The following is a 57,025-nucleotide window of genomic DNA, read 5'->3' as shown; positions in this document are numbered from 1 at the left end:
CAGCAGCGCCACGGACAGCACGGTCGCGGTCGGGTCGGCCTTGGACTGGCCCGCGATGTCCGGCGCGGAGCCGTGGACCGGCTCGAACATCGAGGGGAATTCGCGGCCGGGGTTGATGTTGCCGCTGGCCGCGACGCCGATGCCGCCGGAGACGGCAGCGGCGAGGTCGGTGATGATGTCGCCGAAGAGGTTGTCGGTGACGATCACGTCGAACCGCTCGGGCTGGGTGACCAGGAAGATGGTCGCCGCGTCCACGTGCAGGTAGTCGGTGGTGACGTCGGGGAACTCGCTGCCGACTTCCTGGAAGATGCGGGTCCACAGGTGGCCGGCGTGCACCAGCACGTTGTTCTTGTGCACCAGGGTCAGCTTCTTGCGCGGGCGGGCCTGCGCGCGGGAGTACGCGTCGCGTACGACCCGCTCGATGCCGAAGGCGGTGTTGAGGCTGACCTCGGTGGCGACCTCGTGCGGGGTGCCGGACCTGATCACCCCGCCGTTGCCGGTGTAGGGGCCTTCCGTGCCCTCGCGGACCACGACGAAGTCGATGTCGGGGCTGCCCGCGAGCGGGGTGCCGACGCCGGGGTAGAGCTTGCTGGGACGCAGGTTCACATGGTGGTCGAAGGCGAAGCGGAGCTTCAGCAGGAAGCCACGCTCCAGCACGCCCGACGGCACCGAGGGGTCGCCGATGGCGCCCAGCAGGATCGCGTCGTGCTCCTTGAGCCGGTCGAGGTCCTCGTCGGTGAGGGTCTGCCCGGTGGCGTGGTAGCGCTTCGCGCCGAAGTCGAACTCCCGGGTCTCGAGTTTCACGTCCTGGGGAAGCACGGCGGAGAGGACCTTGAGACCTTCCGCGACGACTTCCTGGCCGATTCCGTCACCGGGGATCACTGCGAGGCTGAGGCTTCGAGACATGCCAAGCACGCTACTCCGCATCCCAGCGGGTGACACCGCGTGTCCGCATGCCGGACGCCACGTCCGCGGGAGAGGGGATCCGGGGGGTCAGCGCGCTTCGTGGCCGGTGCTGCCGCCGTTGTCACGGCGGTCGAGGCTGCGCTGGAGGGCGCGCTGGGCGTTCTGGCGGGCGGTGTCGTCCATGGGGATCAACTCCTGGGGAAAGCAGGCGAAAGCCGAAAGCGGGCGAAGAGGGCACTGCCGCGGAACGGGGCGGGGGTCCCGGCGGCGGGGGGTGACCCGCTCGAAAGTGCTCAGGACGCGCATCCGCCGCTCGCCCGATGAGGCGAGACGTTCGGCTCCCTACAAAGTTAGGACAGTGCGGTCGTCCTGTCGCCACAATTACTCGGACTTCCTACTATCTGAGACAGACGATCACCCGTTCGCGGACCCGGCAGGCCCGTGAACGGGTGATCTCTTCGTGCTGTCTCAGATCGCCGCAGGTCAGCCCTGGTGCGGGTACCGGTAGTCGGTCGGCGGCACCAGGGTCTCCTTGATCGAGCGGGTGGAGGTCCAGCGCTGCAGGTTCTGCGCCGCGCCCGCCTTGTCGTTGGTGCCCGACGCCCGGCCGCCGCCGAAGGGCTGCTGGCCGACGACCGCTCCGGTGGACTTGTCGTTGATGTAGAAGTTGCCCGCCGCGTGCCGCAGCCGCTCCATCACATGGGCCGCGGCGACCCGGTCCCGCGCCACCACGGAGCCGGTCAGCGCGTAGTCCGAGACCGACTCCATCTGGGTGAGCATCGCCTCGAAGTCGGCGTCCTCGTAGACATGGACGCCCAACACCGGGCCGAAGTACTCCTGCCGGAAGATCTCGTTGTCCGGGTCGGTGGAGACCAGCACGGTCGGGCGGACGAACCAGCCGACCGAGTCGTCGTACGTGCCGCCCGCGACGACCTCGACGGTCGGGTCGGCCTTGGCACGGTCGATGGCCGCCTTGTTCTTGGCGAAGGCCCGCTCGTCGATCAGGGCGCCGACGAAGTTGGACAGGTCGGTGACATCGCCCATGGTGATGCCGTCGACCTCCGCGGCGAACTCCTCCCTGAAGCCGTTCTCCCAGATCGAGCGCGGGATGTAGGCGCGCGAGGAGGCCGAGCACTTCTGGCCCTGGTACTCGAAGGAGCCGCGGGTCAGCGCGGTCTTCAGCACCGCCGGGTCGGCCGAGGGGTGGGCGACGACGAAGTCCTTGCCGCCGGTCTCGCCGACGATGCGCGGGTAGGAGCGGTAGCGCTCGATGTTCTGGCCGACCGTGCGCCACAGGTGCTGGAAGGTCTTGGTGGAGCCGGTGAAGTGGATGCCGGCCAGCTCGGGGTGCTCCAGCGCGACCTCGGAGACGGCGAGGCCGTCACCGGTGACCAGGTTGATCACACCGTCGGGCAGCCCTGCCTCGCGCAGCAGCCGCATCAGCAGTACGGCGGAGTGCGTCTGTGTCGGGGACGGCTTCCACACCACCACGTTGCCCATCAGCGCAGGCGCGGTGGGCAGGTTGCCCGCGATGGCGGTGAAGTTGAAGGGCGTGATCGCGTAGACGAAGCCTTCGAGCGGGCGGTGGTCGAGCCGGTTCCACACGCCGGGCGAGTTGGCGACCGGCTGCTCGGCGAGGATCTGCCGGGCGAAGTGGACGTTGAAGCGCCAGAAGTCGACCAGCTCGCAGGGGCTGTCGATCTCGGCCTGCTGCACCGTCTTGGACTGGCCCAGCATGGTGGAGGCGACCAGCGTCTCGCGCCAGGGGCCGGCCAGGAGCTCCGCGGCGCGCAGGATGATCGCGGCGCGGTCGTCGAAGGAGGTGGCGCGCCACGCGGGCGCGGCGGCCAGGGCCGCGTCCACGGCGTCCCGGGCGTCGCCGGTGGTGGCGTTGGCGTAGCTGCCGAGGACCGCCGCGTGGTTGTGCGGCTGGACGACGTCGAAGCGTTCGCCGCCGCCCATGCGCTGCTCGGCGCCGATGAACATCGGCAGCTCGACCGGGCTGCCGGCCAGCTCCTTGAGCTTCGCTTCGAGCCGGGCGCGCTCGGGGCTGCCGGGGGCGTACGAGTGCACCGGCTCGTTGACCGGCGCGGGGACCTGGGTCACGGCGTCCATGAAGCGTGTCTCCTGGTGAGTCGGGGGTCAGCGACCGGCGGGGGCGAAGGAACGCAGGAAGAAGGCGAGGTTGGCCGGGCGCTCCGCGAGGCGCCGCATGAAATAGCCGTACCAGTCTGCGCCGTAGGGCACGTAGATCCGCATACGCTCCCCTTCGTCCGCGAGCCGCCGCTGCTCGGCGGTCCTGATGCCGTAGAGCATCTGGAATTCGTAGCTGCCGGCCGGGCGGCCGTTGCGGGCGGCGAGCTCCTGGGCGATGGCGATGATGCGCGGGTCGTGCGAGCCGACCATGGGGTAGCCGTCCCCGGCGAAGAGGGTGCGCAGGGCTCGCACGTAGGCCTTGTCGACATCCCGCTTGTTCTGGAAGGCGACCCTGGCCGGCTCGTTGTAGGCGCCCTTGACCAGCCGTACCCGCGAGCCGGTCACGGCCAGCGCCTGGGCGTCGTCCTCGGTACGGAAGAGGTAGGACTGCAGGACCGCGCCGGTCTGCGGGTGCTCCTTGCGCAGCTCGGCCAGCACCGCGAGCGTCGAGTCGACGGTGGTGTGGTCCTCCATGTCGAGCGTCACCGTGGTGCCGATGCTCGATGCGAGTTCCGCCACCTCGGTCACGTTGGCCAGCGCGATGTCGTGGCCGCCGTCGGGAAGCGCCTGGCCGAAGGCCGACAGCTTGACCGAGACCTCCGCACGGGTGCCGAGCAGGTCGTCGCCCAGCCGCTCGAGCAGCCGCAGGTAGGCGTCCCTGGTGGCCCGCGCGGTGGCCCGGTCGGTGACGTCCTCGCCCAGGTGGTCGAGGGTGACGTCCAGGCCGCACGCGGTGAGCGCGCGGACCGCGTCCAGAGCCGGGTGCAGGCCGTCGCCCGCGACGAAGCGGTCGACGACCGGGCGGGTGACGGGCGCGGCGGCGACGACGCGGCGCATACGGTCGCTGCGCGAGGCGGCGAGCAACACGGGACCGAACACGGGGTGTCCTCCAGGGCGGGGCACAGCGGATCTCTCGGAGCGGTTGCCGGTGCGCAGGGCTCCGACACCGCGAATCTAGGATTCGCCTACCCGTTGGACCACGGACACCTGTCACGCATCGACCCGTTCTCCCTCATACAGATGTATGAGGGAGAATGGTCTCGTGCGTGCTGAGTACGGGGACTACGGCGAATTCCAGGACCTGGTGGACGAGGTGTCGGCGCTGCTCGGCGCCCCCGCGACGCTGGAGGACCGGGACTTCCGGCTGATCGCCTTCGGGGTCCACGACAGCGACGACGACGCGGCCACCGACCCGGTCCGCACCCGCTCCATCCTGACCAGGCAGTCCACCGCGGAGGTCCGCGCCTGGTTCGAGCGCTTCGGCATCGCCCGCGCCACCGGTCCTGTCCGCATCCCCGCCGCCCCCGACGCGGGCGTGGTACGCGGCCGGCTGTGCGTGCCGGTGCGGCACGCCGGATTCGTCTACGGCTACGTATGGCTCCTGGACGAGGCCGAGCACTCCCCCGCGCAACTGGCCGCCGCCATGGCGGTGGCCGCCAGGATCGGCGAGCGGCTGGCCTCGATGTCCCGGGCCGGCGCGGAGACCGGCCGGGCGCTGCGTGCGCTGCTGACCGCGGTCACCAGGACCGAGCGCGACACGGCGGAGGACGCGCTGCGCCTCGCGCTCGACCGGGACGCGGACGAGCCGCACGCGCTGGTGTGCGTCCGCGCGCCCGCCGACGGGGCGCCGGGCGCGCTGCCTGGGCTGCGGACCATCCCGTCGGCTGCGGCGCTTGCCCAGGTGCCGGAGCGCGGCCGCGGCGAGCTGATCGCGCTGCTGGTACGGCTGCGGTCGCCGCAGGTGCTGGCGCCGGCCCGCACCGCGGCCGCCCGGCTGCTCGACGCCGTCGGCAGCCAGGGCATGGTCGCAGGACTCAGCGCTTCGAGCCGCTCGCTCGCGGGGCTGCCGGGGGCCTGGCAGGAGGCGACCTCCGCGGCCAGGGCCGCACACGCCCAGCCGATGCTCGGCCCGATCGCCAAGTGGTCCAACCTCGGCCCCTACCGGCTGCTGACCGCACTGCCCGCCGACGCGGCGCCCGACCCCGCGGTCGCCCCGCTGCTCACCTCGGCGCACCAGGAGCTCGCGCACACCGCCGAGGTCTTCCTCGACCACGCGGGCCAGGCCGGGCGTACCGCCACCGCGCTGGCCATCCACCGGCAGACCCTCTACTACCGGCTGTCCCGCATCGAGCAGCTGACCGGCCTCGACCTCGCGGACGGCGAGGCCAGGCTGCTGCTCCACATGGCGCTCAAGGCGGCCAGGCTCTGACACGCACCGGCGCCGCCCCCCTGATGGGAGGCGGCGCCGGTGCGCGGGCGGGGAAACCGTCAGTCGGTGAGGTCCACCGCGCGGGCGGACGTGGCGCCGATCTCGCTCGCGATGTCGGCGAGCACGCCTGCCGGGATGGTGGAGTCGACCGTGAGGGCGACCAGCGCGTCGCCTCCGGCGGCGGCCCTGGCGACCTGCATGCCGGCGATGTTGACGTCGACCTCGCCGAGGATCCGGCCGATGGTGCCGACGACGCCGGGGCGGTCGGTGTAGCGCAGGAAGGCCATGTGGTCGGCGAGCACCAGGTCCACGTCCTCCTCGCCGACGGCGACGACCTTCTGGACGTGCTTGGGGCCTGCCAGCGTGCCGGAGACCGACACCTCGGTGCCGTCGCCGAGGGTGCCGCGCACCGTCACCACGTTGCGGTGGTTGGGCGACTCCGAGCTGGTGGTCAGCCGCACCTCGATACCGCGCTCCTGGGCGAACAGCGGGGCGTTCACGTACGACACCGTCTCGTCCACGATGTCCTCGAAGACGCCCTTGAGCGCGCTGAGTTCGAGGATCTTCACATCGTGCTGGGTGACCTCGCCGCAGACCTCGACATCGAGGCGGGCGGCGACCTCGCCGGCCAGCGCGGTGAAGATCCGGCCCAGCTTCTCGGCGAGCGGCAGCGCGGGCTTGACGTCCTCGGCGATGACACCGCCCTGGACGTTGACCGCGTCGGGGACCAGCTCGCCGGCCAGTGCGAGGCGGACCGACTTGGCGACCGCGATACCGGCCTTCTCCTGCGCCTCGTCGGTGGACGCGCCCAGGTGCGGGGTGGCCACGACGTTGTCGAACTGGAAGAGCGGCGAGTGGGTGCAGGGCTCCTTGGCGTAGACGTCGAGGCCCGCGCCGGCCACCCGGCCCTCCTTGAGCGCCGAGGCCAGTGCCTCCTCGTCCACGATCCCGCCGCGCGCGGCGTTGACGATCCGCACCGACGGCTTGACCTTGTGCATGGCCTCGTCGCCGATCAGGCCCAGCGTCTCGGGGGTCTTGGGCAGGTGGACGGTGATGAAGTCCGCCTGCTCCAGCAGCTCGTCCAGGGTCAGCAGCTTGACGCCCATCTGGGCGGCGCGCGCGGGCTGCACGTAGGGGTCGTAGGCGACCACGTTCATCCCGAAGGCGGACATCCGCTGGGCCACCAGGACGCCGATCCGGCCCAGGCCCACCACGCCGAGGACCTTCTCGCTCAGCTCGACACCCGTGTACTTGTTGCGCTTCCACTCGCCGTTCTTCAGCGCCGAGTTGGCCGGCGCGATGTTGCGGGCGGTGGCGATGAGCAGACCGCAGGCCAGCTCGGCGGCGGTGACGATGTTGGAGGTCGGCGCGTTGACGACCATCACGCCGGCCTTGGTGGCGGCGGCGACATCGACGTTGTCCAGGCCGACACCGGCGCGGGCGACGACCCGGAGTCTGCGGGCGGCGGCCACCGCTTCCGCGTCCACCTTGGTGGCGCTGCGGATCAAAATGGCGTCGACGTCCGTGATCGCGGACAGCAGTTCGGCTCGGTCCGCGCCGTTGCAGTGCCGGATCTCGAAGTCCGGGCCGAGGGCGTCCACCGTCGCGGGCGACAGCTCTTCTGCGATGAGTACGACAGGCTTCTGGCTCACGTGGTCCTCACTTGTCCTTCATGGGCGGCTCGTCCGACCGCTCCAGGGAGGCGGGGAATTGCATGCCGCGTGGAAGACGCACGACGCTGTGAGCCTGAACGCGCTTGTTGAGGCAGTGTATCGGCGGGCCGTTTCCGCGCCTTCGCCGAAATGGAAGGATCACCCGGAGGGGGGCGTCGCTTCGTACAAAGTGCGTACCAGATGCCGGTCAGCCCGGGTACGAAGCGACGCCGCCACGGAGGCCGCGCGGGGGCGCGAAAGGCTTACGCCTCCTCGTCGACCCAGCTCATCAGCTTGCGGAGCTTGCGTCCCGTGGTCTCCAGCAGGTGGTTCTCGTCGGCCTTCTTGTACTCGTTGTACTTCGGCAGGCCGGCGTTGTACTCGGCGATCCAGGCGTTCGCGAAGGTGCCGTCCTGGATCTCGCCCAGGATCTTCTTCATCTCGGCCTTGGTGGCGTCGGTGATGATCCGCGGGCCGGAGACGTAGTCGCCCCACTCGGCGGTCTCGGAGACCGACCAGCGCATCTTCTCCAGGCCGCCCTCGTACATCAGGTCCACGATGAGCTTGAGCTCGTGCAGGCACTCGAAGTACGCGATCTCCGGCTGGTAGCCCGCCTCGACCAGGGTCTCGAAGCCGGCCTTGACCAGGGCGGAGGTGCCGCCGCAGAGGACCGCCTGCTCGCCGAAGAGGTCGGTCTCGGTCTCCTCGGTGAAGGTGGTCTTGATGACGCCGGCGCGGGTGCCGCCGATGCCCTTGGCGTACGACAGCGCCAGCGCGAAGCCCGCACCGGTCGCGTCCTGCTCGACGGCCGCGATGCACGGCACGCCGCGGCCCTCCTCGTACTGACGGCGGACCAGGTGGCCCGGACCCTTGGGGGCGACCATGCAGACGTCGACGCCGGCCGGCGGCTTGATGAAGCCGAACCGAATGTTCAGGCCGTGGCCGAAGAAGAGGGCGTCGCCGTCCTTGAGGTTGTCCTTGATGGACTCCTCGTAGACGCGGGCCTGGATCGGGTCCGGCACCAGGATCATGATGACGTCGGCCTCGGCCGCCGCCTCGGCGACCGGCAGCACCTTCAGGCCCTGCTCCTCGGCCACGGTCTTGGACTTGGAGCCCTCGTGCAGGCCGACCCGCACGTCCACGCCCGAGTCGCGCAGCGACAGCGCGTGGGCGTGGCCCTGGCTGCCGTAGCCGATGACCGCGACCTTGCGGCCCTGGATGATGGACAGGTCGGCGTCGTCGTCGTAGAACAGCTCGGCCACTTCGGGTTCTCCTTGGATCGGGTTGTGCAGCCCACCGTACGACGGGCGGGCGGATACGGGTTTCGGGGTCTCGCTATGCGGATCGGTCCAGCGCGCGCAGCGAGCGGTCGGTGATGGAGCGGGCGCCGCGGCCGATGGCGATGGTGCCCGACTGGACCAGCTCCTTGATGCCGAAGGGCTCCAGCATCTTCAGCATGGCCTCCAGCTTGTCGGCGGCGCCGGTGGCCTCGATCGTGACGGCCTCAGGCGAGACGTCCACGGTCTTGGCACGGAAGAGCTGGACGATCTCCACGATCTGCGAGCGCGACTCGTTGTCGGCGCGGACCTTCACCAGGACGAGTTCACGCGCGACGGCCGCCGAGGGGTCGAGTTCGACGATCTTCAGCACGTTGACCAGCTTGTTGAGCTGCTTCGTCACCTGTTCGAGAGGAAGTTCGTCGATGACGTTGACGACGATGGTGATCCGGGAGATCTCCGGGTGCTCGGTGGTGCCCACCGCGAGGGAGTCGATGTTGAAGCCGCGGCGGGAGAACAGGGCGGTGATCCTGGCCAGGACGCCGGGCTTGTTCTCCACCAGGACGGAGAGCGTGTGCTTGGACATTTTCTGTGGTTCCTTCTCTCGCTCTACCGGCCTCGGTCAGTCGAATGGCAGCTCATTCGGGCTGCCTTCCTGCTCGGTCCCACCGCGGACGGCCTCGTTCCTCGGCCGGCCACTCCGGGACCTCGGGCGTCAGTCATCCAGCTCATTCCGGCTGCCTTCCTGCTCGGTCCCACCGCGGACGGCCTCGTTCCTCGGCCGGCCACTCCGGGACCTCGGGCGTCAGTCATCCAGATCGTCGCTGAAGTCGGGGCGCACGTCCCTGGCCGCCATGATCTCGTCGTTGGAGGTGCCCGCCGCGACCATCGGCCAGACCATCGCGTCCTCGTGGACGATGAAGTCCACGACGACCGGGCGGTCGTTGATGGCGTTCGCCTCGGCGATGACCTTGTCCAGCTCGTCGGGGGACTCGCAGCGCAGGCCGACGCAGCCCATGGCCTCGGACAGCTTCACGAAGTCCGGGACGCGGGTGCCGCGGTTCTGGATCGAGCCGACGCCCTGGGTGGAGCCGGGGACGTGCTCGGCGCCCGAGTGCAGCACCGTGTTGGAGAAGCGCTCGCCGTAGAAGAGGTTCTGCCACTGGCGGACCATGCCCAGGGCGCCGTTGTTGATGATGGCGACCTTGATCGGGATGTTGTTCAGCGCGCAGGTGACCAGCTCCTGGTTGGTCATCTGGAAGCAGCCGTCGCCGTCGATCGCCCAGACGGTGCTGTCCGGCATACCGGCCTTGGCGCCCATCGCGGCGGGGACCGCGTAGCCCATGGTGCCGGCGCCGCCGGAGTTGAACCAGGTGCCGGGACGCTCGTACTTGATGAACTGCGCGGCCCACATCTGGTGCTGGCCGACGCCCGCGGCGAACAGCGTCCCCTCAGGGGCGAGCTGGCCGATCCGCTCGATGACCTGCTGCGGGGACAGGCTGCCGTCACCGGGCACGTCGTAGCCGAGCGGATAGGTGTTCCGCCAGAAGTTCAGGTGGTTCCACCACTCGGTGTAGTCGCCCTTGCGGCCGGCGTCGTGGTCGGCCTGGACGGCGACGATCAGGTCGGCGAGCACCTCGCGGGCGTCACCGACGATCGGCACGTCGGCGATGCGGTTCTTGGAGATCTCGGCCGGGTCGATGTCGGCGTGCACGACCTTGGCGTTCGGCGCGAAGGTGTCGAGGCGGCCGGTGACCCGGTCGTCGAAGCGGGCGCCGAGCGCGATGATCAGGTCGGACTTCTGCAGCGCGGTCACCGCGGAGACGTCCCCGTGCATGCCGGGCATGCCGACGTGCTGCGGGTGGCTGTCGGGGAAGGCGCCGAGCGCCATCAGCGTGGTGGTGACCGGGGCGCCGGTCAGCTCGGCGAGGATCCGCAGCTCCGCGGTGGCGCCTGCCTTGACGACGCCGCCGCCGACGTAGAGCACCGGGCGGCGGGCCTCGTTGATCAGCCGGGCGGCCTCGCGGATCTGCTTGGCGTGCGGCTTGGTCACCGGGCGGTAGCCGGGCAGGTCCTGCTGCGGCGGCCACGAGAAGGTCATCTGGTTCTGCAGCGCGTCCTTGGCGATGTCCACCAGGACCGGGCCCGGTCGGCCGGTGGCCGCGATGTGGAAGGCCTCCGCGATGGTGCGCGGGATGTCGGCGGCGTCCCTGACCAGGAAGTTGTGCTTGGTGATCGGCATGGTGATGCCGCAGATGTCCGCCTCCTGGAAGGCGTCGGTGCCGATGGACTTCGCGGCGACCTGGCCGGTGATGGCGACGATCGGCACCGAGTCCATGTGCGCGTCGGCGATCGGGGTGACCAGGTTGGTCGCACCGGGGCCCGAGGTCGCCATGCAGACGCCGACCCGGCCGGTGGCCTGCGCGTAGCCGGTGGCGGCGTGCCCGGCGCCCTGCTCGTGTCTGACCAGCACGTGCCGGACCTTGGCCGAGTCCATCAGCGGGTCGTAGGCCGGCAGGATCGCACCGCCCGGGATGCCGAACACGGTGTCTGCCCCTACGGCCTCGAGGGAGCGGATGAGCGCCTGCGCGCCCGTCATGCGCTCGGCGGTGGCGGCGGGGACCGCGTGGCGGGTCCGCGGCTGCGGATGGTGGGACCCGGTGGCCTGCTCGGTCATCTGCGTCTCTTCTCTCGAAGATGAGGGTGGTGAGGTGGTGAGGGTTTCGCCCGGTTGTGGCCCGGCGCCGGACGGGTGCCGGACAACAAAAAACCCCTCGTGCCGTGAGGCAAGCGAGGGGAGCGCGCCGGTGCGTGTGCGAGGCGGTGTGGAGGCCTCGGTCAGCCGACGCGCTTTCCAAGTACGAGAATTCGGGTGCGCATGGCGACGACCTTCCTCCGGGACCCCGGGGGGTGTCAAGCGGGTGGGACACGCGTCTCACTATGTGATCGGCAGGACGGCAGCTGCACCGTCCTGGGCGCGACCTGCTCCCCGGCGGAACCTCCCAGGCCCGAGGCCTTGGGGGACGCCTCCTGCGGTACGGGCCTGCCGCCGTCCTGCTTCCCCGCGGAACGGCCGGATTCACCCGGTACGGGATAACCCCCACGGGTGAGCGACCCGCGCAGCCGGTGCTCGTCCAGCAGCCCGGAGAAGGCCATCCCCTGGCCCTGGCCGCAGCCCATCTCGCGCAGCGCGTGCACCTGCTCGGGCCGGTCCACCCCGTCGGCGACCGTACGCACCCCCAGGTCGGCGGCGATCCGCAGCAGCCCCCTGGTGATCTTGTGCAGCCGGGCGGACTCGACCACTCCCTCCACGAAGCCCCTGTCGAGCTTGACGGCGTCCACCGGCAGGCTGCGCAGGGCGCTGAGGGCCGCGTGCCCAGAGCCGAAGCCGCCGAGCGAGATCCGGACCCCTGCCCGGCGCAATTCGGTCAGCCTGCGCTCCAGCTCGTCCAGCGAGATCCGCGGATCACCGCCGGTCAGCTCGACCACCAGGCCGCCGGGAGGCAGGTCGTGCCGCTCCAGCAGGCCTTCGACGGCGCCGGCCGGCAGGTCGCGGTGCAGCAGCCGGCGGGCCGAGAGCTTCACGGTGACCGGGACCCGGTGGCCGGCGCCGTAGCGGAGCGCGGCCTGCGCCACCGCCTGCTCCAGCTGCCATCTGCCCAGCTCCGAGGTGCGGTCGACGTCCTCGGCCGCGAGCAGGAATTCCGCCGGGGTGAAGAGGATGCCCTGGGCGGACCGCCAGCGGGCCTGCGCCTCGACGCCGGCGATGCGGCCGCAGGACAGCTCCACCACCGGTTGGTGCAGCAGGGTGAACTCGCCGTCGTGCAGGGCGCGGTGCAGCCGGGTGGCCAGCTCGGTACGCCGTACGACGTCGGCCTGCAATTGCGGTGCGAACAGCTCGACCCTGCCCTTGCCCGCCTGCTTGGCGCGGTACATCGCCAGGTCGGCGTTGCGCATCAGATCGCTCGCCGAGGTGCCCGGCTCGGCGAAGGCGATGCCGATGCTGGCACCGACCCGCACCTCGCCGCCGTCGACCCGGTACGGCTCGCACAGCGCGGACCGCAGCCGCTCGGCGATCTCCCTGATCTGGTGCTCCAGGGCACCGCAGACCAGGACGGCGAACTCGTCGCCGCCGAGCCTGGCCGCGGTGTCGCCGGCCCGCAGTGCCTCCTGGAGCCGGCGGGCCGCCTGGGTGAGCAGGTGGTCGCCTGCCTGGTGGCCGATGGAGTCGTTGACCGCCTTGAAGCCGTCGAGGTCGACGTAGAGCACCGCCGCCCTGCAGTCGCCCGACCGCCGGCCGCCGAGCGCCCTGCCCACCCGGTCGAGGAAGAGCAGCCGGTTGGGCAGGTCGGTGAGCGGGTCGTGCGAGGCGTTGTGCTGCAACTGGGCCTGGAGGCGGACCCTCTCCGTCACGTCGCGGCTGTTGAAGATCAGGCCGCCCTGGTAGCGGTTGACGCTGGACTCGACGTTGAGCCAGCCGTCCTCGCCCTGCGGGCCGCCCTGCCGCCCCGACCTGATGCGGCACTCGATCCTGGTGGCCGGCTCCTCGCCGGGGGGCGCCGCGAGGAAGCGGCGCACCTCGTGCACGACCCGGCCGAGGTCGTCGGGGTGGATGTGCGCGGACAGCTCGGTGCCGATCAGCTCCTCGGGGTCGCGGCCGTAGACACCGACCGATGCGGGGCTGACGTACCGCAGCACCCCGGTGGGGGCGGCGATCATGATGACGTCGCTCGATCCCTGGACCAGGGAGCGGAAGTGGTTCTCCTTCTGGGCGAGTTCCTGGGTCAGCGCGATGTTGTCGAGCAGCATGATGCCCTGCCTGACGACCAGCGCGAGCACCACGGTGCTGCCGGTGAGCAGCACGACCTTGTCGCACTTCTCGCCGGTGATCACGTCGTAGAGGATGCCGAGGGTGCACACCGCGGCGGCGAGGTACGGGGTCAGCGCGGAGAGCGACCCGGTGACCTTGCGGGTGGCGGTGCCAGGGCGCAGCAGCGGCTGCTCCCTGCGCCCGACCCAGGGGGCGTAGGCCATCAGCATGCTGCCGGCGAACCAGCCGGCGTCCAGGATCTGGCCCGAGCGGTAGTGCTCGCGCAGCAGCGGTGAGGTGAACAGCGCGTCGCACAGCACGGTCAGCGCCAAGGCGGCCAGTGCGGTGTTGACGGCGGCGCGGTTGGCGGACGAGCGCCGGAAGTGCAGTGCCAGGACCATGCTGACCAGCACGATGTCCAGCAGCGGATACGCCAGCGACAGCGCGACCTTGGCGGTGCTCGGGCCGTCGAAGCGGGCGGTGCGCGCCAGGGCCAGGCTCCACGACAAGGTCAGCAGCGATCCGCCGATCAGCCAGGTGTCCAGACCCAGGCACACCCAGCCGGCCTTGGTCACCGGCCGCTTGGCCAGCACCAGCAGGCCGATCACGGCGGGCGGCGCGAACAGCAGGAAGCAGAAGTCCGCGGGCGAGGTCTGCGGCACCTGGCGGTGCAGCACGACTTCGTACCACCCCCAGATGCCGTTGCCGAGCGCGACCATCGTGGAGGAGGCGGCGAACAGCAGCCAGGCGGCCCGGTGGCCCGCGGCGGTCCTGCGGGCGTAGAGCAGCATCGAGACCGCGGCGGCGGCAGCGGCGGCCGAGAGGCCGAAGTCCCCCATGAAGGCGGCGACATCGCCCGCGCCCCAGCCCAGCACCGCCCCCGTCGTGTAGCCGCCGCACAGCAGCGCGAGCAGCAGCTGCGGCAGCAGGCCCGCGCTCCCGTCCCGGGACGGCGGTCTGCCGAGCACCGCGCCGGTGGTGGTCACCGCGCTGTCCCGTGCGGTGGGGCCGGGCGGCGCAGCCGGTGCGCGGAGCGCTGCCGGTGCCCGGTCTGCGGCCGGTCGGGTCGTGCGGTGCGCTGGGTGCGCCTGCCAGGGAACCGCCTCGGTCCGTGCATCGCCCGTCGCCCCCCTTACTCGCTCGTCGTTCACTCGCCGCGTCGCCGGCTTCGGCACTGCGGCGCGCCCCCGTTTCGGGACGATACACCAGATCCGTCACTCAGGGATAGGTGCCCTCTACTGAGCGTAACCATATGGGGGTCGCCGGACACCCCGCGGAGTCACCCGGTGCCAGCCGGTGGCAGGCCGGGCCTCCTGGCGGGGCGCCGCTTGCGCGCCGCGGCCGGCCGTCGCGGTCAGCCGGTCACCCGGACGACGTTCGCCAACTCCTCGCCATTGGCGAATCTGACCAGCTGGGACCGGATCAAACGCTTCGCGCGGGGCTGGAAAGCGGAGGTGCTGCCTCCCACGTGCGGGCTGATCAGCACACCGGGCGCGTGCCACAGCGGGTGCCCGGCGGGCAGCGGTTCCGGGTCGGTGACATCCAGTGCCGCGGTCAGCCGGCCTGACTCGGTCTCCGCCAGCAGCGCCTTGGTGTCCACCACCGCGCCGCGGGCCATGTTCACCAGCAGGGCGCCGTCCTTCATCGCGGCCAGGAAGGCGGGCCCTGCCAGGCCCCTGGTCTGCTCGGTCAGCGGGGTGGTGAGCACCACCACGTCGGCGGTCGGCAGCAGGCCGGGAAGGTCGGCCAGCGCGTGCACGGGCCCGCGGGGCGTGTCGCGTGCGGTGCGCGCCACCCGGGTCACCTCGCACTCGAAGGGCGTGAGGCGGTCCTCGACCGCGGCTCCTATCGACCCGTAGCCGACGATGAGCACCCGGCGGTCGGCCAGGGCCGGGTAGAAACCGGAGTACCACTTCTCGGCGTCCTGGCCGCGCACGAAGCGCGGGATGCCGCGCAGCGAGGCGAGGATGAGGGCGAGGGCGAGCTCCGCGGTGCTCGCCTCGTGCACCCCGCGGGCGTTGCACAGGCGCACGCCCGGCGCGAAGTGGTCGAGGTGGGGCGCGATGTGGTCCACACCGGCGCTCAGGGTCTGGATGACGCGCACACCGGTCATGCGCGGCAGCGGGAGTGCGCCGGCGGTCGGCCCCTTCATGTAGGGGACGACGTAGAAGGCGGCGGCTTCGGGATCGGCGGGGAAGTCTCCGGTGCCGTCCCAGTACACGTAGTCGAACGCGTCGGGCAGTCCGTCGATCTCCTCGGGCGGCAGGGATACCCACACCTGCGGGCGGGAGCCGGTGGCGGGGTCCTGGGTCGTGTCGGTCATGGTCAGGAGGCTATGGCACAGTGTTGCGTCTCAGGGAGGTCGGCACGGTGGAGCGCAGAGCGGTCGGCGCGACGGCACTTGCGGTAGGGGCGGTCGGGCTCGGCTGCATGCCGATGAGCTGGGGGTACGCGGCCTCACGGCGGGACGGCGAGGAGTCGCTGCGGGTCGTGCACGGCGCGCTCGACCACGGCACGACGCTGCTGGACACCGCCGACATGTACGGCCCGTTCACCAACGAGCTGCTGCTGGGGCGGGTGTTGAAGGAGCGGCGGCGCGAGGCCTTCGTCGCCACCAAGTGCGGGCTGCTCGCCGGTGAGCAGCACATCGTGGCCAACGGCCGCCCGTCGTACGTCAGGCGGGCGTGCGACGCGTCGCTGCGGCGGCTGCAGACCGACAGGATCGACCTCTACCAGCTGCACCGGGTCGACCCCGAGGTCCCCGTCGAGGAGACCTGGGGCGCGATGGCGGAACTCGTCGCCGCCGGGAAGGTGCGCGCCCTCGGCCTGTGCGCGGTCGGGGCGCGCGGCCACCGCAGGGCCGGTGCCCCGCTGCACGAGGAGACGCTGCGCCAGCTGGTGCGCGCCCAGCAGGTCTTCCCGGTCGCCTGCGTCCAGGCGGAGCTGTCGGTGTGGGCCGCCGAGGCGTTGGACGCGCTGCTGCCGTGGTGCACCGCGCACGGCGTCGGCTTCCTGGCCGCGATGCCGCTCGGCAACGGCTTCCTCACCGGGACGCTCACGCCGGGCGAGGGCTTCGAGCCGGACGATCTGCGGGCCAGGCATCCGCGCTTCACCGCGGACATGATGGCCGCGAACCAGCCGATCGTGGCGGGGCTGCGGCGGGTGGGCCGCAGGCACGGGGCGACACCGGCGCAGGTGGCGCTCGCCTGGGTGCTGGCCCAGGGGCCCGGCGTCGTGCCCATCCCCGGCACCCGTTCGGCGTCCAGGACCGCGGAGAACGCCGCCGCGGCGGAAGTGGCCCTGACCGCGGCGGACCTCGCGGAGATCGCCTCGCTGCCGCCGGCGCGGGGCTCCTGGGACTAGGGCCTGTCGAGCCCGTGCCCGGGGTCTCGGGGAGTTCCCCGCAGTGCACACGCGCCTCAGCCCGGCGGGTCCCGGGCGCGCGACTCCGGCTGCGGAGCCGGGCGGTGATGTGATCTGCTTGGGGCGGGAAGAAGGGGTGTCGACGTTGCGAGGTCTGACGGTGGGCTCAGGGAGGCCGGGCAGCGGCCGCCGCGCCGCGGGAGGCGCGGCCGCGGTCGTACTCGCCGCCGTGCTCGTCGGCGGCTGCAGCGACGGCCCGCCCATGAAGGCGCCGTCCGCCACCACGGCACCGCACACCTCCGGCGCCCCCGCCGCGCCGCCCACGTCGGGTCCGGCCACCACCACCGCCTCGGCGACCCCGGCGCCCGCCAAGGGCACAGCGAAGGTCACCGCCACGCTCGCCACGAACCTGGCCTCGCCCTGGGGCCTGGTGCGGCTCGCCGACGACACGCTGCTGGTCGGCTCGCGCGACACCGGGAAGATCACCCGGGTCGACCCGGCGAAGAAGACGTCCACCGTGATCGGCACCGTCCCCGGCGTCGCCCACACGCAGGGCGGCGAGGCGGGCCTGCTCGGCCTGGCCCTCTCACCGGACTTCGGCACCGACCACCTGCTCTACGCCTACTTCAGCACCGAGTCGGACAACCGCATCGCGCGGATGGTGTTCGACCCGACCCGGGCGGCAGGCGACCAGCTCGGGGCGCCGGACACGGTCCTGCGGGGCATCCCGACCGGCGCCATCCACAACGGCGGGCGGATCGCCTTCGGCCCCGACGGCATGCTCTACGCCGGGACCGGCGAGACCGCGGAGCGCGGCCTCGCCCAGGACATGACCTCGCTCGGCGGCAAGATCCTGCGGATGACGCCCGACGGCCAGGTGCCGGCGGACAACCCGGTCTCCGGATCCCTCGTCTACTCCCCCGGCCACCGCAACGTGCAGGGCCTCGCGTGGGACGCGCAGGGGCGGCTCTGGGCGTCGGAGTTCGGCCAGGACACCTGGGACGAGCTGAATCTCATCGAGCCCGGGAAGAACTACGGCTGGCCGGTCGTGGAGGGCATCGCCCACCGGGCGGGCTACGTCGACCCGGTCGTCCAGTGGCACACCGACGAGGCGTCACCCAGCGGCATCGCCTACGCGGCGGGCTCCATCTGGATGGCCTCCCTCAAGGGGCAGCGCCTCTGGCGCATCCCCCTCGACGGGACGAAGGCCGCCGCGCCGCCGCAGGCCTTCTTCACCAGCACCTACGGGCGGTTGCGGACGGTGGTCGCGGTCGACGACCACACGATCCTGTTGAGCACGAGCAACACGGACGGGCGCGGCACCCCCAAGCCCGGCGACGACCGGATCCTGCAGCTCACCGTCAGCTAGGACGGGTCCGGACGGAACCGTCTGCCAGGACGGGTCCGGACGGATGGGTCAGCGGGCGGGCGCGAAGAGGTGCAGGCGGTGGGCCAGCGCCGCCGCTTCACCGCGGGTGGAGACCGTGAGTTTGGCCAGGATGTTGGAGACGTGGACGCTCGCCGTCTTCGGTGAGATGAAGAGCTCCTCCGCGATCTGCCGGTTCGTGCGGCCGTCGGCGACCAGGCGGAGCACATCGCGTTCGCGGGCCGTGAGGCCGAGGGAGTCAGCCGGGTCGGCGGGGTCGAGCGGTGCCTCGACCGGGGGTCCGTCGAGCGGCAGCCGGGCCCGCTGCGCCAGCGCGGCGACCTCCGCGGCGAGCGGCTTGGCCCCGGCGGCGACGGCGGCGGTGTGGGACTGCGCGAGCAGGCAGCCGGCCGCCTCGCGGGCGTCGGGTCCGCGGGCGAGCAGCGCCTCGGCGTGCCGGTAGCGGATGGCGGCGAGTTCGGCGGGCCGCTCCTGCGCGGCGAAGGCGGCCTCCGCGGCGGCCCACAGATCGGATTCGTGGCGCCCCTCCGCCCGGGCCAGCTCGGCGTCGACGAGCAGCGCGTACGCCTCGTACAGCGGTGCCGGGCGGGCCAGTTCGCGGGCGGCGGTCCTGATCTTGTCGAGCACCTGGCCGCGGGCCGGATCGCCGGTGACCGGCCACGGGCCGTCCGCCTCGGCCGCGGCGCCGCCGGCGAGGATCGGCCAGGCGTAGCGCGCGGTGCCGTTGGGGAAGCCGGCCTCGATCGCGCCGAGCAGGGTGCGCCGGGCATCGTCGTAGCGTCCCTGGGCGACGGCGACCCGCAGGCCGAGGCCGCGCAGCGGGATCTGGTGCTGCGGCTGGGTGTCGTAGCGGAAGCCGTCGGCGGCGGCGGCGTGGTATTCGGCGGCGGCCTCGATGTCGCCGACGGCGACCGCGAGGAATCCCTGGAACATCTCGATGCCCGCGCACAGCAGCGGTCCCTCGACCGCGCGCCGGGCGGCGGCGAGCCGGACGGCGGCGTCCTCGTAGCGGGCGAGGGTGAACAGCGACTCCCCCTCGTTGCCGAGCAGCCACGCCCTGGTGGCGTTGACGACCTGGTCGCCGATCAGGCTCAGGCCCTCACGGCTGACGCGTACCGCCTCGGTGGAGCGGCCCGCGGCTTCGAGTACCGAGGCCAGGTTGCCGTAGGTGCGCGAGACGATCAGTGGCGCCCGCTGGTCGCTGACCTGGCCGCGTACCGCCTCGACGCCCGCGATGCCGCCGTCGATGTCGCCGCTGTCGGCCTGGAGCAGGCCGAGGGTGACGCGGGCGTGCAGTTCGGTGTCGAGGGCGTTCGAGGTCCTGGCGAGCTCGACGGCCTGTCCTGCGATGGCGATGCCTTCCGCACCGGACTTGTGGACCATGATCCATCCGGCGATCATCGCCAGGACCTCGGCGTGCGTGGCGGACGGCGGCAGGCCGCGGACCAGCTCGCGGGCCCTGGACAGCTCCTCCCAGCCGTTGCCGCGGCCGAGTACCTCGGTGACCTTGGAGCGCTGCGCCCAGAACCACGCGGCCCGCAGCGGGTCGGAGCCGCCGCTGCGCTCCAGCCGCCGCAGCGCCCGCTTGGCCATGGCGTAGGCGCGTTCGCGCTCGCCGCTGAGCCGGGCGGCGACGGTGACCTCGGCGAGCAGGTCGACGAAGTCCAGCGGTGTGCCGGGTTCGCAGTCGCAGGGCGGGTACGCCTCGGTGTAGTCGGCGGGGCGCAGCGCGGCGCGTACGTCCTCGGGGGCGCTGTCCCACAGTTCGAGCGCCCTTTCCAGCAGCCGGTACTGCTCGGCGTAGGCGTGCCGGTGCCTGGCCTCGACGGCGGCGCTCAGCACGGCGGGCAGCGCCCTGGCCGGGTCGTGTGCGGCGTACCAGTAACTGGCCAGCCGGGCGGCCCGCTCGTCGGCGGGGACCAGCGTGGCGTCGGCCTCGACGGCTTCCGCGTACCGCCTGTTGATGCGGCTGCGCTCGCCCGGCAGCAGGTCGTCGCCGACCGCCTCGCGGACCAGCGAGTGCCGGAAGCGGTAGCCCTCGCCGCTGTCGGTGGGCAGCAGGATGCTGGCGCCGACCGCGATGCGCAGCGCGCCGAGCAGGTCGTCCTCCGACAGCCCGGTGATGGCGGCGAGCAGGCGGTATTCGACGGTGCTGCCGCCCTCGGCGACGAACTTCGCCACCCGCTGGGCGTCCTCGGAGAGCGCCTCCACCCTTACCAGCAGCAGGTCGCGCAGCGAGTCGCTGAGCCCGGTGGAACAGCCGCGGCGCAGGCTGCAGGCCAGCTCCTCGACGAAGAAGGGATTGCCGTCCGAGCGCGCGAAGACCTGGTCGACGACCGAGTCCTCCGGCTCGTCGGCCATGATCGAGTGGAGCTGGCTGCGGACCTCTGCCCGGCTGAAGCGCGACAGTTCGAAGCGCTCCACCCGGCGCAGCCGGTCGGTCTCGGCGAGGAAGGGCCGCAGCGGGTGCCTGCGGTGGATGTCGTCGGCGCGGTAGGTGGCGGCGACCAGCACCCGGCAGCGCTGGAGCGAGCGGAAGAGGTACGCCAGCAGTTCCCTGGTGGAGCGGTCCGCCCAGTGCAGGTCCTCCACGACGACGACGATCGTACGGTCGGCGCCGAGGCGTTCGAGGAGGCGCGCGGTCAGCTCGAACAGCCGGACCCTGCCGTCCTCGTCGTGCGGTTCCCTGCGGGCGCCGTCCGGGCCGGCCAACTCGGGCAGCAGCCGCACCAGCTCGGCCTGCTGGCCGGCCGCGGCGGCGGTCAGCTCGGGTCCGAGGGCGCGGTAGAGGTCGCGCAGCGCGGCGGAGACCGGTGCGAAGGGGAGGCCGTCGGCACCGATCTCCACGCAGCCGCCGACGGCGGTCACGGCTCCGGCCGCGCGCGCCGCTGCCAGGAACTCCTCGGTCAGCCGGGTCTTGCCGACACCGGCCTCACCGCCGATCAGCACCGCCTGCGACTCACCCGCGTCCGCGGCGGTGAGCACCTCGGCAAGCCGTGCCAGCTCGGCGTCTCGGCCGATGAACACGGGGCTGAGCGACTGGGTCTGCACGCTTCCGAGCATTTCACGCCTTGCCCCTGACGCGACACCGGTTACCTGCCGCCTCGTGCCCCGCGCGGTGGCGGCCCGGGGCTGGGCCGCCACCACCTCGACGGTCATGCCGCGCTGTGCGGGCGCAGTGCGTGCCGCCTGCCGCCGGCGGGACTCTCCGCGGCCTCCAAGTCCGTGCGTACCGCCGACCTGGCGGTGGAGCGGCGGCCGGCCGCGCGCCGCTCGGCGCGCGCCGCCTTGGCCTGCTGGGCGAGCCGCCATTCGTCGGCCCTGCGCTGGAGTTCGTCCCGGTGGACCTGGTGCAGTTCGTACGCGAACATCGTGTTCTCCTTGGAGACGTTTTTCCCGATGTCCTCAGCTTCGTCTCCCAGGTACCCCCGCCACATCGGGCACCTTCCCGAACTTCGCGCCCCCGATGTGCTTAGGCGCGAGGGTGCGCCGCGCGGGATGCCTTAGGCGGTGCCCCGCCCATGCCGTACGCGGGTGCGTCGTGCCTGGTCGCGCGGTTTTCCGCGGCCCTAAGGCGGTCGCGTCCCGCGGGAGGGCGCGGGGGCCCTTCAGCCGGTCTTGGCGGGGGTCTTGGCCGCCGCGGGCGCGGGCAGCGGCATTGGCGCGGGGCAAGGCGCGGCCGGCGCCTCGATGCTGATCCGCGGCAGCCGGCGGTCGAGCCAGCCCGGCAGCCACCAGTTGGCGTCGCCCAGGAGGTGCATCAGCGCGGGCACCAGCAGCGTGCGCAGCACGAAGGCGTCCAGCGCGACGGCGGCGGCAAGGCCGATGCCGAACATCGCGATCACCCGGTCGCCGCTGAGGACGAAGGCCAGGAAGACCGCGATCATGATCACCGCGGCGGAGCTGATCACCCGGCTGGTCTCGGCCAGGCCGACCCTGACCGCCCGCCGGTTGTCCCGGGTCTCGCGCCACTCCTCGTACATCCGGCTGACCAGGAAGACCTGGTAGTCCATGGACAGGCCGAAGAGCACCGAGACCATGATCACCGGCAGGAAGGGCTCGATGGGGCCCGCCCTGCCCAGGCCCAGCCATTCGCTGCCCCAGCCCCACTGGAAGATCGTGGTGACCACGCCGAAGGAGGACGCGACCGCCGCGACGTTCATGGCGGCGGCCTTGAGCGGGATGCCGATCGAGCGGAAGGCGACCAGCAGCAGCAGGCAGCCGAGGCCCACGACGCTGCCGACGAACAGCGGCAGTTTGCCGATCACGACGCCGGCGAAGTCGTCGTAGCTCGCGGTGGGGCCGCCGACGTAGACCTCCAGGCCGCCGCCCTTCTCCGCGGCGGGCAGCACCTGGTGCCGCAGTTGTTCCACCAGGTGGGAGGTGTCGCGGGACTGCGGGGCGCTGTCCGGGACGACGGTGATCACACCGATGCCGCCGGACAGCTCGACCGGGCTCACCGCGGCCACGCCCGGGGTCTCCCGCAGGGTCGCGGGCAGCTGGTCGAGGGCGAGCCTTGACTGGGCGCCGTCGGTCGTGGCGACCAGGGTGAGCGGGCCGTTCGTGCCGGGGCCGAAGCCGTCGGCGAGCAGGTCGTAGGCCTGCCTGGTCGTGGCGGTCGCCGGGCCGTTGCCCTGGTCGGAGGTGCCCAGGTGCAGGGTGAAGGTGGGCAGCGCGAGCACGATCATCACCGCGGCGGCCAGCGCGCCCAGCAGCCGTGGGTGGCGTTCGACGAAGGCCGACCAGCGGGCGGCGAGCCCTGCGGGTGGTTCCGGCCGCGGCCCGTGCTCGGCCAGCGCCCTGCGCTCCCTGCGGCTCAGCGCCCGCGGGCCGATCAGCCCGAGGAGCGCGGGCAGCAGCGTGATGGACGCCGCCACGGTGAGCAGGACGGTCAGCGCGGCTGCGACCGCGACGCCGTTGAGGAAGCTCAGGTGCAGGATCAGCATGCCGAGCAGCGCCACGCAGACCGTGCCGCCGGCGAAGACCACCGCCCTGCCGGTGGTGACCACCGCCTCCTGGGCGGCCTCGGGCACGCTCAGGCCGCGTTTGAGGCCTCTGCGGTGCCGGCTGACGATGAAGAGGGCGTAGTCGATGCCGACCCCGAGCCCGATCAGCATGCCCAGCATGGGCGCGAAGTCGGCGACGGTCATGGCGTGGCCGAGCAGCACGATCGCCATGTACGCGGTACCGCAGCCGACCAGTGCGGTCGCGATGGGCAGCAGCATGGCGGCGAAGGAGCCGAAGGCGATCAGCAGCACGACGGCCGCCACCGCCACCCCGACGACCTCGCTGAGGTGGGCACCCGTGCTCTCGGTGCTGCCGACGGCCTGGCCGCCGAGCTCCACCTGCAGGTCGCGGCCCTGGGCCGCCTTGGCGGTGTCCACCAGGGCCTGGGCCTGCGAGCGGGGGATGCTGTCGGCGTCCTGGGCGTAGCCGACGACGGCGTACGCGGTGTGCCCGTCGGCGCTGATCTGGCTCGCGCCCGCGGGGACGTAGGGGCTGTCGACGGAGGTGACGCCCGGCAGGTCGCGGGCCTCGTCGAGTACGTGGGCCATGGCCCGCTCGACGGCGGCGGCGCGTACGGTGCCGTGGCCCGTGTGCCAGACGATGGTGTCGGTGTCGCCCGCCTGGTCGGGGAAGGACTCGCGCAGCAGCGCGGAGGCGTGGCCGGACTCGGTGCCGGGGGCCTCGTAGTGCCGGGAGTAGGCGGAGCCGGCGGCGCCCGCGGCCGCGGTCAGGCCGAGCAGCACGGCGATCCACAGGAGCACGGCGGTGATGCGGTGGTGCAGACACCACCGTGCGAGTGCGGCCATGAACCAGCTGCTCCTGTGTGCTCGACGTTCGCCCCACTGTGACAGGAGGAAATGATCCTTTGGGACTTTCGTGCCCTTCCTCACAAGGGGTAAAAAGCACATAAGGACGGCACCCCTCGCGGGGTGCCGTCCTTTGCAACTGCCCTGTGCCGCCGGGCGGATCAGCCCTGCACGCCGAGCCTTTCCAGCACCAGCTCGCGAACCCGCTTGGCGTCCGCCTGCCCGCGAGTGGCCTTCATCACCGCACCGATCAGCGCACCGGCCGCGGCCAGGTTGCCGCCGCGGATCTTGTCCGCGATGGCACCGTTCGCCGCGATGGCGTCGTCGACCGCCGCGCCCAGGGCGCTGTCGTCGGAGACGACCTTCAGGCCGCGCCCGTCGACCACCTGGTCGGGGTCGCCCTCGCCCGCGAGCACGCCCTCGATGACCTGGCGGGCCAGCTTGTCGTTGAGGTCGCCCGCGGCGACCAGCGCGGACACCCTGGCGACCTGCGCCGGGGTGATCGGCACCGCGGCCAGCTCGACGCCGGTCTCGTTGGCGTGCCTGGCCAGCTCGCCCATCCACCACTTGCGGGCCGACGCGGCGTCCGCGCCCTCCGCCATGGTGGCGAGGATCAGGTCGAGCGCTCCGGCGTTGAGCACCGACTGCATCTCGTGGTCGGCGATGCCCCACTCCTCCTGGAGCCGCTTGCGGCGCAGCCGCGGCAGCTCGGGCAGCCCGGCGCGCAGCTCCTCGACCCACTCGCGGGCCGGGGCGACCGGCACCAGGTCGGGCTCGGGGAAGTAGCGGTAGTCCTCCGCCTCCTCCTTGATACGGCCCGAGGTGGTCGAGCCGTCCTCCTCGTGGAAGTGCCGGGTCTCCTGCACGATCGTGCCGCCGGAGGACAGCACCGCGGCGTGCCGCTGGATCTCGAACCTGGCCGCCCGCTCCACACTGCGCAGCGAGTTGACGTTCTTGGTCTCGCTGCGGGTGCCGAACTTCTCCCGGCCCGGCGGGCGCAGCGACAGGTTGACGTCGCAGCGCATCTGGCCCATCTCCATCCGGGCCTCGGACACGCCCAGCGCCTTGATCAGCTCGCGCAGCTCCGCGACGTAGGCCCTGGCGACCTCGGGGGCCCGCTCGCCCGCGCCCTCGATCGGCTTGGTGACGATCTCGATCAGCGGGATGCCGGCCCGGTTGTAGTCCAGCAGCGAGTGCGAGGCGCCGTGGATACGGCCGGTCGCGCCGCCGATGTGGGTGGACTTGCCGGTGTCCTCCTCCATGTGGGCGCGCTCGATCTGCACCCGGAAGACCTCGCCGTCCTCCAGCTGGACGTCCAGATAGCCGTTGTAGGCGATCGGCTCGTCGTACTGCGAGGTCTGGAAGTTCTTCGGCATGTCCGGGTAGAAGTAGTTCTTCCGCGCGAAGCGGCACCACGTGGCGATCTCGCAGTTCAGCGCGAGGCCGATCTTGATCGCGGACTCCACGCCGATCTCGTTGACCACCGGCAGCGCGCCGGGCAGGCCGAGGCAGGTGGGGCAGGTCTGCGAGTTGGGGTCGGCGCCCAGCTCCGTGGAGCAGCCGCAGAACATCTTCGTCCTCGTGCCCAGCTCGACATGGACCTCGAGGCCCATCACCGGGTCGTAGGACGCCAGCGCGTCCTCGTAGGACAGCAGGTCCGTGACGGTCACAGTCGTTCTTCCTCCTGGTCTGTCAGTCCGTCAGCGGGTTGTCGTCGCGCTCGCGCAGCTCGCGGATCAGCAGGGCCACACCGGTGGCCACCGCGGCCACCCGGATCAGACCGTCGACCAGCTGCAGGGTGTCGTCCTCGCCGCGGGCGGAACGCACCTTCTTGACGTTGCTGAACGCGGCGAAAAGCGTGCTGCCGATGGCCAGGTACGTACCGGCCTTGCCCTTCTTCTTGCCCTTGTCCTTGGTGCTCACAGCTGGGGTGCCTCCTCGAGCAGCGGGTGGCCCCACTTCTTCACGAAGGCGGCCTCGACGGCGGCGCCGACCCGGTAGAGCCGGTCGTCCTTGAGTGCGGGGGCGATGATCTGCAGGCCCACCGGTAGACCGTCCTCCGGCGAGAGGCCGCAGGGCAGCGACATCGCCGCGTTGCCCGCGAGGTTGACCGGGATGGTGCACAGGTCGACCAGGTACATCGCCAGCGGGTCGTCCACCCGCTCGCCGAGCGGGAAGGCGGTGGTCGGAGTGGTCGGCGAGACCAGCACGTCGACCGACTCGAAGGCCTTTTCGAAGTCCCGGGTGATCAGGGTGCGGACCTTCTGCGCCGAGCCGTAGTAGGCGTCGTAGTAGCCCGAGCTGAGCGCGTACGTGCCGAGGATGATCCGGCGCTTGACCTCGGCGCCGAAACCGGCCTCGCGGGTCAGCGCGGTGACGTCCTCGGCGGACTTCGTGCCGTCGTCGCCCACCCGCATGCCGTAGCGCATCGCGTCGAAGCGGGCCAGGTTGCTCGAGCACTCCGACGGCGCGATCAGGTAGTAGGCGGCCAGCGCGTACACGAACGACGGGCAGGAGATCTCCACGACCTCCGCGCCCAGCTCGCGCAGCACCTCGACCGACTCCTCGAAGCGCTGCACCACGCCGGGCTGGTAGCCCTCGCCGCCGAGTTCCCTGACGACGCCGATCCGCATGCCGCGCACGTCCGCGCTGCGGGCCGCCTCGACCACCGGCGGCACCGGGGCGTCGATCGACGTGGAGTCCATCGGGTCGTGGCCGCCGATCGCCTCGTGCAGCAGCGCCGCGTCCAGCACGGTGCGCGCGCACGGGCCGCCCTGGTCGAGCGACGAGGAGAAGGCGACCATGCCGTAGCGGGACACCCCGCCGTAGGTGGGCTTCACACCGACCGTGCCGGTGACCGCGGCGGGCTGCCGGATCGAACCGCCGGTGTCCGTGCCCAGCGCCAGCGGCGCCTGGTACGAGGCGAGCGCCGCGGCGCTGCCGCCGCCCGAGCCGCCCGGGATGCGCGTCAGGTCCCACGGGTTGCCCGTCGGCCCGTAGGCGCTGTTCTCGGTGGACGACCCCATGGCGAACTCGTCCATGTTGGTCTTGCCCAGGATCACCACGTCGGCGGCCTTGAGCCGCTTGGTCACCGTGGAGTCGTACGGCGGGATCCAGCCCTCGAGGATCCTGGAGCCGACCGTGGTGGGCACACCCTCGGTGGTGAAGATGTCCTTCATCGCCAGCGGCACACCGGCCAGCGGGCCGAGCGGCTCGCCCGCGGCCCGCTTGGCGTCCACCGCGCGGGCCTGGGCGAGCGCGCCCTCCCGGTCGACGTGCAGGAAGGCGTGCACCTTCTCGTCCACGGCCTCGATCCTGGCCAGGTGCGCCTCGGTGACCTCGACCGCGGTCAGCTCGCCCGACGCGATCTTCTCCGCCGTCTGTGCGGCGGTCAGCCTGATGATGTCCGTCATCGTGATCAGTCCTCCCCCAGGATCTGCGGCACCTTGAAGCGCTGCTGCTCCTGCGCGGGAGCACCCGACAGCGCCTGCTGCGGGGTCAGCGACGGGCGGACGGTGTCCGGCCGCATCACATTGGTCAGCGGCAGCGGGTGCGAGGTCGGCGGTACGTCCTCGCCGGCCACCTCGGTGACGCGGGCGACCGCGCCGATGATGTCGTCGAGCTGTCCGGCGAAGTGGTCGAGCTCTTCACCGGACAGTTCCAGACGTGCCAGCCGGCCGAGGTGAGCGACCTCCTCGCGCGTGATGCCAGGCATGCGGTTTCGATCCTCTGCGGGGGTGAGATGACGGTGTGGGCCCCAATCCTATGGGCCCCCGCCCCCCTACCGCGAAACACTTCCCCCCGCCGGGGCCTCCGCCGCGTTCCCGGACACCCGGGCGCGGGCCGCCGCCGCGGGGGGCAGCGCCGTTCGGGACCGCGGGTGGCCGCGCGACCGGCCGGCGCGGGCGCGGTGGCATCCGCCGGGTGCGGGGACCGCACGGCCCGCAGGGTCAGGCGAGCTCCGTGGCCGGGACGGTCGGGGGCTCCGCCAGCGGCGGCAGGGCCGGCAGGGCGCGCGCGGCGGCGGCCGGGAGGGCGCCCCGCTCGCCGCGCGCCAGGAGCCACTTCGTGGCCTCGTCCGGCGGCATCGCGGCGGCGACCAGCCAGCCCTGCACTGCGTCGCAGTGCAGGTCCCGCAGCCGCTCCCAGGTCTCGTCGTCCTCGACGCCCTCCGCGACGACCATCAGCCCGAGTGAGTGCGCCAGGTCGATGGTGCAGCGCACGATCTCGGCGTCCTCGGTGTCCACGACCAGCCGGGCCACGAACGACCGGTCGATCTTCAGCTCGCTGACCGGCAGCCGCCGCAGGTGCACCAGCGAGGAGTAGCCGGTGCCGAAGTCGTCGAGCGACATCTTCACCCCGTGCCCGGTCAACCCGTTCAGCGTGTCCGCGGCCCGCTGCGGGTCCTCCAGCAGCACGTGCTCCGTTATCTCCAGTTGCAGCGACCCCGGCGGCACCTGGTGCCTGGCCAGCCGGGCGGCGACGGTGCCGGCGAAGCCGGGGCTGTGGACATCGCGCGGCGAGACGTTGACGGCGACCGGGACGTCCAGGCCCGCGCGGCGCCAGAGGGCGACCTGGGCCAGCGCGGTGTCCAGGACGTACTCGGTGAGCCGCGGCATCAGGCCCGACGTCTCGGCCATCGTGATGAACTCGTCGGGGCTGACCCGGCCGCGCTCCGGGTGCTCCCAGCGGACCAGCGCCTCGAGGCCCGCCACCCGGCCGTCGAAGCGGACCTTGGGCTGGTAGTGCAGTTCGACCTCACCGGCGTCGAGCGCCCTGCGCAGGTCGCCGAGCAGGCCGAGCCGGTCGGGGGTGTTGCCGTCCCTTGTGGCCTCGTAGACCTCGACGCCGCTGCGGTCCCGCTTGGCCTGATACATCGCCACGTCGGCCCGCCGCAGCAGCCCTTCGGCGTCCAACGCGTGGTCAGGGAAGACCGCGACGCCTGCGCTGGCCTCCAGCACCAGTGACAGGCCGTCGAGGCTGAGCGGCGAGGCGAGGGCGGCGACCAGGGTCCTGGCGATCCGCTGGGCGCGGGTCGGCGAGTCGCAGCCGGGCAGCAGTACGGCGAACTCGTCGCCGCCGAGCCTGGCCGCCTCGGCGCCGCGCGGCAGGGCGAGCCGCAGCCGGTCGGCGACCTGGAGCAGCAGCCGGTCGCCCGCCAGGTGCCCGAGGGTGTCGTTGACGGAACGGAACTTGTCGAGGTCGATCAGGATCAGCCCGACCCTGCCGCAGCCCTCCGGCGGGTGGGAGCCCGCGCCGCCGGCCGCGGCGAGGAAGCCGGGCTCCGCCCGCTCGTAGTCCTCCTGGGCGTCGTCGAGCGCGGTCCAGGCGCGCTCCAGCAGCCACTGGCGGTTGGGCAGCCCGGTGAGCGGGTCGCGCAGCTGCTCCTCGGCGCGGGCGTGCGCGATCCACAGTGTGGAGTCGAGGGCGATCAGCGGCACCGAGAACAGCGGCAGCAGCACCGGCATGTCGCAGGCGACGACCAGGATCAGCGGGGAGATGCCGAGCAGCGCGCCGCCGAACATGCCCTGCCGGATCAGCGCGGACCTGGCCACGGTCGGCAGCCCGCCGGTGCGCGGCGCGAAGGCGCACCACAGCAGGGCGCGGGTGGCGAACAGATAGGTCAGTGCGGCCAGCGCGACGATCGGGACGGAGGTCACGGCCCAGTCCTGGGGCGCCCAGGGCCGCTCGACGGTGGGGAGGGTGCCGCACACTTCGAGCGCCAGGGCGCCGGCGCCGATGCCGAGGATGTCGATGGAGCCGTAGAGGACGGCCTGCCGCCAACGGTGCCTGCGGGCGGCGCCGACCAGGGTGACCACGGCCAGGCTGACCATCACGGCGGGCACCCAGCCGTGGACCATCAGCATGGCGAGCGTGAGGGCGGCACCGGAACCGGTGCCGCCCCACCACCGGTCGCGGCCCATCGCCACCAGATGGCCGACGATGATGCCGGTGAGGATCGCGAAGCCCCAGCCGGCGGTGCCGCAGGGGAACAGGGCGTGGCCGCGGTCGAGTACCCGGATGACGCCGACGACCAGGCAGATCGCCGCCGCGGGCGGCGCCACGCCGCGCACCAGGGTCCGGGACAGCGAAGGGGACAGGGACGGTGGCAGGGACAGGGGCGGTGGCGCGGGAGCGGGCGCGCTGCGCGGCGGGGGTCCCGCTCCAGCACTCTCCGTCGGTCGCATGCCCGTCCCTCTCGCAGCCCGGTGTGGCCGTCAGGTCCATCGCGCCCTGCCTGCAGAGGAGTTCCGCAAGTGCTGCCGGAACGTTCATCCCCGGAGGGTGCGCGCCTCAACACTAGGCCGCCTTGTGCCGTCCCGGGCACCGATCGGCAGTGGTTGCCCGAATGCGACCAGGCACATCGACGTATTCTGATATAGGCCGATCGGGTGACATCCCCGGTCCATTCAGCCGGATTCACCGCCCGTTTCGGCGTCGGGTGAGGCATCGGCCGATGTGTCCGCTTCCGCGGGATTCACCGTGTTTCGGCGGGCGGCCTCCGCACCGTCTGCGAGCAGTACGGCGAAGCCCTCCTCGTCCAGGACAGGCACTTTCAGCTGCACGGCCTTGTCGAACTTGGAACCCGGGTTGTCGCCGACCACGACGAAGTCCGTTTTCTTCGACACCGATCCGGTGACTTTCGCACCTCGACTGCCCAGCGCCTCTTTTGCGCCATCCCGGGTATGGGTCGACAGAGTTCCGGTCACCACGACAGTCAGCCCTTCGAGTGGCCTCGGCCCTTCGTCCGAGCCCTCCTCGGTGAAGACCACCCCGGCCTCCCGCCACTTCCTGATGATCTCCAGGTGCCAGTCCTCGGCGAACCACTGCTTCACCGAGGCGGCGATGGTGCCGCCCACCCCGTCGACGGCCGCCAGCTCCTCCTCGGCCGCGTCCTTGATCCGGTCCAGGTCGCGGAACTCGCGGGCCAGCGCGGCGGCGGCGACCGGGCCGACGTGGCGGATGGACAGGCCGGTGATGATCCTGGCCAGCTGGCGCTCCCTTGCGGCCGCGATGTTCTCCAGCATCGCCAGGGCGTTCTTCTTCGGCTCGCCCTTCTGGTTGGCGAAGAAGGTGACGATCTTCGGCTCACCGGTCTCCGGGTCGCGCTTGGGCAGTCCGGTGTCCTGGTCGAGGACGTACGAGCGGATCGGCAGCAGCTGCTCGATCGTCAGGCCGAACAGGTCGCCCTCGTCGCCCAGCGGCGGCTCGTGCGGTTCGAGGGGCTGGGTCAGCGCGGTCGCCGCGACATAGCCGAGCCCTTCGATGTCGAGGCTGCGGCGGCCCGCGAGATAGAAGACCCGCTCCCGCAACTGGGCAGGGCAGTAGCGGGCGTTGGGGCACCGGAGGTCGATGTCCCCTTCTTTCATGGGCTGGAGGGCGGTACCGCAGTCCGGGCACTCGGTGGGCATCTCGAACTCCCGCTCGGTGCCGTCGCGCAGGTCGACCACCGGGCCCAGGATCTCCGGGATGACGTCGCCGGCCTTGCGCAGCACCACGGTGTCGCCGATCAGGACGCCCTTCTTCTTGACCACGTCCTGGTTGTGCAGGGTCGCGAACTCCACCTCGGACCTGGCGACCGTCACCGGCTCGACCACCGCGTAGGGCGTGACCCGCCCGGTGCGGCCGACGCCCACCCGGATCTCCAGCAGCTTGGTGTTGACCTCCTCGGGGGCGTACTTCCAGGCGATGGCCCAGCGCGGGGCGCGGGAGGTGGAGCCGAGCCGGCCTTGCAGCGGGATCTCGTCGACCTTGACGACCACCCCGTCGATCTCGTGCTCGACGTCGTGCCGGTGCTCGCCGAAGTGGTCGATGAACTCGCGGACCTCGTCGAGCGTGCCGACCACCTTGTTGTGGCGGGCGGTGGGCAGCCCCCATTCGCGCAGCAGCTCGTACCCCTGCGACTGGCGGTCGATGTCGAATCCCTCGCGGGCGCCGATGCCGTGCACCACCATCCGCAGCGGGCGGGACGCGGTGATCCTGGGGTCCTTCTGGCGCAGCGAACCGGCTGCCGCGTTGCGGGGGTTGGCGAACGGCTTGTCGCCGCCCGCGACCAGCCGCGCGTTCAGCTCCTCGAACTCCTCACCGGGGAAGTAGACCTCGCCGCGGACCTCCACCAGCGCGGGCACCCGCTCGCCCGCCAGCCGGTCGGGGATTCCGGGGATGGTGCGCACGTTGGGCGTGATGTCCTCGCCGGTCCGCCCGTCGCCGCGGGTCGCGGCCCGGGTGAGCCGGCCCTGCTCGTAGGTGAGGTTGACGGCGAGGCCGTCCACCTTCAGCTCACACAGGAAGTGGTAGGGGCTGCGCGCGTTGTCCGGCGGGCCCAGCTCGGCGGCCACCCGGTCGGCCCAGACCGCCAGCTCCTCGCCGCTGAAGGCGTTGTCGAGCGACAGCAGGCGCTCCCGGTGCTGCACGGAGGTGAACTCCGTCTCGTACGCGCCGGCCACCTTCTGGGTGGGCGAGTCCGGGGTGCGCAGGCCGGGGTGCTGCTCCTCCATGGCTTCGAGGCGCCGCAGCAGCTTGTCGAAGTCGGCGTCGCTGACGACCGGCGCGTCCTTCACGTAGTAACGGAAGCGGTGCTCCTCGACCTGCTCGGCGACGCGCGCGTGCTCCTCGCGTGCCTCCGCGGGAATCTCCGTGTCCTCCACGACCCCGTCCTTCCTCACTACTCAGGGTTGTCGACGAGCGAGCGTGCCGCCTTCGCGCAGTGCACGAGAGCGGCACGGGCGTAGGCCGGTGAGGCCCCCGCCAGACCGCAGGACGGGGTCACCGCGACGGAGGACCCCAATGCCCCCGGCGCCAGCCCCAGCCTGCGCCACAACGCCCGAACACCCCTCACGCTACCGGCAGGGTCCGACAATGGGGCATCCTTGCCGGGCACGACACCGGCGAAGAGGGCGGTGCCGGCTTCCACGGCCTCACCGAACTCGTCCCAGTCACTCTCGGTGAGCAGGTCGAAGTCGAAGGAGATGCCGGCCACGCCCGCCCTGCGCAGCAGCGCGAAGGGGACGTCGGGGGCGCAGGAGTGGACGGTGACCGGCACTCCCGCCGCCGCGATCAGCTCCCGCAGCGCCGACTCGATCACCGCCCGGTCGACCGCCCGGTAGGTGCGGTAGCCGCTCGCGGTCCTGATCCGCCCGTGCAGCACCGCCGTCAGGGACGGCTCGTCCAGTTGCAGGACGACGGTCGCGCCCGGCACCCGGCGGCGGACGTCGGCGAGGTGGGCGGTGAGGCCTTCGGTCAGCGATCCGGCCAGGTCCCGGCAGGCGCCGGGGTCGCGCAGGGCGGCCTCGCCGTGCCGGGTCTCCACCGACGCGGCCAGCGTCCAGGGGCCGACCGCCTGGACCTTGAGCAGGCCGTCGTAGCCCTGGGTGAACTCCTCGACGGCGTCCAGGTCCTCGCCCAACCACGACCTGGCCCGCTTGCTGTCCCGGCCCGGCCGGTCGCCGAACCGCCAGCCGCTGGGTTCCACCCGCGCGTACATCTCGACCAGCAGCCCCAGGCTGCGGCCGATCATGTCCGCGCCGGGGCCGCGGGCGGGAAGTTCGGGGAGGAAGGCCATGCCCGCGGTCGCCTCGGTGGCGACCCGGGCCGCTTCGCGGGCGTCGCCGCCGGGCAGCGAGCCCACGCCGGTGGCGGTGGCCTCGGGGAGGTGCAGATCGTTGCTCACGCCGGAAGGGTAGCCTTCCGCGCCGGGCCGTCCTTCCGGCGCGGACGCCGCGCCCGGACAGTGCCGGGCGCCGCGGAGGTACGGCCGGCAGCCCCTACCGGCCGGGGCGGACGGTCAGGTCGGTGATCTCGGCGTCGGCGGGGAGGTCGATGGCGGTCAGGACGGTGGTGGCCACCGAGTCGGGGGCGATCCAGCGGGACGGGTCGTAGGGTTTGCCCTCCTGCTGGTGGACCTTCTGCTGCATCGGGGTCGCGGTCCTGCTCGGGTAGACCGAGGTGACCCGCACACCGGCGGCGTGCTCCTCCGCGCGCAGCGCGTCGGCCAGCGCGCGCAGGCCGAACTTGCTCGCCCCGTACGCGCTCCACTCGGCGCTGACGGCCAGCCCCGACGTGGAGTTGACGAAGACCACGTGCCCCCGCGAAAGCCGCAGTTGGGGCAGCAGCAGGCGGGTCAGCTCGGCCGGGCCCAGCAGGTTGACGGCCAGCGTCTCCTGCCAGACCTTCGGGGTGAGGTCGCCGACGAGTCCCAGCTCGACGGTGCCCGCGATGTGCAGCAGCGAGTCGAGGCGGTCAGGCGGCGCCTGGTGGCCCAGCGCCCAGGACAGCCTGGCGGGCTCGGCCAGGTCGCCGACCAGGGTGCGGGCGCCGGGGTGGCGGTCCACCAGCTCCCTGGCCCGCCCGGCGTCCCTGGCCAGCAGCCAGACCTCGTCGCCGCGTTCCAGCAGCCGCCGCGCGACCGCGCTGCCGATGCCGGACCCGGCGCCGGTCACCAGGTGGATGCGCGGGTCGCTCACAGCTGCTCCAGGATGTGCGCGAGGGCGTCGGCGCCGTCCGAGGCGAAGTACACCAGGTCGGTCAGCGGGAGGGGCAGGAAGCCCTCCGCGTCCATCCGGCGCAGCTGCTGTTCGAGGCCGTCGTAGAAGCCGCCGCTGTTGAGCAGGACCACCGGCTTGCCGTGCAGCCCGTGCTTCTTGAGCTCCAGGATCTCGGTGGCCTCGTCCAGGGTGCCCAGGCCGCCGACCATCACCACGATCGCGTCGGACAGCCGGAGCAGTTCTGCCTTGCGCTGCGCCAGGTCGGTGGCGACGATCATCTCGTCGGCGCCGGCGCGCGCCTTGTGCTGGAGGAAGGACACCGAGACGCCCACCAGCCGGCCGCCGGCCTCCTGGACGCTGTCGGCGACGACCTTCATCAGGCCCGCATCGGAGCCGCCCCACACCAGGGCGTGGCCGCCGTCGCCGATCAGCTTGCCGAACTCGCGGGCCGGCACGGTGTACTGCTCGCTGAGGTCGGCAGCGGACAGGAAGACTCCGATGTTCATACGGTCACCGTGGACTTCTCCTCGTCGCGCGCGGTGGCGCGGTCGGTGGTGGCGATGGTCGCGGAGCCGACGACGCGCGTGCCGTCGTAGAGCACCACGGCCTGTCCGGGCGCGATACCGCGGACCGGTGCGGTGAAGCGCACCCGAAGCTCGCCGTCGACGACCTCCGCGGTCACCGGCACGTCCTCGCCGTGGGCGCGCAGCTGGGCGGTGTACGCGGCGGGGCCGGCCGGCGGGGTGCCGCACCAGCGCGGGCGGATCGCGGTGAGCGCCGTCACGTCGAGCGCTTCGGCCGGGCCGACCGTGACCGTGTTGTCGACCGGCGAGATGTCCAGCACGTAGCGGGGCTTGCCGTCGTCGGCGGGGATGCCGAGGCGCAGGCCCTTGCGCTGGCCGATGGTGAAGCCGAACGCGCCCTCGTGGGTGCCGACCCGGGTGCCGCTCTCGTCCACGATGGCGCCCTCCGCGCTGCCGAGGCTCCTGGCCAGGAAGCCCTGGGTGTCGCCGTCGGCGATGAAGCAGATGTCGTGGCTGTCGGGCTTCTTCGCGACCGCCAGGCCGCGGCGGGCGGCCTCGGCGCGGATCTCGTCCTTGGTGGTCAGCGTGTCGCCGAGCGGGAACATCGCGTGCGCCAACTGCCGCTCGTCGAGCACGCCGAGGACGTACGACTGGTCCTTCGCCGCGTCGCTCGCCCGGTGCAGTTCGCGGGAGCCGTCCTCGCGGGTCACGACCGTCGCGTAGTGCCCGGTGCAGACCGCGTCGAAGCCCAGCGCCAGCGCCTTGTCGAGCAGGGCGGCGAACTTGATCTTCTCGTTGCACCGCAGGCAGGGGTTGGGGGTGCGGCCCGCCGCGTACTCGGCGACGAAGTCCGCGACCACGTCCTCGCGGAAGCGCTCCGCGAGGTCCCACACGTAGAAGGGGATGCCGATGACGTCGGCCGCGCGGCGGGCGTCCCTGGAGTCCTCGACCGTGCAGCAGCCGCGGGCGCCGGTCCTGAAGCTCTGCGGATTCGCCGACAGCGCCAGGTGGACCCCGGTCACGTCGTGCCCGGCCTCTGCCGCGCGGGCCGCCGCGACGGCGGAGTCCACGCCGCCGCTCATGGCGGCGAGCACGCGCAGCCGCTTGGGCTCGGGGGGGTGCGGGAAGTCGTTCACCCGTCCAGGGTAACGGCCCGGCTGCGGCGGTCCGCCAGGCATTTCCCGGCGCCGGGACGGAAGAGACGAGCAAGCGCCCGGCGTTGTCCGGTGAGGAGCCCGAAGGGGCTGGAACCGTCGACTACCGATGGGTAACATCAATTCATGGCATATGCAGCGGCCCGTGCGGCCATCGGGGACAGCGAGTTCGACCGCGACACGGCGGTGGCGGCAAGGCCGGACGAGCCGGGCGCGTACGACACCGAGCTGTCGGCCGGCTGGACGATCATCCGCGCCGTCAACGGCGGCTACCTGCTCGCCGTCGTCGGCCGCGCGCTGCGGGCCGCGCTGCCCCACCCCGACCCGATCACCATCACGGCGCACTACCTGACCGCCTCGGAGCCGGGTCCCGCCGTGATCAGGACCGAGACGGTACGCGCCGGGCGCACCATGTCCACCGGGCAGGCCTCCCTCTACCAGCACGACGACGAGGGCCGCGAGGTCGAGCGGATCCGGGTCATGGCGGCGTACGGCGACCTCGCCGCACTGCCCGACGACGTCCGCACCCGCGCGCTGCCGCCCTCGATGCCGGCCTACGACGACTGCGTCAGCTCCGCGGACGCGCCCGACGGCGGACCGGTCACCGGCTCCACCGCGATCCTGGACCGGCTCGACCTGCGTCTCGACCCCGCCACCGCCGGGTGGGCGATCGGCGCGCCGTCCGGCGCGGGCGACATGCGGGGGTGGCTGGGACTGGCCGACGGGCGCGACCACGACGTGCTGTCGCTGCTGCTCGCCGTCGACGCGCTGCCGCCCACGGCATTCGACCTGGGGCTCGCCGGGTGGGTGCCGACCCTCGAACTGACGGTGCACCTGCGGTGCCGTCCCGCGCCCGGACCGCTGCGGGTCTCCCTGACCACGAGGAACCTGGCCGGCGGCCTGCTGGAGGAGGACGCGGAGGTCTGGGACTCCGCGGATCGCCTGGTGGCCCAGGCCCGCCAGCTGGCCCGCGCCCCGCGCCCCTGAGCCGCCCGGGCCCCGGCCCTTCCCGCGCGGCCCTCCCCTACGGCTCCGCGTGCGGGGGCCGCACCCGCCCCCGGCGCCGCGTGAGCCATTTCACGACCCCCGCACCTGCGGGCCCGCGCGTGTCCGGCGCACCCCGGAGCCGGCGGGAAGCGGCACCGGGACGGTGCGCAGGGTGCGCGAGGGGGTCGAGGTGAGCGTGGCGGACCGTAGAATCGGGGGATCATGGCCTACTTCGATCACGCCGCCACCACGCCCATGCTCCCGGAGGCGGTCGAGGCGATGACCGCCCACCTCACCGTGACGGGGAACGCGTCAGCACTGCACGCGGCGGGCCGCCGCGCCCGGCGGACCGTCGAGGAGTCGAGGGAAGCCCTCGCGGCGGCACTGGGCGCGCGCCCGAGCGAGATCGTGTTCACCGGCGGCGGCACCGAGTCCGACAACCTGGCCGTGAAGGGCCTGTTCTGGGCGCGCCGGGCGGCTGACCCGCGCCGGGTCCGTGTCCTGGCCAGCCCGGTCGAGCACCACGCGGTGCTGGACGCCGTCCACTGGCTGGCCGAGCACGAGGGCGCCGTCGTGGAGTGGCTGCCGGTGGACCCGTACGGCAGGGTGCTGCCCGAGACGCTGCGCACCGCCCTGGCAGCGCGTCCGCAGGACGTGGCGCTGGTCACCGTCATGTGGGCGAACAACGAGGTCGGCACGATCCTTCCGGTCGCCGAACTCGCGGCGGTCTGCGCCGAGTTCGACGTGCCGATGCACTCGGACGCGGTCCAGGCCTTCGGCCAGACCGAGGTCGACTTCGCCGCCAGCGGCCTGGACGCGATGACGGTGACCGGGCACAAGGTGGGCGGCCCCTACGGAATCGGCGCGCTGGTGCTGCGCAGGGACGACACCCCGGTGCCGCTGCTGCACGGCGGCGATCAGGAGCGCAGCAGGTCCGGCACCCTCGACGTGCCGGCCATCGCGGCCTTCGCCACGGCGGGCACCCTGGCCGCCGAGCGGCGGGAGGAGTTCACCGCCGGGGTCGGCGCGCTGCGGGACGAGCTGGTGCGCGGCATACGCGCCGCGGTGCCCGACGCCGTCCTCAACGGCGACCCCACCGCCGCGGGCCGCCTCGCGGCGAACGCGCACTTCACCTTCCCCGGCTGCGAGGGCGACGCCCTGCTGCTGCTGCTCGACGCCCAGGGCATCGCCTGCTCGACCGGCTCCGCGTGCACCGCGGGTGTGGCGCAGCCCAGCCACGTCCTGCTGGCGATGGGCCAGCCGGCCACCCACGCCAGGGCGACCCTGCGGTTCTCGCTCGGCCACACGACGACCGCGGACGAGGTCTCCGACGTCATCCGGGCGATCGGTCCGGCCGTCACCCGCGCCAGGACCGCGGGCCAGACCTGACACCCGCGCCGACCCGGCTGCCGCCCCCGGGCAGACGGACGGCGTGCACGACGCTACGGTCGTGGGATGGATGATCGGCTTCGCGCGGTGTGCGACCTGATGATGCCCACCGTCCGCGAGATGGCCGGGCTGCACGACTACGACGGCCGCGTGCAGGACCTCTCCCCCGACGGGATACGCCGGGCGCTGGCCGCGGTCGGCAGCGCCAAGCGCGCCTCCGCCCCCCTCGACGACCCGCACGACGAGGCGCACCTGGCGGTCTTCGAGGAGTCGCTGCGGGTCCAGTACGGGGACCTCGAACTGCACAGGCGCGACCCCTACCCGCACCTGTCGAATCTCGAACTCGCCTGCTACGACCGGGAGTACGCGCCCCGCAAGGAGCGGGCCACGGCGCGCAGGCGGCACCTGGAGCAGTGGCCGGACGCGGTGGACGCGGCGCTGGCCTCCCTCGACCGGGTGAGCGCCCCGGTGGCCACCGCGCTGCTCGGCACCGCGCACGGGCTGGCCGCCGACCTCGACCCGGACCGGGACGGGGTCGAGGCCGCGGCACTCGCCGCGCACTCCCGGCTGATCGCGCGGATGGAGCACGCAGCCGTGAACGGCGACCCCGACCCGCGGCTCGGCGGGCCCGCGCTGGCCGCGCTGATGGGTGCCCAGGAGGGCATGCGGGTCGACCTCACGGCGCTGGCCGAGGCGGCGGACCGGGAGCGGGCCCGGCTGGACCGGCTGCTCGTCGACTCGTGCAGGACGCTGGACCGGAACCGGTCGGTCGACGAGCTGATCCCCGAACTGCTCGCCGACCACCCAGGCCCCGACGGGGTCATTGCGGCGGCGGCCCGGCTCACCGAGGAGGCCATCGCCTTCACCCGGGAGCGCCGCCTGGCGCCATACCTGGACGGCGAGTGCCTCGTCGGGCCGGCGCCGCCGTCGCGGCGCTGGGCGATGGCGATGATGACCTGGGCGGGCCCCGAGGAGCCCGAGTCGCCGTCCTGGTACCACGTGACCCCGCCCCAGCCGGAGTGGCCCGCCCAGGAGCGCGAGGAGTGGCTGACGGTCTTCAGCAGGACCAGCCTGCCGTCGATCACCGTGCACGAGGTCGCCCCCGGCCACTTCGCCCACGGGCGCGCCCTGCGGCACGCGACCAGCCCGGTCCGGCGGGTCCTGCACAGCCTGTCCTTCTGCGAGGGGTGGGCGCACTACGTGGAGGAGGTCTGCCTCGAGGAGGGCTTCCGCGCCCGCGACCCGCGGTTCGCCATCGGGGTCGCCCTCGAGGCGCTGGTCCGGGTCACCCGGCTGACCTGTGCGATCGGTATGCACACCGGAGCGATGGACGTGGCCGAGGCCACCCGCCTGTTCATCCGGGACGCCCACTTGGCCCCGGCGGCGGCCGCCGCGGAGGCGAGGCGCGGCACCTTCGACGCCGGCTACGGGCGCTACACCTGGGGCAAGCTGGAGATCATGCGGGCCCGCGCCCGCGCCGAGCGCTCCCCGTCCTTCACGCTTCCGGCCTTCCACGCCGACCTGCTGGCGCTCGGCGCCCCTCCGCTCGGCCTCCTCGCGACGTAGGGCGGATCCGCGCCGCGCGGCGGCGGCTGGTACGTGCGCGGCGGTGAGCCCCACGCGGGCGGCAGCTCAGTACGTGCGCGGCGGTGAGCCCCACGCGGGCGGTCCCGAGAAGGCCTCGCGGTCGAAGAAGGGCTGCGTGTTGGCGCGCAGCCACATCGCGACCGGGTCGTAGCCGTCGGCCATGGCGACGGTCGAGACCGGGAGGCCTTCGGGCACGCCGGCCACCGCCTGCTGCATCATCAGGCGGACCGACTCGACGGCCTGCGGCGAGGAGTCGTAGACCTCGACGCCGATCGCGAGGTAGGGCTCGCCGACGGACGGCTGGACCCAGGCCTGGCGCAGGGCGCGTACCGCGCCGGTGCGGTGCGCGGCCTTGGCCAGCAGCGCGTAGAACTGCGGGATCTGCAGTGACGGTTCGCCGATCTGGAGCGGCCCGGCCGGCAGCAGGTCGAGGCCGCCGGCGACCCGGCGCAGGTCGGGCCAGGGGATGCCGACGCCGCCGCCGTTCGCGTGCGGGTTGAGCCAGAGCCCGCAGTGGTCGGGGAAGAGGGTCAGGGCGATGTCCCGGCCGGAGACGATCTCGTGGTCCCGGTTCCAGCCGCTGGCGGCCAATTCCCGCGGTGAGGTGCAGCACGGCGCGTAGCGGTGCCCGCCGACCTCCATCGCCGCGTACTGCGCGTCGGGCGTCCCCGGTGCGCCCTGCCAGAGCAGCATCCAGACCTGGCCGTCGGCCAGCGACGCGAGCAGGTTCTCGTACGCGTCGAAGCGGCCGGGCGCCACCCGGAGCAGCATCTGCTCCACATGGCCGGCCGCCGCGCCGCCTTGCGCGCCCGCGATCACGTCGGACCGCCCCTTTCCCGTCGTTCGGTGTACCGCCATCAAACCAGGTCGGCTGTTCCCGGTGGAATGCTGACCGACTCAAGCGCCGCCGGCTAAATGGCGCGTATACGGCGGGTATACGCAAGCTCGGGGCCGCGCGCGCGAGTTGGCCTCGGGTGCGGTGGTCAGTCCCGGCTGTAGAAGGGGCGCACGACCTCCAGCATCCAGTCCCCCACCGGGTCCTGGGCGATGTCGAGCAGGATCAGGTGCACCGGCCAGGGCAGCGGGGCGGCGCCCAGGGCGCGGCCGAGCGCGTCCATCGCGGCGGCCCTGTCCTGCTCCTGCCAGCCGTCGAGCTCGACCCCGATGAAGAGCGCGGGCGGGTCCTCCTCGACCGCGGCCATGGCCCGCCGGGCGCTGAGCACGACCGGGGTGACGGCGTACTCCGCGGCGGCGACGGCAAGGAAGTCCACGGGTTCCTCGTCGGGGGCGGGCTCCCACAGCCGCACCCTGGCGCCGCTGGGGCTCTGCTCGCCGTAGGCGCCGACCCGCTCGGTGCGGCACAGCTCAGCGACGGCCGCGGGCGGCAGCGGCACCCCGACGGCTCCGCCGGGGTTGACGGCGATGCCGATCAGCGGGGGCAGCCCGCGGGCGAACTCGCGTACCGGCGCGACGGTGCAGGACATGCCCTCCGCGGCCTTCCTGAACTGCTGTTCCGAGCTGAAGACCGGCACGTAGGGCGCGCCGCCCAGTTCGAGGGTGGGCAGGTCGAGGCCCCCCGATCCGGGCGGGCCGCCGTTGGGCAGCGGCACCCACACGTGGGAGCGGCCGAGCACCTCGAGCAGCCGGGGGGTCGCCGAGGGGTTGCCGAGGCTCGCCGCGAGGACTTCCTCCAGCTCGTTCGCCGGCCATATGTAAGGTGCCGGATTCTCCATGTCCACCCTTGTCCGCGCTTGTGCCACTGTCGGCGCCCGTGTCCTGCCCGGAAACACTAGCGGCTGAGCGCCCAGGACGCCTCGGCATGCAATGATGGCGGCACAATACGCATACCGGCCGTTGGAGGCCGCGCGGGAGAGTTCCGGCCCCCTCCCGGGGGGCAGGGCGCCGAAGGAGCAAGTCCTCCCTTGAATCTCTCAGGCACAGATACCGCGCGGGCGAGGCAGATCTGAAAAGCGGGCGGGCCGTCGTTCACCGGTCCCGCCCCACCCAAGGTGCAAACCGTGACCCGCAGGGGTCACGGTGAACCTCTCAGGTTCCGATGACAGATGGGGAGGCCGGGGTCAGCCCCGGCCGGATTCCGTGTCCCCGTCCGCCGCCTTTGGGAGCCCTTTCGATGAGCGAAACGTCGAACGAACCGCTGAGCGCACCGCCCGCCACGTCCCCGCGCCGCACCGCCCTCGACGCGGTGCACCGCGCGCTCGGCGCCACCATGACCGACTTCGCCGGCTGGGACATGCCGCTGCGGTATCGCAGCGAGCGCGACGAGCACCAGGCCGTACGCACCAGGGCCGGGCTCTTCGACCTGTCCCACATGGGCGAGATCACCGTGACCGGGCCGCAGGCCGGGCAGGCTCTGGACTACGCCCTGGTCGGCCATCTGTCGGCGATGGCGGTCGGCAAGGCCCGCTACACGATGATCTGCGCCCCGGACGGCGGCATTCTTGACGACCTGATCGTCTACCGGCTCGCCGACGAGCGCTACCTGATCGTCGCCAACGCCTCCAACGCGCAGACCGTGCTCGACACGGTCGCGCTGCGCGCGGTGGACTTCGACGCCCGGGTGAGCGACGACCGGGACGCGTACGCCCTGCTGGCCGTACAGGGTCCCGCGGCCCCCGGCATCCTCAAGGCGGTCACCGACGCGGACCTGGACGGGCTGCGCTACTACGCCGGCCTGCCCGGAACCGTCGCGGGCGTGTCCGCGCTGATCGCCAGGACGGGCTACACCGGCGAGGACGGCTTCGAGCTGTTCGTGGACCCCGCGGACGCCGAGCGGCTGTGGCAGGCGCTGCTCGAGGCGGGCGCGGGCGCCGGGCTGGTGCCGTGCGGGCTGTCCTGCCGCGACACCCTGCGCCTGGAGGCCGGCATGCCGCTGTACGGGCATGAGCTGACCGCGCAGGTGACGCCCTTCGACGCGGGGCTCGGGCGGGTCGTGAAGTTCGACAAGCCCGGTGACTTCGTCGGCCGGGAGGCACTGACCGCCGCCGCGGCGCGGGCCGCGGACATCCCGCCGCGCAAGCTCGTCGGGCTGGTCGCCGAGGGGCGCCGCGTGCCGCGGGCCGGCTTCGGCGTGACCGACGCGTCCGGCGCGGTCGTCGGCGAGGTCACCTCGGGCGCGCCGTCGCCCACCCTGGGCGTGCCCATCGCCATGGCGTACGTGGACGCCGCCCACGCCGCGCCGGGCACCGAGGGGGTCGCGGTCGACATCCGGGGCAGCCGGGAGCCGTACCGTGTCGTGGCGCTGCCCTTCTACCAGCGCGAGCGCTGACCCTCCGAGGTTTTCCACAGGCGCGGGGTTGTCCACAGGCTGCCGCGTCGGCTCCGTCATCATCTCTTCGCATCCGGGAGAATTCCGTCATGAGCATCAATCCTGAGCAGCTGCGTTACAGCAAGGAGCACGAGTGGCTCACCACCCCCGAGGACGGTGTCTCCACCGTCGGCATCACCTCGCACGCCGCCGACGCGCTCGGTGACGTCGTCTTCGTGCAGCTCCCCGAGGTGGGCGCGACGGTGACGGCGGGCGAGAGCTGCGGCGAGCTGGAGTCCACCAAGTCGGTCAGCGAGCTGTATTCCCCGGTGTCCGGTGAGGTCACCGAGATCAACCAGGACGTCGCCGACGACCCGGCGCTGGTCAATTCCTCGCCGTTCGAGGACGGCTGGCTGTTCAAGGTGAAGGTCTCGGAGGAGGGCGCGGACCTGCTGACCGCGGCCGAGTACGACGCCTTCACCGCGGTCTGACCCTCGTCCCCACCCGCACACCAGGAAGGGCCCATGTCGCTCCTGAATCAGTCCCTGCACGACTTCGACCCCGAGGTCGCCGCCGAGGTCGACGCCGAGCTGCACCGCCAGCAGTCCACCCTGGAGATGATCGCCTCGGAGAACTTCGCCCCGGTGGCGGTCCTCGAGGCCCAGGGCTCGGTGCTGACCAACAAGTACGCCGAGGGCTATCCCGGCCGCCGCTACTACGGCGGCTGCGAGCACGTCGACGTCATCGAGCAGCTGGCCATCGACCGGGTCAGGGCGCTGTTCGGCGCCGAGGCGGCCAACGTCCAGCCCCACTCAGGTGCCCAGGCCAACGCCGCCGCGATGTTCGCGCTGCTCAAGCCGGGCGACACCATCCTCGGCCTGGACCTGGCGCACGGCGGCCACCTGACCCACGGCATGAAGATCAACTTCTCCGGGAAGCTCTACAAGGCCGCCGCCTACCACGTCGACGCCGACACCGGCCGGGTCGACATGGCCGAGGTCGAGCGGCTGGCCAAGGAGCACCGGCCGCAGCTGGTCATCGCCGGCTGGTCGGCCTATCCGCGGCAGCTGGACTTCGCCGAATTCCGGCGGATCGCCGACAGCGTCGGCGCCTACCTGATGGTCGACATGGCGCACTTCGCCGGGCTGGTCGCGGCCGGGCTGCACCCCTCGCCCGTCCCGCACGCGCACGTGGTCACCACCACGACCCACAAGACCCTCGGCGGCCCGCGCGGCGGTGTCATCCTGTCCACCGCCGACCTCGCCAAGAAGATCAACTCCGCGGTCTTCCCCGGCCAGCAGGGCGGCCCGCTCGAACACGTCATCGCAGGCAAGGCCGTCGCCTTCAAGGCCGCGGCCACCGACGAGTTCCGCGACCGGCAGGCCCGCACCCTGGAGGGCGCCAGGATCCTCGCGGAAAGGCTCGGCGGGGACGACCTGGCCGCCGCGGGCGTGGCGGTGCTCTCCGGCGGCACCGACGTGCATCTGGTGCTGGTCGACCTGCGCGAGTCCGCCCTCGACGGCCGGCAGGCCGAGGACCGGCTGCACGACATCGGCATCACCGTCAACCGCAATGCGATCCCCGACGACCCGCGGCCGCCGATGGTGACCTCGGGCCTGCGGATCGGCACCCCGGCGCTGGCCACCCGCGGCTTCGAGGCGGACGCCTTCCGCGAGGTCGCCGACATCATCGCGGCCGCGCTCCAGCCGACCTTCGACGCGGACGCCCTGCGGGCGAGGGTCACCGCGCTGGCCGAACGGCACCCGCTGTATCCGACACTCGCGCCATGACCGCCCCGCGGTGTGCGGCGGGCAGCCGCCCGCCGCACACCGCGGACGGTACGGCGACACCCCCCGCGGACAACGGCGTCCGCGGTCGACCAGGAGCACTGAACGCATGGCTATCTCCGTATTCGACCTCTTCTCCATCGGCATAGGCCCCTCCAGTTCCCACACCGTGGGACCGATGCGGGCCGCCCGGATGTTCGCGCAGCGGTTGAAGACCGAGGACCTGCTCACCCGCACGGCGGCCGTCAGGGCCGAGCTGTTCGGTTCTCTGGGCGCGACCGGCCACGGGCACGGCACCCCCAAGGCGGTGCTGCTGGGCCTGAGCGGCCACTCCCCCCGCACGGTCGACGTCGGGACGGCGGACGCCGAGGTCGCCGCGATCCACGCGGACCGGCGCCTGGCGCTGCTCGGCGCGCACGAGGTGGACTTCGACCCGGCGGCCGACCTGGTGCTGCACCGCCGCCGCTCGCTGCCCTACCACGCGAACGGCATGACGCTGTCGGCGTATGACACGGACGGTGGCGTGCTGCTGGCGAAGACGTACTACAGCGTCGGCGGCGGCTTCGTGGTCGACGAGGACGCCGTCGGTGCGGACCGGATCAAGCTCGACGACACCGTGCTGCGGTATCCCTTCCGCACCGGCGACGAGCTGCTGCGGCTGTCGCGGGAGACCGGCCTGTCCATCTCGGCGCTGATGCTGGAGAACGAGAAGGCCTGGCGCTCCGAGGCGGAGATCCGGGCCGGCCTGCTGGAGATCTGGCAGGTCATGAAGGAGTGCGTGCGCAGCGGCATGTCCCGCGAAGGCATTCTGCCCGGCGGCCTCAAGGTCCGCCGCAGGGCCGCCACCTCGGCCCGCCAGCTGCGTGCCGAGGGCGACGCGGCAGCGCGGGCGATGGAGTGGATCACCCTCTACGCGATGGCCGTCAACGAGGAGAACGCCGCCGGCGGCCGGGTCGTCACCGCCCCGACGAACGGAGCGGCCGGCATCATCCCCGCCGTCCTGCACTACTACCTGGAATTCATCCCGGGCGCCGACGACGAGGGCGTCGTCCGCTTCCTCCTCGCGGCCGGGGCCATCGGCATGCTGTTCAAGGAGAACGCGTCCATCTCCGGCGCCGAGGTCGGCTGCCAGGGCGAGGTCGGCTCCGCCTGCTCCATGGCGGCCGGCGGCCTCGCCGAGATCCTCGGCGGCACCCCGGAGCAGGTGGAGAACGCAGCAGAGATCGGCATGGAGCACAACCTCGGCCTGACCTGCGACCCGGTCGGCGGCCTGGTCCAGATCCCCTGCATCGAGCGCAACGGCATGGCGGCGGTCAAGGCCGTCACCGCCGCCCGCATGGCCATGCGCGGCGACGGCCGCCACCACGTCTCCCTCGACAAGGTCATCAAGACCATGAAGGAGACGGGCGCCGACATGAAGGTCAAGTACAAGGAGACCGCCCGCGGCGGCCTCGCCGTGAACGTCATCGAGTGCTGACCACGTAGGCCCTGACCTGCGACCTCCCGCCTTCCAGCTCTGTCGGAGCCTTCCTGGTTTGCACAGGGAAAAGTCCCCGGGAAGTCCCTCCGACAGAGCTGAAAGTCCCTGAAAAGTCCCTGGGATTCCGCGCAGCAGAAGGTCTTCCACCAGGGGCTACTCGCTGCTCCATCGGCCGCGGGGGCGGTCGCCGGGGCAGGTCCCATAAATCCCTGGGCACCGCGTCCGCCGCGCCCAACGCCGACTGCACCACCACCGGCGGTACCACGTTGGCCTACTACGCCAACGACCTGACTCAGCAACAGACCGCCGGCACCCGACGCCAGACCTGGACCCTCGACTCCGCGCTCCGCTACCGCGGATACACCACCGAGAGCAACACCGCCGGCACCTGGACGCAAATGGAAACCCCCGCACTGGGCAGCCCGCCGCCCGCTACGCCTGGCTCGGCGGCAGGCAACGCTCCGACGAACCCCCACCGGCCTCGTCCTCATGGGCAATACGTATCTACGACCCGGGCTCCGGGCGATTCCTGTCCATCGACCCCGTCCCCGGCGGCAGCGCCAACGCCTACGGCAACGGAGACCCGGTCAACCACGACGACCCAGACGGGCGAGGCTGGTGGAAGAACATGGCCTCGGCGCCGTCACTCTGGTAGGAGAGAGGCCTGCGGAGAGCCCATCTCGGATCCCGCAGCGCCTCGCAGTCACGATCGGTCAGGTCCACAGCAGGAGCGGGACACGACATCCCCTGGCGTTACGCAGCACCCACACGGTGTGTCCGAGGCTCCCAACGGACTCGTCCGCACTGCCGACATGCGCCTCAGGACCTCCCTTGGTGCTGGGGCATACGCCCCCGTCCCACCCTGCTGCGGCGCGCCGGCTCACAGAGCGAGCAGGATGCGGCCGAAGGGGCCGCCCTCGGCCAGGAGGCGCTGCGCCTCGGAAGCCTTCTCCAGCGGGAAGACCTGCGCCACCTTCGGGTGGAGCTCACCCTGCGAGACCAGGTCGAGCAGGGCCGCGTTGGCGGCGTTGACCTGGTCGGGGGTGAACAAGGCGAACCTGAATCCGTGGACGTGGGCGTTCTTCCATATCAGGTCGGTCACGTTGATCTCGGCACCCACTCCGGCCGCGTAACCGATGCTGACGAGGGTGCCGTCCACGGCCAACGAGTCGAGTGCCTCCCCGGTGACCGAACCCCCGACGCCGTCCAGCACGACGTCCACGCCCTTACCATCGGTCAGCCGCGCCACCCCTTCACGCAGCGACTCGTGCGTGAGGTCGATGACCTCATACCCTGCGGATCGGCCCAACTCTGCCTTCTCAGTGGTAGTGGCCGTGGTGATGGCCTGCGCCGCGCCCAGGACGCGGGCGACCTCCACGCCGCCCTGACCGACCGCACCTCCGACACCCGGCGCCAGTACGCTCCGGCCGGCGCGGAAGCCCGCCAATTCCTTCAGCGCCAGGTAAGCGGTCAGGTAACCGGCGCCGGTGGTCAGCGCGGCGGCGGTCTCGTCGTCGACGCCGTCCGGGATCGGCACCAGATGAGCCGCGTCGACCGCGATGTAGTCGGCCCACGAACCGTCGGCGCTCACCCCGTACCGTCCTCCACTCAGCACGACACGGTCACCTGCGGCCAGTCCCGAGGCGCCGGGCTCCTTGACCCGCCCCACACCGAAGCCACCCGGCCGGATCGGCAGCGGCTTGTGCAGGGCGGGTGCGAGCTTTCCTGAACGCACCGTCTCGTCCAGTGGGTTGACCCCGGCCACCGACATCCTGATGAGCACCTGTCCCTCGGTGGGCACCGGCAGGTGCCTCTCCCGCAACTCCAGTACGTCATACCCGCCGAACTGGTCGTATTCGATGGCGCGCATGGTTCGTTCCTCACCTCGGCCCCGTCCATCGGTCGGACGACCGATGACTCATGACACGAAAGAAGCGTAACCATTTTGGTTACATTGCTCAAGTGGTGGATCGGGCTGCGCTCAGCTGGAGTCCCGATCCAGGCCGACGGCGAAGAGCCTTTTGAAGGCGCGGTCGACTGTCGACGGCAGCAGATCGGGAGTTGTGAAGGCTTCCGCGTAGCCGGCGTCGTAGCACGCGGTCGCGAGGTGGGCGGCTTGCCGGGCGATGAGCGGTTCGGCGCCCTGCTCGATCAGTGCCGCCTCCAGGGCGTCGGTGTACCCACGTTCCTTGACCAGGCTGCACGCCTGGAGTTGCGCTGTCTCGGCGATCAGCTGCTCGCGCATCGGGAAATGCAGGGCCTGGACCGCTTTGGAGTCGGCGAGCACCAGGCAGCCGGAGTGGGCGGCTCGTAGCGCATCGGCCAGTGAATCCCCGAGCGGTGCCTTGGTGCGGGCCGCTCCGGCCACAGCCTTGGCGAGCAGGAGATGAGAGGCGGAGTCGTCCTCGAAGAGCACGTCCGCCTTGTCCGGGAAATGACGGAAGAACGTGCTGCGCGCCACGCCGGCCGCAGCAGTGATCTCCGCCACGGTGACCGCGTCGAACCCGCGCTCGGCGAAGAGCGCAACAGCCTCGCGAACGATCCGCTCACGAGTGCGCTGCCGCTTGCTGACCCGCTCCGACGACGCCACCTCAGTCATGTTCATCAGGTTACCGGAAGGTAGATGAAGGTCTAGAAATTTGACACTACGGCCATCCAGAATGAGACTCAGTCCCGAAACTTCCCCTCGGGATGATCAGCCCGAGGGGAGGACAAAGCTCGCCTCTTGGTGAGTGGTGCCCATGTCAAGAGGAGCAGCCTTGATGGCGGAGCAGAAACCAGAAGGCACAATCGCGCTGGTGACGGGGGCAGCCGCGGTCTCGGCGCCGCCGCGGCACGTCGACTCGCACAGGAGGGCGCCGATGTCGCCATCACGTACCTGCACGCGAAGGACGTCGCCGAGGCCGTAGCGGGTGACTTGAAGAGCCTCGGGGTGCGAGCGGCGGCCTTCCAGGCCGGCCGGGCAAAGCCTGGCCAGCACATCCGCCCGCTCGGGGCACCGTCGCTCGACGAGATCTCGCGCCGGTGGGCCGTGAATGTGCAGGGCCTGGTGGCGACTACGCGAGAAGCGGCCAAGAACATGCCTGACGGTGAGCGCATCATCAACCTGGGCTCAGTCACCGGAGAAGGCAGCGCTGCAGCCGGTCTCGGCGACCATGCCGCGACGAGAGCCGCCGTCTCCCCGGACGACGTAGCGGCCGTGATCGTCTTCCTGGCCGGCCCCGTATGAGCTCGCCATGGCCGTTGGCTGGCCCGGTTGGTGCATGTGGGGTGCGACCGACCAGGTGACACGCAGTGAAGTCAATAGTTTGAGATCACATCGGAAAGATTAGGCAAGACATGGGAACGAAACAGCCCACAACCGCTCGAGTGCTGGCAGCCTACAAGTACTGCGAGGTCGTCACCGACCATGAGGCCCGGAACTTTTCATACGGCATCAGGTTGCTACCTCTTGAGAAACGGCGTGCCATGTCCGCACTATATGCTTTTTCTCGGCTGGTTGACGACATCGGCGACGGCGTCCTGGAACGAGACAGGAAGGAGGAAGAGCTGGAATCAGCCCGCGCAGTGATAAAGCACGTGCAGGCTGGGGAGGTGGATGAGTTCGACGCTAATCCGATAGCCGTGGCACTGGCCGATGCCGCGCGGCGCTTTCCGATTCCCCTCAGCGGACTGGAAGAGATAATTGACGGCGTTCTCATGGATGTCCGTAGTACCACCTACGAGACCTGGGATGACCTCAAGCTCTACTGCCGACGGGTCGCGGGAGCCGTGGGACGTCTCTCACTCGGCGTGTTCGGCACCGTACCCGGCGCGCCCGGGGCGGAACGCGCAGCCGAGTACGCCGACACACTGGGACTCGCGCTTCAGCTCACGAACATACTCCGGGACGTGCACGAGGACGCGGCCATGGGACGTACATATCTGCCTGCTGAGGATTTGAGGATGTTCGGATGCGGGGCGGGTTTCCGCAGTAGCGTACTGCCCCCTGACGCCGATTTCGCCCAGCTTGTCCGCTTCGAAGCCCGCCGGGCCCGTGAGCTGTACGAAAAGGGATTTCGTCTCCTGCCCATGCTCGACCGGCGCAGTGGTGCGTGCGTGGCCGCAATGGCGGGAATATATCGCAGGCTTCTCGACCGCTTCGAGCTCGAGCCCGAGGCAGTGCTGCGCGGCCGGGTCTCACTGGCGGCGCACGAGAAGGCGTACATCGCTGTCCGAGGCCTGTCCGGTTTCGACGCACGCAGTACTTTCCGGAGGCGTGCCGGATCGAGCATGTGATGCGCTGCGGTGAGCAGACACGGCCTACCTGCTCAACGCCTCGCGTCCTTCGAGGAAGTGCAACCGTAAACTGACAGGATTTTGGATCGTGATAGGCACAGGACCGTTCGGAACGAGTATCGGCGATTTCCCCTTCGCCCGGGCCACACAAATCGTGGCCGACCGGGAGACCTGAGGCTGTCCACATACAGGCAGAGGCATTTGATCGTCTCACCACCGGACAAATCTCGGAGACCGTCGGTCCAGGCAACGATGTCGGGAAAGACCCCAGGGACCGATCCACGTGAAGGCGTGCCCACTCTTCCAGTGCTGCTCCTGCGGATGACCGCGGAGAAGCACGGCCGCCCCGTCGACCGCGAATTGGTCGACTTGGTCGACGGAGATCTGACCGACCCCAGAGCGTCACGCAGAAACGCTGCGACGTCTAGGCGCCCACTTTGTGCTGGAGAGGGCGCGCAGCGAGTCACTGCGGTACGCGCAGGACGCTCGCGCGTCGCTGTCCCCGCTGCCCGAGTGCGAGGCGAAGGCTGCGCTGCTCAAGCTCTGCTATCCCGTGGTGGAGCGGACTGAGTAGCTGCGACTGACGTTTCCGTACCGACACGGTGGGACACAGCCTTCGAGGAGGGTCTCGCCGACGGCGCCGCGGTGCTGATGCCTTCGGCTACGCGGCCGACCTCGGATCCGCTTACTCGATGTCATGCGGTTCGACGAGGCGCTCTCATCGCGGCTCTCATCGTCCAGATGACGGCGTGCCCGCGGCCTCCCACATCACCTACGACGTGACGGGCGGGGTTGCCCACGCACCCGGTCGATGTAACAATAATAATTACATCCATTGAACCGAGCGGACACTGTGCCTGACCTGCGATACGACACGCTCCTCGCCCGACGAGAGGGGCTCGTCCGTGACCTCCCGGAAGGCGACAACGAGGACCTGCGCTGGGTGACGAATTCGGCGACCATGATCCTCGGCGAGCGCGACGCCGTACTCGTCGACACCTTCACGACCATCGACCAGAACGAGATCCTGGTCGATTGGATCAAGGAGCACGAGCGGAATCTCACCCACATATTCGTCACGCACGGCCACGGCGACCACATGTACGGGATCGGGCAGTTGCTCGAGGCTTTCCCGGCGGCGCAGGCCGTTGCGACCCCCGGAGCCGTTGCCGGCGCGCGCGTCCAGACATCGGACGACTACCGGGAGGGGTTCTGGGGCCGGCTCTTCCCTGGCCAGATCCCGGCCGCGGTCATCCCCGATGAGCTCGAAGGCGACCGCATCCTCCTCGAAGGCCATGAGCTGAGGGTGGTCGAGACCGGTCACACCGACACCGCGGGGTCCAGCGTCCTGTGGGCTCCCGACGCCAAGCTCGTCGTCGCCGGAGACGTCGTCTACAACAACACCCATATGTATCTCGCCGAGACCGACCCCGCCTCACGCGGTGAGTGGATCGCCGCACTGCGGGCAATCCAGGACCTCGGCGCAGAACACGTCGTCGCCGGCCACAAGCACCCCGACCGCGACGACGACCCGTTCAACATCCAGGAGTCGATCGCCTACCTCTTGGACGTCGAGGAGGCCGTCTCGGCCACAGCGAGCGCGCTTGAGTTGTACCGGACGGTGCTGGCCCGCCACCCGCGACGGGCCAACCCCGGCTCGCTTTGGGGCGCGGCAAAGCTGTTCAAGCCGTCGGCATAAAGTCGCAGAGTGCACACGAGAATCCGAGATCCGAGGGGAAGATGAGCGCGAACAGTCGCCTGTCGATCGCAGTCCACGCCCTGCAATGGGTTGAGTTGCGTGCGCGCATAGGAGGTGCCCCTGCCACCTCTGAGGGGATCGCCGGCAGTGTGCGCACCAACCCCGTCGTCGTGCGCCGTCTGCTCGGTCAGCTGCGTCGCTCAGGGCTCGTCGTCTCGCACCGCGGCGCCCCCGGCGGGTGGAGCCTCGCTCGACCCGCCGAGGACATCACCCTGCTCGACGTGAGGACCGCGCTGGACGACGGCCCCCTCTTCGGCCTGCACAGTTCAGCCCCATCACCCAACTGTCCAATCGGCTACAGCATCCGCACCGAATTGACCGATGTCTACGCCGCCGCAGAGCGCGCGGCCGATGCTGCTCTCGCAGGTACGACGATCGCCTCCACTCTCGACGAGACTCTCGCCCTCTCCGCCCAGAGCCGTCCCGAACTGTTGAAGAGGTTCACACAGACCAAGGGGACGGTCACGAACGACTGACCCGGGCGTCCGGGGTGGGCCCTGGGGAGCCGACAGGCATCTGCGACCAGGTTCAGGTCCACGTCCGCGATCTCCCGGGCGACGTGCGGGAGACAGTCCCGCCGGAAGTCGTCCATGTCCTCGACGTCCGCCGCACGTGGCGGCGGTGTACGAGGTAGCGCCCGGCCCGGTCAGCCCAGCAGCGACACGTCCCGGACGCGCCCTTGTCCGCGCTGGTGGCCATCGCCGCGTAGGCGCGCGGCGCGGCCGAGACCTCGCGTTCCCGGTTCGCGGGCGCCCGGACACCGTTCCTGGCCTCCCGGCGTTCGGCCAGCCCACCGCCGGAACGAGCAGCGGCACCGGTCAACTGCATGCCCTTGCTTCGAGCCCGGACGTAGCGTTTGCGGTGTTCAGGGCCAGTTGCAGGCGGCGGGCGCATTCGAGCAGGCCCACGCCCTGGTCGAGGAGGCCGTGGACCTGCTGCCAGCGCTCCAGGGTGGTCTGTGCGCGCGGCCCGTCCCAGATCGGTGCGTCCAGCACGGTGGTCCAGCAGGTGCTGTGTGCTTTCACCTCGCTCAGGGCGGCTTTCGCACAGGTTGTGCCACAGGTGCCACCTGTCCGCGACCTGTACCGCGTCGGGCAGGGCGCGGCGGATGGCTTCGGCATAGGTCGCGGAGCCGTCGCGGCAGACGACCTCGGCGCCCGGGTGCTCGCGCAGCCATACTTCCAGTGTGTCCGCGGTGCGGCCTGGCACGACGTCGATCCGCTCATGGGTCTCGGCGTCGATGATCACGGTGGCGTAGCGGTGCCGGCGGCGCAGAGCGAAGTCGTCGACGCCGATCACACGAGGTGTCCGCCTGTTCCCCAACGGGATGCGCAGCAGGACGCGCAGGGCCGTGTGGCGAGACGCGCCCACCGCGAGGCTCGCCAGCAAACGGGTCCCGGCCCGCCAACTCCTTGACCACAGCCTTGACCTGCCTGGTCAGGCGGGTAGTTCGCTGCTGATATCGCTCCAGTACTCCGGGCATTTGCTCGCGGAAGGTCTGCCGGCAGCCGCGCGTGGGACACACCAGGCGGCGCACCCGCACACCGACCTCTACACGCCGCCCGTCAACCGGCACGTCGGCCACCGTCCGCAGGTGATAGCCGTGCACCTGCCCCGACGACGCCCCGCACACGGGACAGACCCTCGCCGACAGACAGCGCAAGGTGCCCCGTAGGGGGTCGCGTTGACCGAGTGGCGTGGCATCACCCAGGCCCGTGTTACCTGGTGGCGCTCTCGAAGACCTCGATCGCGCACTTTGCCGCGCCGCTGCGGGCGATGCGGGCGTCGCAGGTGATGAGGGGGATGCCGAGCGCTTCTGCGAGGGCGACGTATTGGGCGTCGTAGGCGCTCAGGTTGGCGTGGAGCCTTTGGATTCGCTCCCAGAAGGGCAGCGTCTCCCGCTTGGTGATCGGCAGCAGCCGGTAAGCGGTGATCGCCCTGCCGACCTCCCTCTCGGTGAGCTTTCCGCCGCGCCGCATGCCGAGGAGGGCCGACTGGACCTCGTAGTCGAGAAGGGTGGGGGCGTAGACATCGGTGACTTGGGCGACACGGTTGCGGATCAGGTCACCGTCGGCGTTGCGAGCGGTGAGGACAGCGACGAGGGCAGAGCAGTCAAGGACGATCAACGGCCCGCCCGCCCTTCGTCGATGGCACTGAGGATGTCGGCGGTGCTGACGTCGGCGGTGGTTTCGCGGTTGAGGCGTTCCATCATCTCGGCCATGGTGGGCTTCGCCGTCTCGCGTTCGATGAGGTCGAGGAAGTATGCCTGGAGAGACTTTCCGGCCTGGGCGGCGCGGATCTTCAGGGTCTGGATCTGGTCCTCGGGGACGTCCCTGATGGTGAGTGCGCTCATGTTTTTAATCTAGCAGCAATGCATGCATTTTGCATGCACCCTGGGTTGCCGATCTACGCCGCCCACGGGCGGCCGGCGCCGATGTCGACACCCGGGAAGTCCCCGGGAAATCCTCGGCACACCTGAGGCTCTCGAAAATGGTCCTGAAACCGCAGGTCAGCGGCACCCCAATGACGGCGGTCGCCCTGAAGGTCAAGCACAAGGAGACCGCCCGCGGCGGCCACGCGGTCAACGCCATCGAGTACTGACCGCACAGCCCGGACCCTTGACCGCGGCCCGGAGGTCCGGCTCCCGGCGGACGGCCCTGGTCCCGTCGCCGCGGAACAGCGGCGGCCCGGGCCGACGAACCGGCAGCATGCCCTAGGCTCGAACATGTGACCGAATCCGAGCCGCCCCGCATCCGGGTCATCCTCCCCGGAAGCCGGGAAGTCCCCGGGCGCCTGATCCGCTGGCGCCAGGACAAGCGGGGCCTGTGGTGGGCGCAGGTCGAGCTGTACGTCCCGGGCGGTGCCGTGAACCGGCTCCCGGGCGAGGACTACGCCGCGGTGCCGCGCGAGCCGGCGACCCCGGACGCCCCGCGATACGTTCTCGCCGTCGACACCCGCGACAGCCCGCCGACCGCGGAATTGCACCTGGAGACGTGTTGGGAGCTGCGCCGCCATGTGCGCTGGCGGCGCGTCACGCCCCTGCTCGACGGCCTCGACGGTCCGGACATGCTGAGATTCGACGACACGACCCGCTGCCCGGTGTGCCTGACCCCTGCCTGACGGCGGGGCGGCGACCCACCGCCGACTCCCGGAGACCGCGGCGGGTTCCACGATCCGGAGCGTCAGCATATGTTGACGCCACATCATACGTCAGCATATGCTGACGCCCATGCAGAGCACACTCGACATCACCGAGGGTGCCGCCAGCAACGACCCGGACGTCGGGCTCCGCGCTGTCGCCGCCCTGCGAGAACTCACCGAACGGCTGGAAGTCCTCCAGATCGAGAACGCGCGGAAGCTCGGGTGGTCCTGGCAGGACATCGCCGAGCGGCTCGGCGTCACCAAGCAGACCGTCCACCGCAAGTACGGCCGCCTGATCGGAGGGCGATGATGTTCGAACGCTTCACACCCGACGCCCGCACCGCCGTGATCCATGCCCAGGAGCACGCGCGCAGGCTCGGGCACGACCACGTCGGCTGCGAGCACCTGCTGCTGGCCGTCGCCTCCCTCGACCGGCCGGCGGGCGCCGTGCTGCGCGAGCACGGCGCCACGCCCGAGCGCGTCGAGGAGGAGATCGTCCGCCAGGTGGGGCTCGGCAGCGCGTCCCGGCTCTTCGGCACCCTCAACCGCGACGCGCTGGCCTCACTGGGAATCGACCTCGACGCCGTACGCGCCAGGGCCGAGGAGTCCTTCGGCCCCGAGGCGCTCACCCGCGCCGACCGGAGCGTGCACCGGGAGTACCGCCCGGCGGGACCGAAGGCCTCGCGCCACTGGCGCAGACGGCGCCACGTCAGGACCCTGCTGACCGCACCGGCCTCCGCACCCGCCGCCACCGGCCTCCACCATGCCGCGGGCACCCGCCCCACCGGGCACATCAGGTTCAGCCCGCGCGCCAAGGAAGGCCTGGCGAACACCGTCCGCGAGGCCCGGGCACTGCATGACGACCACATCGGTGTCGACCACCTGGCGCTCGGCCTGGTGGCCGTGAACGGGGAGGTGGTGCGCTCGGTGCTCTCCGCACTCGGCGCCTCGCCGGCGGCGCTGCGGGCCGCGATCATCGACAGGCGCCGCCAGGCGGTCTGAAGGACCCCGGCACACCGCGCCGGAGCACCGACAGTGCCGCGGGCGCTCTCAGCACCGCCAGCGGGCGGTACGGGCACCGCCCCAAGGAGTACGCGGCGCCGCCCGGCTCAGGCGAGCTCGCCGGCCTCGGCAGGCTCGCCGGGCTCGGCGCTCCCGGCGCTCCCCTCCTCGGATTTACGGGGCGGCCGCACGGTCACCATGCCGGAGGCGAGGTCTATCGGACCTCGCGCCGGGTCGCTGCTGCCCTCGTCCTCACGGGTCAGCGCCAGCCGGTTGCGCTCGTCCTCGGTGTGCTTGCGGCTCGGCGTGAACAATTCCTCGAAGAGATTGAACATACCGGCCTCCTGGGGGCGACTGTCGCTGCCCGTCCCAGGCTACGCCCGCCGCAAAGCGGGAGGTGGGGGGGGGGGGGGGGGGGGGGGGGCCCCCGCGCGGCCGGGGGCCGGCGGGGGGGGGGGGGCGCGCGGGGGGGGGGGGGGGGGGGGGGGGGGGCGGGGGGGGGGGGGCCGGGGGGGGGGGGGGGGGGTGGTGGGGGGGGGGGGCGGGGGGGGGGGGGCGGGGGGGGGGGGGGGGCG

At 71.7% G+C, this 57,025-nt stretch carries 46 protein-coding genes, 3 pseudogenes and 1 riboswitch (1 of these 50 cut by a window edge); of the genes and pseudogenes, 19 read left to right on the top strand and 30 right to left on the bottom strand.

The features are described from left to right. The 3 genes from ACGFMP_RS25310 to ACGFMP_RS25300 form a co-directional block, all read right to left on the bottom strand. On the bottom strand, positions 1 to 906 hold the 5' portion of the coding sequence (locus tag ACGFMP_RS25310) for a 3-isopropylmalate dehydrogenase (protein WP_393675277.1). 138 nt of this gene lie to the left of the window's left edge; the window shows 906 of its 1,044 coding nt (coding positions 1-906); its start codon is at positions 904 to 906; its stop codon lies off the left edge, out of view. Between the two features lie 483 nt (positions 907 to 1,389). After that, positions 1,390 to 3,021 (bottom strand): L-glutamate gamma-semialdehyde dehydrogenase, encoded by a 1,632-nt coding sequence (gene pruA / locus ACGFMP_RS25305; RefSeq protein ID WP_393675276.1) that lies wholly within the window; start codon positions 3,019 to 3,021, stop codon positions 1,390 to 1,392. Between the two features lie 27 nt (positions 3,022 to 3,048). Continuing rightward, complete coding sequence (locus tag ACGFMP_RS25300; protein ID WP_393675275.1) at positions 3,049 to 3,981, bottom strand: proline dehydrogenase family protein; 933 nt, start codon at positions 3,979 to 3,981, stop codon at positions 3,049 to 3,051. A gap of 145 nt (positions 3,982 to 4,126) precedes the next feature. Between ACGFMP_RS25300 and ACGFMP_RS25295 the strand changes: the two genes are divergently transcribed. Further along, complete coding sequence (locus ACGFMP_RS25295) at positions 4,127 to 5,311, top strand: PucR family transcriptional regulator (protein ID WP_393675274.1); 1,185 nt, start codon at positions 4,127 to 4,129, stop codon at positions 5,309 to 5,311. Positions 5,312 to 5,370: 59 nt separating this feature from the next. Here the strand turns inward: ACGFMP_RS25295 and serA are convergent, their stop codons facing one another. The 6 genes from serA to ACGFMP_RS25265 form a co-directional block, all read right to left on the bottom strand. Then, positions 5,371 to 6,963, bottom strand: coding sequence for a phosphoglycerate dehydrogenase (serA, locus tag ACGFMP_RS25290; protein WP_393675273.1), 1,593 nt, complete (start codon positions 6,961 to 6,963; stop codon positions 5,371 to 5,373). Between the two features lie 263 nt (positions 6,964 to 7,226). Next, positions 7,227 to 8,225, bottom strand: a complete 999-nt coding sequence (gene ilvC, locus ACGFMP_RS25285; RefSeq protein ID WP_393675272.1) for a ketol-acid reductoisomerase — start codon at positions 8,223 to 8,225, stop codon at positions 7,227 to 7,229. Positions 8,226 to 8,298: 73 nt separating this feature from the next. Next, positions 8,299 to 8,826 (bottom strand): acetolactate synthase small subunit, encoded by a 528-nt coding sequence (ilvN, locus tag ACGFMP_RS25280; protein ID WP_033173125.1) that lies wholly within the window; start codon positions 8,824 to 8,826, stop codon positions 8,299 to 8,301. Between the two features lie 219 nt (positions 8,827 to 9,045). Then, positions 9,046 to 10,917, bottom strand: coding sequence for an acetolactate synthase large subunit (locus ACGFMP_RS25275; protein WP_393675271.1), 1,872 nt, complete (start codon positions 10,915 to 10,917; stop codon positions 9,046 to 9,048). Positions 10,918 to 11,153: 236 nt separating this feature from the next. Beyond that, positions 11,154 to 14,036 (bottom strand): putative bifunctional diguanylate cyclase/phosphodiesterase, encoded by a 2,883-nt coding sequence (locus tag ACGFMP_RS25270; RefSeq protein WP_393675270.1) that lies wholly within the window; start codon positions 14,034 to 14,036, stop codon positions 11,154 to 11,156. A gap of 368 nt (positions 14,037 to 14,404) precedes the next feature. After that, positions 14,405 to 15,373: a 2-hydroxyacid dehydrogenase gene (locus tag ACGFMP_RS25265; RefSeq protein ID WP_393675269.1), complete on the bottom strand. Its 969-nt coding sequence runs from the start codon at positions 15,371 to 15,373 to the stop codon at positions 14,405 to 14,407. A gap of 47 nt (positions 15,374 to 15,420) precedes the next feature. Here ACGFMP_RS25265 and ACGFMP_RS25260 point away from each other — a divergent pair, with 47 nt between their 5' ends. Next, entirely contained in the window at positions 15,421 to 16,413 is a 993-nt protein-coding gene (locus ACGFMP_RS25260) for an aldo/keto reductase (RefSeq protein WP_393675411.1), read from the top strand. 145 nt (positions 16,414 to 16,558) lie between these two features. Beyond that, positions 16,559 to 17,782 (top strand): PQQ-dependent sugar dehydrogenase, encoded by a 1,224-nt coding sequence (locus tag ACGFMP_RS25255; RefSeq protein WP_393675410.1) that lies wholly within the window; start codon positions 16,559 to 16,561, stop codon positions 17,780 to 17,782. A gap of 48 nt (positions 17,783 to 17,830) precedes the next feature. On the opposite strand, the gene ACGFMP_RS25250 is transcribed toward ACGFMP_RS25255, so the two are convergent. The 13 genes from ACGFMP_RS25250 to mnmA all read right to left on the bottom strand — a co-directional run bounded on the left by ACGFMP_RS25250 (position 17,831) and on the right by mnmA (position 35,799). After that, positions 17,831 to 20,863 (bottom strand): AAA family ATPase, encoded by a 3,033-nt coding sequence (locus ACGFMP_RS25250; RefSeq protein ID WP_393675268.1) that lies wholly within the window; start codon positions 20,861 to 20,863, stop codon positions 17,831 to 17,833. 92 nt (positions 20,864 to 20,955) lie between these two features. Then, positions 20,956 to 21,171, bottom strand: coding sequence for a hypothetical protein (locus ACGFMP_RS25245; protein WP_393675267.1), 216 nt, complete (start codon positions 21,169 to 21,171; stop codon positions 20,956 to 20,958). A 237-nt stretch (positions 21,172 to 21,408) separates the two neighbouring features. Further along, the gene (locus ACGFMP_RS25240; RefSeq protein WP_393675266.1) at positions 21,409 to 23,613 is read right to left on the bottom strand and encodes an MMPL family transporter; all 2,205 of its coding nucleotides are present in this window, start codon (positions 23,611 to 23,613) and stop codon (positions 21,409 to 21,411) included. A 161-nt stretch (positions 23,614 to 23,774) separates the two neighbouring features. Continuing rightward, complete coding sequence (gene gatB, locus ACGFMP_RS25235; RefSeq protein WP_393675265.1) at positions 23,775 to 25,283, bottom strand: Asp-tRNA(Asn)/Glu-tRNA(Gln) amidotransferase subunit GatB; 1,509 nt, start codon at positions 25,281 to 25,283, stop codon at positions 23,775 to 23,777. 22 nt (positions 25,284 to 25,305) lie between these two features. Then, positions 25,306 to 25,536 carry a hypothetical protein gene (locus tag ACGFMP_RS25230; protein WP_393675264.1) on the bottom strand — a complete coding sequence of 77 codons (231 nt, stop codon included), beginning with the start codon at positions 25,534 to 25,536 and terminating at the stop codon, positions 25,306 to 25,308. Then, the gene (gene gatA / locus ACGFMP_RS25225) at positions 25,533 to 27,026 is read right to left on the bottom strand and encodes an Asp-tRNA(Asn)/Glu-tRNA(Gln) amidotransferase subunit GatA (protein WP_393675263.1); all 1,494 of its coding nucleotides are present in this window, start codon (positions 27,024 to 27,026) and stop codon (positions 25,533 to 25,535) included. The genes ACGFMP_RS25230 and gatA overlap by 4 nt, the downstream gene beginning before the upstream one ends. A gap of 5 nt (positions 27,027 to 27,031) precedes the next feature. Continuing rightward, positions 27,032 to 27,328, bottom strand: coding sequence for an Asp-tRNA(Asn)/Glu-tRNA(Gln) amidotransferase subunit GatC (gene gatC, locus ACGFMP_RS25220; RefSeq protein WP_393675262.1), 297 nt, complete (start codon positions 27,326 to 27,328; stop codon positions 27,032 to 27,034). A gap of 235 nt (positions 27,329 to 27,563) precedes the next feature. Beyond that, a complete protein-coding gene (locus ACGFMP_RS25215; RefSeq protein WP_393675261.1) occupies positions 27,564 to 29,801 on the bottom strand; it encodes a putative bifunctional diguanylate cyclase/phosphodiesterase in 2,238 nt (745 codons plus the stop codon). A 222-nt stretch (positions 29,802 to 30,023) separates the two neighbouring features. Then, positions 30,024 to 32,261 (bottom strand): NAD-dependent DNA ligase LigA, encoded by a 2,238-nt coding sequence (gene ligA / locus ACGFMP_RS25210; protein WP_393675260.1) that lies wholly within the window; start codon positions 32,259 to 32,261, stop codon positions 30,024 to 30,026. Positions 32,262 to 32,278: 17 nt separating this feature from the next. Beyond that, positions 32,279 to 33,283, bottom strand: a complete 1,005-nt coding sequence (locus ACGFMP_RS25205; RefSeq protein ID WP_393675259.1) for a methionine synthase — start codon at positions 33,281 to 33,283, stop codon at positions 32,279 to 32,281. Positions 33,284 to 33,377: 94 nt separating this feature from the next. After that, positions 33,378 to 34,076: an SDR family oxidoreductase gene (locus ACGFMP_RS25200; RefSeq protein ID WP_393675258.1), complete on the bottom strand. Its 699-nt coding sequence runs from the start codon at positions 34,074 to 34,076 to the stop codon at positions 33,378 to 33,380. Then, positions 34,073 to 34,603, bottom strand: a complete 531-nt coding sequence (locus ACGFMP_RS25195) for a TIGR00730 family Rossman fold protein (RefSeq protein WP_393675257.1) — start codon at positions 34,601 to 34,603, stop codon at positions 34,073 to 34,075. Before ACGFMP_RS25195 ends, ACGFMP_RS25200 begins: the two co-directional genes overlap by 4 nt. Then, the gene (gene mnmA, locus ACGFMP_RS25190; RefSeq protein ID WP_393675256.1) at positions 34,600 to 35,799 is read right to left on the bottom strand and encodes a tRNA 2-thiouridine(34) synthase MnmA; all 1,200 of its coding nucleotides are present in this window, start codon (positions 35,797 to 35,799) and stop codon (positions 34,600 to 34,602) included. The genes ACGFMP_RS25195 and mnmA overlap by 4 nt, the downstream gene beginning before the upstream one ends. A 102-nt stretch (positions 35,800 to 35,901) precedes the next feature. Between mnmA and ACGFMP_RS25185 the strand changes: the two genes are divergently transcribed. The 3 genes from ACGFMP_RS25185 (at position 35,902) to ACGFMP_RS25175 (ending at position 39,717) form a co-directional block, all read left to right on the top strand. Beyond that, on the top strand, positions 35,902 to 36,762 hold the full coding sequence (locus ACGFMP_RS25185) for a thioesterase family protein (protein WP_393675255.1): 861 nt from the start codon (positions 35,902 to 35,904) through the stop codon (positions 36,760 to 36,762). A gap of 222 nt (positions 36,763 to 36,984) precedes the next feature. Further along, entirely contained in the window at positions 36,985 to 38,151 is a 1,167-nt protein-coding gene (locus tag ACGFMP_RS25180) for a cysteine desulfurase family protein (RefSeq protein WP_393675254.1), read from the top strand. Positions 38,152 to 38,217: 66 nt separating this feature from the next. Then, on the top strand, positions 38,218 to 39,717 hold the full coding sequence (locus ACGFMP_RS25175) for a DUF885 family protein (RefSeq protein ID WP_393675253.1): 1,500 nt from the start codon (positions 38,218 to 38,220) through the stop codon (positions 39,715 to 39,717). Positions 39,718 to 39,783: 66 nt separating this feature from the next. On the opposite strand, the gene ACGFMP_RS25170 is transcribed toward ACGFMP_RS25175, so the two are convergent. Both ACGFMP_RS25170 and ACGFMP_RS25165 read right to left on the bottom strand, forming a co-directional pair. After that, positions 39,784 to 40,596: an enhanced serine sensitivity protein SseB C-terminal domain-containing protein gene (locus tag ACGFMP_RS25170; RefSeq protein ID WP_393675252.1), complete on the bottom strand. Its 813-nt coding sequence runs from the start codon at positions 40,594 to 40,596 to the stop codon at positions 39,784 to 39,786. A gap of 125 nt (positions 40,597 to 40,721) precedes the next feature. After that, positions 40,722 to 41,471 (bottom strand): enhanced serine sensitivity protein SseB, encoded by a 750-nt coding sequence (locus tag ACGFMP_RS25165; RefSeq protein ID WP_393675251.1) that lies wholly within the window; start codon positions 41,469 to 41,471, stop codon positions 40,722 to 40,724. Positions 41,472 to 41,594: 123 nt separating this feature from the next. Then, positions 41,595 to 41,695, top strand: a riboswitch (glycine riboswitch). Positions 41,696 to 41,869: 174 nt separating this feature from the next. Here ACGFMP_RS25165 and gcvT point away from each other — a divergent pair. The 4 genes from gcvT to ACGFMP_RS25145 all read left to right on the top strand — a co-directional run bounded on the left by gcvT (position 41,870) and on the right by ACGFMP_RS25145 (position 46,267). Then, on the top strand, positions 41,870 to 43,024 hold the full coding sequence (gene gcvT, locus ACGFMP_RS25160) for a glycine cleavage system aminomethyltransferase GcvT (RefSeq protein ID WP_393675250.1): 1,155 nt from the start codon (positions 41,870 to 41,872) through the stop codon (positions 43,022 to 43,024). An 89-nt stretch (positions 43,025 to 43,113) separates the two neighbouring features. Next, positions 43,114 to 43,494: a glycine cleavage system protein GcvH gene (gene gcvH / locus ACGFMP_RS25155; RefSeq protein WP_393675249.1), complete on the top strand. Its 381-nt coding sequence runs from the start codon at positions 43,114 to 43,116 to the stop codon at positions 43,492 to 43,494. A 33-nt stretch (positions 43,495 to 43,527) separates the two neighbouring features. Next, the gene (gene glyA / locus ACGFMP_RS25150) at positions 43,528 to 44,793 is read left to right on the top strand and encodes a serine hydroxymethyltransferase (protein WP_393675248.1); all 1,266 of its coding nucleotides are present in this window, start codon (positions 43,528 to 43,530) and stop codon (positions 44,791 to 44,793) included. Between the two features lie 106 nt (positions 44,794 to 44,899). Beyond that, positions 44,900 to 46,267: an L-serine ammonia-lyase gene (locus ACGFMP_RS25145; RefSeq protein WP_393675247.1), complete on the top strand. Its 1,368-nt coding sequence runs from the start codon at positions 44,900 to 44,902 to the stop codon at positions 46,265 to 46,267. Positions 46,268 to 47,150: 883 nt separating this feature from the next. Here the strand turns inward: ACGFMP_RS25145 and ACGFMP_RS25140 are convergent. Both ACGFMP_RS25140 and ACGFMP_RS25135 read right to left on the bottom strand, forming a co-directional pair. Next, positions 47,151 to 48,140, bottom strand: coding sequence for a zinc-binding alcohol dehydrogenase family protein (locus ACGFMP_RS25140; RefSeq protein ID WP_393675246.1), 990 nt, complete (start codon positions 48,138 to 48,140; stop codon positions 47,151 to 47,153). 111 nt (positions 48,141 to 48,251) lie between these two features. Then, positions 48,252 to 48,869: a TetR family transcriptional regulator gene (locus ACGFMP_RS25135; protein ID WP_393675245.1), complete on the bottom strand. Its 618-nt coding sequence runs from the start codon at positions 48,867 to 48,869 to the stop codon at positions 48,252 to 48,254. Positions 48,870 to 48,995: 126 nt separating this feature from the next. On the opposite strand from ACGFMP_RS25135, the gene ACGFMP_RS25130 reads away from it, so the two are divergent. The 6 genes and pseudogenes from ACGFMP_RS25130 to ACGFMP_RS25105 all read left to right on the top strand — a co-directional run bounded on the left by ACGFMP_RS25130 (position 48,996) and on the right by ACGFMP_RS25105 (position 52,783). Further along, entirely contained in the window at positions 48,996 to 49,499 is a 504-nt protein-coding gene (locus tag ACGFMP_RS25130; protein WP_393675244.1) for a hypothetical protein, read from the top strand. Positions 49,500 to 49,609: 110 nt separating this feature from the next. Then, on the top strand, positions 49,610 to 50,548 hold the full coding sequence (hpnD, locus tag ACGFMP_RS25125; RefSeq protein WP_393675243.1) for a presqualene diphosphate synthase HpnD: 939 nt from the start codon (positions 49,610 to 49,612) through the stop codon (positions 50,546 to 50,548). A gap of 121 nt (positions 50,549 to 50,669) precedes the next feature. Beyond that, positions 50,670 to 50,790 (top strand): annotated as a pseudogene (locus ACGFMP_RS25120) (polyprenyl synthetase family protein); the annotation flags it as partial. 13 nt (positions 50,791 to 50,803) lie between these two features. Further along, positions 50,804 to 51,122: pseudogene (locus tag ACGFMP_RS25115) on the top strand (polyprenyl synthetase family protein); the annotation flags it as partial. A gap of 279 nt (positions 51,123 to 51,401) precedes the next feature. Then, positions 51,402 to 52,247, top strand: a complete 846-nt coding sequence (locus tag ACGFMP_RS25110) for an MBL fold metallo-hydrolase (protein ID WP_393675242.1) — start codon at positions 51,402 to 51,404, stop codon at positions 52,245 to 52,247. 41 nt (positions 52,248 to 52,288) lie between these two features. Further along, the gene (locus ACGFMP_RS25105; RefSeq protein ID WP_393675241.1) at positions 52,289 to 52,783 is read left to right on the top strand and encodes an Rrf2 family transcriptional regulator; all 495 of its coding nucleotides are present in this window, start codon (positions 52,289 to 52,291) and stop codon (positions 52,781 to 52,783) included. A gap of 364 nt (positions 52,784 to 53,147) precedes the next feature. Here the strand turns inward: ACGFMP_RS25105 and ACGFMP_RS25100 are convergent. The 3 genes and pseudogenes from ACGFMP_RS25100 to ACGFMP_RS25090 all read right to left on the bottom strand — a co-directional run. Further along, positions 53,148 to 53,958: pseudogene (locus tag ACGFMP_RS25100) on the bottom strand (ISL3 family transposase); the annotation flags it as partial. A gap of 67 nt (positions 53,959 to 54,025) precedes the next feature. Beyond that, on the bottom strand, positions 54,026 to 54,433 hold the full coding sequence (locus ACGFMP_RS25095; protein ID WP_393675240.1) for a type II toxin-antitoxin system VapC family toxin: 408 nt from the start codon (positions 54,431 to 54,433) through the stop codon (positions 54,026 to 54,028). Continuing rightward, positions 54,430 to 54,660, bottom strand: coding sequence for an antitoxin (locus ACGFMP_RS25090; RefSeq protein ID WP_393675239.1), 231 nt, complete (start codon positions 54,658 to 54,660; stop codon positions 54,430 to 54,432). The genes ACGFMP_RS25095 and ACGFMP_RS25090 overlap by 4 nt, the downstream gene beginning before the upstream one ends. 374 nt (positions 54,661 to 55,034) lie before the next feature. Here ACGFMP_RS25090 and ACGFMP_RS25085 point away from each other — a divergent pair, with 374 nt between their 5' ends. The 3 genes from ACGFMP_RS25085 (at position 55,035) to ACGFMP_RS25075 (ending at position 56,450) form a co-directional block, all read left to right on the top strand. Beyond that, a complete protein-coding gene (locus tag ACGFMP_RS25085; protein ID WP_393675238.1) occupies positions 55,035 to 55,427 on the top strand; it encodes a hypothetical protein in 393 nt (130 codons plus the stop codon). A gap of 109 nt (positions 55,428 to 55,536) precedes the next feature. After that, positions 55,537 to 55,758 carry a helix-turn-helix domain-containing protein gene (locus ACGFMP_RS25080; RefSeq protein WP_393675237.1) on the top strand — a complete coding sequence of 74 codons (222 nt, stop codon included), beginning with the start codon at positions 55,537 to 55,539 and terminating at the stop codon, positions 55,756 to 55,758. Continuing rightward, positions 55,755 to 56,450, top strand: a complete 696-nt coding sequence (locus ACGFMP_RS25075) for a Clp protease N-terminal domain-containing protein (RefSeq protein ID WP_393675236.1) — start codon at positions 55,755 to 55,757, stop codon at positions 56,448 to 56,450. Before ACGFMP_RS25080 ends, ACGFMP_RS25075 begins: the two co-directional genes overlap by 4 nt. Positions 56,451 to 56,557: 107 nt before the next feature. Here ACGFMP_RS25075 and ACGFMP_RS25070 read toward each other — a convergent pair whose 3' ends face one another. Continuing rightward, positions 56,558 to 56,785 carry a DUF6191 domain-containing protein gene (locus ACGFMP_RS25070; RefSeq protein ID WP_393675235.1) on the bottom strand — a complete coding sequence of 76 codons (228 nt, stop codon included), beginning with the start codon at positions 56,783 to 56,785 and terminating at the stop codon, positions 56,558 to 56,560. Between the last annotated feature and the right edge of the window lie 240 nt (positions 56,786 to 57,025).

This window comes from Streptomyces sp. NPDC049040, assembly GCF_043197715.1.
In the GTDB taxonomy this organism is placed as follows: domain Bacteria; phylum Actinomycetota; class Actinomycetes; order Streptomycetales; family Streptomycetaceae; genus Actinacidiphila.
The sequence above is the reverse complement of the archived record's forward strand: the minus strand, read 5'-3'. Positions and strand labels throughout refer to the sequence as shown.

What these genes read in the sequence shown, in the direction of transcription:
- pruA (WP_393675276.1), bottom strand. Translation starts at nt 3,021, where the DNA reads ATGGACGCCGTGACCCAGGTCCCCGCGCCGGTCAACGAGCCGGTGCAC.
- ACGFMP_RS25295 (WP_393675274.1), top strand. Translation starts at nt 4,127, where the DNA reads ATGAGGGAGAATGGTCTCGTGCGTGCTGAGTACGGGGACTACGGCGAA.
- ilvN (WP_033173125.1), bottom strand. Translation starts at nt 8,826, where the DNA reads ATGTCCAAGCACACGCTCTCCGTCCTGGTGGAGAACAAGCCCGGCGTC.
- ACGFMP_RS25275 (WP_393675271.1), bottom strand. Translation starts at nt 10,917, where the DNA reads ATGACCGAGCAGGCCACCGGGTCCCACCATCCGCAGCCGCGGACCCGC.
- ACGFMP_RS25265 (WP_393675269.1), bottom strand. Translation starts at nt 15,373, where the DNA reads ATGACCGACACGACCCAGGACCCCGCCACCGGCTCCCGCCCGCAGGTG.
- ACGFMP_RS25250 (WP_393675268.1), bottom strand. Translation starts at nt 20,863, where the DNA reads ATGCTCGGAAGCGTGCAGACCCAGTCGCTCAGCCCCGTGTTCATCGGC.
- ACGFMP_RS25245 (WP_393675267.1), bottom strand. Translation starts at nt 21,171, where the DNA reads ATGTTCGCGTACGAACTGCACCAGGTCCACCGGGACGAACTCCAGCGC.
- ACGFMP_RS25240 (WP_393675266.1), bottom strand. Translation starts at nt 23,613, where the DNA reads ATGGCCGCACTCGCACGGTGGTGTCTGCACCACCGCATCACCGCCGTG.
- gatA (WP_393675263.1), bottom strand. Translation starts at nt 27,026, where the DNA reads ATGACGGACATCATCAGGCTGACCGCCGCACAGACGGCGGAGAAGATC.
- gatC (WP_393675262.1), bottom strand. Translation starts at nt 27,328, where the DNA reads ATGCCTGGCATCACGCGCGAGGAGGTCGCTCACCTCGGCCGGCTGGCA.
- ACGFMP_RS25215 (WP_393675261.1), bottom strand. Translation starts at nt 29,801, where the DNA reads ATGCGACCGACGGAGAGTGCTGGAGCGGGACCCCCGCCGCGCAGCGCG.
- ACGFMP_RS25195 (WP_393675257.1), bottom strand. Translation starts at nt 34,603, where the DNA reads ATGAACATCGGAGTCTTCCTGTCCGCTGCCGACCTCAGCGAGCAGTAC.
- mnmA (WP_393675256.1), bottom strand. Translation starts at nt 35,799, where the DNA reads ATGCCTGGCGGACCGCCGCAGCCGGGCCGTTACCCTGGACGGGTGAAC.
- ACGFMP_RS25185 (WP_393675255.1), top strand. Translation starts at nt 35,902, where the DNA reads ATGGCATATGCAGCGGCCCGTGCGGCCATCGGGGACAGCGAGTTCGAC.
- ACGFMP_RS25180 (WP_393675254.1), top strand. Translation starts at nt 36,985, where the DNA reads ATGGCCTACTTCGATCACGCCGCCACCACGCCCATGCTCCCGGAGGCG.
- ACGFMP_RS25175 (WP_393675253.1), top strand. Translation starts at nt 38,218, where the DNA reads ATGGATGATCGGCTTCGCGCGGTGTGCGACCTGATGATGCCCACCGTC.
- ACGFMP_RS25170 (WP_393675252.1), bottom strand. Translation starts at nt 40,596, where the DNA reads ATGGCGGTACACCGAACGACGGGAAAGGGGCGGTCCGACGTGATCGCG.
- ACGFMP_RS25165 (WP_393675251.1), bottom strand. Translation starts at nt 41,471, where the DNA reads ATGGAGAATCCGGCACCTTACATATGGCCGGCGAACGAGCTGGAGGAA.
- gcvT (WP_393675250.1), top strand. Translation starts at nt 41,870, where the DNA reads ATGAGCGAAACGTCGAACGAACCGCTGAGCGCACCGCCCGCCACGTCC.
- gcvH (WP_393675249.1), top strand. Translation starts at nt 43,114, where the DNA reads ATGAGCATCAATCCTGAGCAGCTGCGTTACAGCAAGGAGCACGAGTGG.
- glyA (WP_393675248.1), top strand. Translation starts at nt 43,528, where the DNA reads ATGTCGCTCCTGAATCAGTCCCTGCACGACTTCGACCCCGAGGTCGCC.
- ACGFMP_RS25145 (WP_393675247.1), top strand. Translation starts at nt 44,900, where the DNA reads ATGGCTATCTCCGTATTCGACCTCTTCTCCATCGGCATAGGCCCCTCC.
- ACGFMP_RS25140 (WP_393675246.1), bottom strand. Translation starts at nt 48,140, where the DNA reads ATGCGCGCCATCGAATACGACCAGTTCGGCGGGTATGACGTACTGGAG.
- ACGFMP_RS25135 (WP_393675245.1), bottom strand. Translation starts at nt 48,869, where the DNA reads ATGACTGAGGTGGCGTCGTCGGAGCGGGTCAGCAAGCGGCAGCGCACT.
- hpnD (WP_393675243.1), top strand. Translation starts at nt 49,610, where the DNA reads ATGGGAACGAAACAGCCCACAACCGCTCGAGTGCTGGCAGCCTACAAG.
- ACGFMP_RS25105 (WP_393675241.1), top strand. Translation starts at nt 52,289, where the DNA reads ATGAGCGCGAACAGTCGCCTGTCGATCGCAGTCCACGCCCTGCAATGG.
- ACGFMP_RS25090 (WP_393675239.1), bottom strand. Translation starts at nt 54,660, where the DNA reads ATGAGCGCACTCACCATCAGGGACGTCCCCGAGGACCAGATCCAGACC.
- ACGFMP_RS25080 (WP_393675237.1), top strand. Translation starts at nt 55,537, where the DNA reads ATGCAGAGCACACTCGACATCACCGAGGGTGCCGCCAGCAACGACCCG.
- ACGFMP_RS25075 (WP_393675236.1), top strand. Translation starts at nt 55,755, where the DNA reads ATGATGTTCGAACGCTTCACACCCGACGCCCGCACCGCCGTGATCCAT.
- ACGFMP_RS25070 (WP_393675235.1), bottom strand. Translation starts at nt 56,785, where the DNA reads ATGTTCAATCTCTTCGAGGAATTGTTCACGCCGAGCCGCAAGCACACC.